Source organism: Kutzneria sp. NPDC051319, from assembly GCF_040682195.1.
Lineage (GTDB): Bacteria > Actinomycetota > Actinomycetes > Mycobacteriales > Pseudonocardiaceae > Kutzneria.
On the sequence record NZ_JBFBAM010000045.1, the window covers coordinates 1 to 56,020 of the forward strand.

General features: G+C 70.0%; 54 protein-coding genes and 1 pseudogene (1 of these 55 cut by a window edge). 27 read left to right on the forward strand and 28 right to left on the reverse strand.

The features are described 5' to 3' along the window. The first annotated feature begins 201 nt into the window (after positions 1-201). Positions 202-2,289: a tetratricopeptide repeat protein gene (locus AB0M73_RS32810; protein WP_363898882.1), complete on the forward strand. Its 2,088-nt coding sequence runs from the start codon at positions 202-204 to the stop codon at positions 2,287-2,289. Here the strand turns inward: AB0M73_RS32810 and AB0M73_RS32815 are convergent. After that, a complete protein-coding gene (locus AB0M73_RS32815; RefSeq protein WP_363898885.1) occupies positions 2,276-3,328 on the reverse strand; it encodes an MBL fold metallo-hydrolase in 1,053 nt (350 codons plus the stop codon). The two genes, AB0M73_RS32810 and AB0M73_RS32815, sit on opposite strands and share 14 nt — an antisense overlap. Positions 3,329-3,504: 176 nt before the next feature. Between AB0M73_RS32815 and AB0M73_RS32820 the strand changes: the two genes are divergently transcribed. Then, positions 3,505-5,352, forward strand: coding sequence for a glycoside hydrolase family 9 protein (locus AB0M73_RS32820; protein WP_363898888.1), 1,848 nt, complete (start codon positions 3,505-3,507; stop codon positions 5,350-5,352). 37 nt (positions 5,353-5,389) lie between these two features. On the opposite strand, the gene AB0M73_RS32825 is transcribed toward AB0M73_RS32820, so the two are convergent. Next, positions 5,390-6,694, reverse strand: coding sequence for an alpha/beta hydrolase-fold protein (locus AB0M73_RS32825; protein ID WP_363898891.1), 1,305 nt, complete (start codon positions 6,692-6,694; stop codon positions 5,390-5,392). 129 nt (positions 6,695-6,823) lie between these two features. Between AB0M73_RS32825 and phoU the strand changes: the two genes are divergently transcribed. Next, positions 6,824-7,471 (forward strand): phosphate signaling complex protein PhoU, encoded by a 648-nt coding sequence (gene phoU, locus AB0M73_RS32830; RefSeq protein ID WP_363898894.1) that lies wholly within the window; start codon positions 6,824-6,826, stop codon positions 7,469-7,471. A gap of 4 nt (positions 7,472-7,475) precedes the next feature. Here phoU and AB0M73_RS32835 read toward each other — a convergent pair whose 3' ends face one another. The 5 genes from AB0M73_RS32835 to AB0M73_RS32855 form a co-directional block, all read right to left on the reverse strand. After that, the gene (locus tag AB0M73_RS32835; RefSeq protein WP_363898897.1) at positions 7,476-8,033 is read right to left on the reverse strand and encodes a hypothetical protein; all 558 of its coding nucleotides are present in this window, start codon (positions 8,031-8,033) and stop codon (positions 7,476-7,478) included. A gap of 131 nt (positions 8,034-8,164) precedes the next feature. Continuing rightward, positions 8,165-9,310: a CopD family protein gene (locus tag AB0M73_RS32840; RefSeq protein ID WP_363898901.1), complete on the reverse strand. Its 1,146-nt coding sequence runs from the start codon at positions 9,308-9,310 to the stop codon at positions 8,165-8,167. A 59-nt stretch (positions 9,311-9,369) separates the two neighbouring features. Next, positions 9,370-9,975: an ElyC/SanA/YdcF family protein gene (locus AB0M73_RS32845; RefSeq protein ID WP_363898904.1), complete on the reverse strand. Its 606-nt coding sequence runs from the start codon at positions 9,973-9,975 to the stop codon at positions 9,370-9,372. 3 nt (positions 9,976-9,978) lie between these two features. Continuing rightward, positions 9,979-10,593, reverse strand: coding sequence for an MBL fold metallo-hydrolase (locus tag AB0M73_RS32850; RefSeq protein ID WP_363898907.1), 615 nt, complete (start codon positions 10,591-10,593; stop codon positions 9,979-9,981). Beyond that, on the reverse strand, positions 10,580-11,353 hold the full coding sequence (locus tag AB0M73_RS32855) for a type 1 glutamine amidotransferase domain-containing protein (protein WP_363898910.1): 774 nt from the start codon (positions 11,351-11,353) through the stop codon (positions 10,580-10,582). The genes AB0M73_RS32850 and AB0M73_RS32855 overlap by 14 nt, the downstream gene beginning before the upstream one ends. Before the next feature lie 171 nt (positions 11,354-11,524). On the opposite strand from AB0M73_RS32855, the gene AB0M73_RS32860 reads away from it, so the two are divergent. From AB0M73_RS32860 to AB0M73_RS32870, 3 genes and pseudogenes are all read left to right on the forward strand, one after another. Continuing rightward, entirely contained in the window at positions 11,525-12,109 is a 585-nt protein-coding gene (locus AB0M73_RS32860) for a CGNR zinc finger domain-containing protein (RefSeq protein WP_063753681.1), read from the forward strand. A 70-nt stretch (positions 12,110-12,179) separates the two neighbouring features. Beyond that, positions 12,180-12,293, forward strand: a pseudogene (locus AB0M73_RS32865) (BBE domain-containing protein); the annotation flags it as partial. A 154-nt stretch (positions 12,294-12,447) separates the two neighbouring features. Further along, entirely contained in the window at positions 12,448-13,146 is a 699-nt protein-coding gene (locus tag AB0M73_RS32870; RefSeq protein ID WP_363898915.1) for a helix-turn-helix domain-containing protein, read from the forward strand. Positions 13,147-13,197: 51 nt separating this feature from the next. Here AB0M73_RS32870 and AB0M73_RS32875 read toward each other — a convergent pair whose 3' ends face one another. Then, on the reverse strand, positions 13,198-14,196 hold the full coding sequence (locus AB0M73_RS32875; RefSeq protein ID WP_363898918.1) for a radical SAM protein: 999 nt from the start codon (positions 14,194-14,196) through the stop codon (positions 13,198-13,200). Between the two features lie 391 nt (positions 14,197-14,587). Here AB0M73_RS32875 and AB0M73_RS32880 point away from each other — a divergent pair, with 391 nt between their 5' ends. Genes AB0M73_RS32880 through AB0M73_RS32890 form a run of 3 tightly spaced genes read left to right on the forward strand, consistent with a single transcriptional unit; the run spans position 14,588 to position 18,313 of the window. Then, positions 14,588-15,784, forward strand: coding sequence for a radical SAM protein (locus AB0M73_RS32880; RefSeq protein WP_363898921.1), 1,197 nt, complete (start codon positions 14,588-14,590; stop codon positions 15,782-15,784). Positions 15,785-15,806: 22 nt separating this feature from the next. Then, entirely contained in the window at positions 15,807-17,717 is a 1,911-nt protein-coding gene (locus AB0M73_RS32885) for a RiPP maturation radical SAM C-methyltransferase (protein WP_363898924.1), read from the forward strand. Then, entirely contained in the window at positions 17,714-18,313 is a 600-nt protein-coding gene (locus AB0M73_RS32890; RefSeq protein ID WP_363898927.1) for a DUF5825 family protein, read from the forward strand. The genes AB0M73_RS32885 and AB0M73_RS32890 overlap by 4 nt, the downstream gene beginning before the upstream one ends. Before the next feature lie 137 nt (positions 18,314-18,450). Here AB0M73_RS32890 and AB0M73_RS32895 read toward each other — a convergent pair whose 3' ends face one another. Beyond that, a complete protein-coding gene (locus AB0M73_RS32895; protein WP_363898930.1) occupies positions 18,451-19,176 on the reverse strand; it encodes a class I SAM-dependent methyltransferase in 726 nt (241 codons plus the stop codon). Positions 19,177-19,220: 44 nt separating this feature from the next. After that, entirely contained in the window at positions 19,221-19,457 is a 237-nt protein-coding gene (locus tag AB0M73_RS32900) for a hypothetical protein (RefSeq protein ID WP_363898933.1), read from the reverse strand. A 41-nt stretch (positions 19,458-19,498) separates the two neighbouring features. Here AB0M73_RS32900 and AB0M73_RS32905 point away from each other — a divergent pair, with 41 nt between their 5' ends. From AB0M73_RS32905 to AB0M73_RS32915, 3 genes are all read left to right on the forward strand, one after another. Then, complete coding sequence (locus AB0M73_RS32905; RefSeq protein ID WP_363898936.1) at positions 19,499-20,137, forward strand: HD domain-containing protein; 639 nt, start codon at positions 19,499-19,501, stop codon at positions 20,135-20,137. A gap of 157 nt (positions 20,138-20,294) precedes the next feature. Then, positions 20,295-21,206 carry an NADP-dependent oxidoreductase gene (locus AB0M73_RS32910; RefSeq protein ID WP_363898939.1) on the forward strand — a complete coding sequence of 304 codons (912 nt, stop codon included), beginning with the start codon at positions 20,295-20,297 and terminating at the stop codon, positions 21,204-21,206. A 112-nt stretch (positions 21,207-21,318) separates the two neighbouring features. After that, positions 21,319-22,893, forward strand: a complete 1,575-nt coding sequence (locus tag AB0M73_RS32915) for an alpha/beta hydrolase (protein WP_363898942.1) — start codon at positions 21,319-21,321, stop codon at positions 22,891-22,893. 41 nt (positions 22,894-22,934) lie between these two features. Here the strand turns inward: AB0M73_RS32915 and AB0M73_RS32920 are convergent, their stop codons facing one another. Further along, positions 22,935-24,458 carry an alkaline phosphatase D family protein gene (locus AB0M73_RS32920; RefSeq protein WP_363898944.1) on the reverse strand — a complete coding sequence of 508 codons (1,524 nt, stop codon included), beginning with the start codon at positions 24,456-24,458 and terminating at the stop codon, positions 22,935-22,937. 170 nt (positions 24,459-24,628) lie between these two features. On the opposite strand from AB0M73_RS32920, the gene AB0M73_RS32925 reads away from it, so the two are divergent. Beyond that, positions 24,629-26,149: a tachylectin-related carbohydrate-binding protein gene (locus tag AB0M73_RS32925; RefSeq protein WP_363898946.1), complete on the forward strand. Its 1,521-nt coding sequence runs from the start codon at positions 24,629-24,631 to the stop codon at positions 26,147-26,149. Positions 26,150-26,225: 76 nt separating this feature from the next. Next, positions 26,226-26,666 carry a nuclear transport factor 2 family protein gene (locus AB0M73_RS32930; RefSeq protein ID WP_363898949.1) on the forward strand — a complete coding sequence of 147 codons (441 nt, stop codon included), beginning with the start codon at positions 26,226-26,228 and terminating at the stop codon, positions 26,664-26,666. Here AB0M73_RS32930 and AB0M73_RS32935 read toward each other — a convergent pair. The 8 genes from AB0M73_RS32935 to AB0M73_RS32970 all read right to left on the reverse strand — a co-directional run bounded on the left by AB0M73_RS32935 (position 26,649) and on the right by AB0M73_RS32970 (position 34,104). Beyond that, positions 26,649-27,794 (reverse strand): family 1 glycosylhydrolase, encoded by a 1,146-nt coding sequence (locus AB0M73_RS32935; RefSeq protein ID WP_363898952.1) that lies wholly within the window; start codon positions 27,792-27,794, stop codon positions 26,649-26,651. The genes AB0M73_RS32930 and AB0M73_RS32935 overlap by 18 nt on opposite strands. Next, positions 27,787-28,845 (reverse strand): NAD(P)-dependent alcohol dehydrogenase, encoded by a 1,059-nt coding sequence (locus tag AB0M73_RS32940; RefSeq protein WP_363898955.1) that lies wholly within the window; start codon positions 28,843-28,845, stop codon positions 27,787-27,789. The genes AB0M73_RS32935 and AB0M73_RS32940 overlap by 8 nt, the downstream gene beginning before the upstream one ends. Before the next feature lie 133 nt (positions 28,846-28,978). After that, positions 28,979-29,782, reverse strand: coding sequence for a DNA-formamidopyrimidine glycosylase family protein (locus tag AB0M73_RS32945; protein ID WP_363898958.1), 804 nt, complete (start codon positions 29,780-29,782; stop codon positions 28,979-28,981). After that, entirely contained in the window at positions 29,775-30,353 is a 579-nt protein-coding gene (locus AB0M73_RS32950) for a hypothetical protein (protein ID WP_363898961.1), read from the reverse strand. Before AB0M73_RS32950 ends, AB0M73_RS32945 begins: the two co-directional genes overlap by 8 nt. Further along, positions 30,340-30,648 carry a hypothetical protein gene (locus tag AB0M73_RS32955; protein ID WP_363898964.1) on the reverse strand — a complete coding sequence of 103 codons (309 nt, stop codon included), beginning with the start codon at positions 30,646-30,648 and terminating at the stop codon, positions 30,340-30,342. Before AB0M73_RS32955 ends, AB0M73_RS32950 begins: the two co-directional genes overlap by 14 nt. An 11-nt stretch (positions 30,649-30,659) precedes the next feature. Continuing rightward, positions 30,660-31,004 carry a UBP-type zinc finger domain-containing protein gene (locus AB0M73_RS32960; RefSeq protein ID WP_363898967.1) on the reverse strand — a complete coding sequence of 115 codons (345 nt, stop codon included), beginning with the start codon at positions 31,002-31,004 and terminating at the stop codon, positions 30,660-30,662. Then, positions 31,001-32,434: an ATP-binding protein gene (locus AB0M73_RS32965; protein ID WP_363898970.1), complete on the reverse strand. Its 1,434-nt coding sequence runs from the start codon at positions 32,432-32,434 to the stop codon at positions 31,001-31,003. Before AB0M73_RS32965 ends, AB0M73_RS32960 begins: the two co-directional genes overlap by 4 nt. Beyond that, entirely contained in the window at positions 32,431-34,104 is a 1,674-nt protein-coding gene (locus AB0M73_RS32970; protein WP_363898973.1) for an FAD-dependent oxidoreductase, read from the reverse strand. Before AB0M73_RS32970 ends, AB0M73_RS32965 begins: the two co-directional genes overlap by 4 nt. Positions 34,105-34,639: 535 nt before the next feature. On the opposite strand from AB0M73_RS32970, the gene AB0M73_RS32975 reads away from it, so the two are divergent. Further along, complete coding sequence (locus tag AB0M73_RS32975; protein WP_363898976.1) at positions 34,640-35,785, forward strand: DUF222 domain-containing protein; 1,146 nt, start codon at positions 34,640-34,642, stop codon at positions 35,783-35,785. Between the two features lie 7 nt (positions 35,786-35,792). Here the strand turns inward: AB0M73_RS32975 and AB0M73_RS32980 are convergent, their stop codons facing one another. The 3 genes from AB0M73_RS32980 to AB0M73_RS32990 are packed head-to-tail and all read right to left on the reverse strand — an operon-like array spanning position 35,793 to position 40,988. Then, positions 35,793-38,891 (reverse strand): glycoside hydrolase family 38 C-terminal domain-containing protein, encoded by a 3,099-nt coding sequence (locus AB0M73_RS32980; RefSeq protein ID WP_363898979.1) that lies wholly within the window; start codon positions 38,889-38,891, stop codon positions 35,793-35,795. Then, positions 38,884-40,239, reverse strand: coding sequence for a 6-phospho-beta-glucosidase (locus AB0M73_RS32985; RefSeq protein ID WP_363898982.1), 1,356 nt, complete (start codon positions 40,237-40,239; stop codon positions 38,884-38,886). Before AB0M73_RS32985 ends, AB0M73_RS32980 begins: the two co-directional genes overlap by 8 nt. Then, complete coding sequence (locus AB0M73_RS32990; RefSeq protein WP_363898985.1) at positions 40,236-40,988, reverse strand: DeoR/GlpR family DNA-binding transcription regulator; 753 nt, start codon at positions 40,986-40,988, stop codon at positions 40,236-40,238. Before AB0M73_RS32990 ends, AB0M73_RS32985 begins: the two co-directional genes overlap by 4 nt. A 107-nt stretch (positions 40,989-41,095) precedes the next feature. Here AB0M73_RS32990 and AB0M73_RS32995 point away from each other — a divergent pair, with 107 nt between their 5' ends. Genes AB0M73_RS32995 through AB0M73_RS33015 form a run of 5 tightly spaced genes read left to right on the forward strand, consistent with a single transcriptional unit; the run spans position 41,096 to position 46,412 of the window. Next, positions 41,096-42,058 carry a PfkB family carbohydrate kinase gene (locus AB0M73_RS32995; RefSeq protein ID WP_363898987.1) on the forward strand — a complete coding sequence of 321 codons (963 nt, stop codon included), beginning with the start codon at positions 41,096-41,098 and terminating at the stop codon, positions 42,056-42,058. Between the two features lie 10 nt (positions 42,059-42,068). Then, positions 42,069-43,346 (forward strand): extracellular solute-binding protein, encoded by a 1,278-nt coding sequence (locus AB0M73_RS33000; RefSeq protein WP_363898990.1) that lies wholly within the window; start codon positions 42,069-42,071, stop codon positions 43,344-43,346. A gap of 2 nt (positions 43,347-43,348) precedes the next feature. Then, on the forward strand, positions 43,349-44,311 hold the full coding sequence (locus tag AB0M73_RS33005) for a sugar ABC transporter permease (protein ID WP_198047001.1): 963 nt from the start codon (positions 43,349-43,351) through the stop codon (positions 44,309-44,311). Continuing rightward, positions 44,308-45,123, forward strand: coding sequence for a carbohydrate ABC transporter permease (locus AB0M73_RS33010; protein WP_363898994.1), 816 nt, complete (start codon positions 44,308-44,310; stop codon positions 45,121-45,123). Before AB0M73_RS33005 ends, AB0M73_RS33010 begins: the two co-directional genes overlap by 4 nt. Then, complete coding sequence (locus tag AB0M73_RS33015; RefSeq protein ID WP_363898997.1) at positions 45,120-46,412, forward strand: alpha-L-fucosidase; 1,293 nt, start codon at positions 45,120-45,122, stop codon at positions 46,410-46,412. The genes AB0M73_RS33010 and AB0M73_RS33015 overlap by 4 nt, the downstream gene beginning before the upstream one ends. Here AB0M73_RS33015 and AB0M73_RS33020 read toward each other — a convergent pair. Together AB0M73_RS33020 and AB0M73_RS33025 are read right to left on the reverse strand one after the other, a co-directional pair. Then, positions 46,409-46,810: an Imm7 family immunity protein gene (locus tag AB0M73_RS33020; RefSeq protein ID WP_363899000.1), complete on the reverse strand. Its 402-nt coding sequence runs from the start codon at positions 46,808-46,810 to the stop codon at positions 46,409-46,411. The two genes, AB0M73_RS33015 and AB0M73_RS33020, sit on opposite strands and share 4 nt — an antisense overlap. A gap of 5 nt (positions 46,811-46,815) precedes the next feature. Continuing rightward, the gene (locus AB0M73_RS33025; RefSeq protein ID WP_363899003.1) at positions 46,816-47,157 is read right to left on the reverse strand and encodes a restriction endonuclease fold toxin; all 342 of its coding nucleotides are present in this window, start codon (positions 47,155-47,157) and stop codon (positions 46,816-46,818) included. A gap of 209 nt (positions 47,158-47,366) precedes the next feature. On the opposite strand from AB0M73_RS33025, the gene AB0M73_RS33030 reads away from it, so the two are divergent. Further along, positions 47,367-47,492 carry a hypothetical protein gene (locus AB0M73_RS33030; RefSeq protein ID WP_363899006.1) on the forward strand — a complete coding sequence of 42 codons (126 nt, stop codon included), beginning with the start codon at positions 47,367-47,369 and terminating at the stop codon, positions 47,490-47,492. Here AB0M73_RS33030 and AB0M73_RS33035 read toward each other — a convergent pair whose 3' ends face one another. Then, positions 47,493-48,458, reverse strand: a complete 966-nt coding sequence (locus AB0M73_RS33035) for an Lrp/AsnC family transcriptional regulator (RefSeq protein ID WP_363899009.1) — start codon at positions 48,456-48,458, stop codon at positions 47,493-47,495. Between the two features lie 117 nt (positions 48,459-48,575). On the opposite strand from AB0M73_RS33035, the gene AB0M73_RS33040 reads away from it, so the two are divergent. Then, entirely contained in the window at positions 48,576-49,982 is a 1,407-nt protein-coding gene (locus tag AB0M73_RS33040) for an FAD-dependent monooxygenase (protein WP_363899012.1), read from the forward strand. Here the strand turns inward: AB0M73_RS33040 and AB0M73_RS33045 are convergent, their stop codons facing one another. The 3 genes from AB0M73_RS33045 to AB0M73_RS33055 all read right to left on the reverse strand — a co-directional run bounded on the left by AB0M73_RS33045 (position 49,983) and on the right by AB0M73_RS33055 (position 52,710). Next, on the reverse strand, positions 49,983-50,474 hold the full coding sequence (locus AB0M73_RS33045; protein WP_363899015.1) for a hypothetical protein: 492 nt from the start codon (positions 50,472-50,474) through the stop codon (positions 49,983-49,985). It abuts the gene before it with no gap. Between the two features lie 15 nt (positions 50,475-50,489). Further along, positions 50,490-51,782, reverse strand: coding sequence for a hypothetical protein (locus AB0M73_RS33050; RefSeq protein ID WP_363899018.1), 1,293 nt, complete (start codon positions 51,780-51,782; stop codon positions 50,490-50,492). Positions 51,783-51,915: 133 nt separating this feature from the next. Next, positions 51,916-52,710, reverse strand: coding sequence for a helix-turn-helix transcriptional regulator (locus AB0M73_RS33055; RefSeq protein ID WP_363899021.1), 795 nt, complete (start codon positions 52,708-52,710; stop codon positions 51,916-51,918). Between the two features lie 81 nt (positions 52,711-52,791). Here AB0M73_RS33055 and AB0M73_RS33060 point away from each other — a divergent pair, with 81 nt between their 5' ends. The 5 genes in view from AB0M73_RS33060 to AB0M73_RS33080 are tightly spaced (at most 11 nt apart) and all read left to right on the forward strand, a layout consistent with a single transcriptional unit that may run on beyond the window. Beyond that, positions 52,792-53,697, forward strand: coding sequence for an alpha/beta fold hydrolase (locus AB0M73_RS33060; protein WP_363899024.1), 906 nt, complete (start codon positions 52,792-52,794; stop codon positions 53,695-53,697). A gap of 2 nt (positions 53,698-53,699) precedes the next feature. Next, positions 53,700-54,530: an MBL fold metallo-hydrolase gene (locus AB0M73_RS33065; RefSeq protein WP_363899027.1), complete on the forward strand. Its 831-nt coding sequence runs from the start codon at positions 53,700-53,702 to the stop codon at positions 54,528-54,530. A gap of 11 nt (positions 54,531-54,541) precedes the next feature. After that, positions 54,542-54,979: a hypothetical protein gene (locus tag AB0M73_RS33070; RefSeq protein WP_363899030.1), complete on the forward strand. Its 438-nt coding sequence runs from the start codon at positions 54,542-54,544 to the stop codon at positions 54,977-54,979. Then, positions 54,976-55,659 (forward strand): alpha/beta hydrolase, encoded by a 684-nt coding sequence (locus tag AB0M73_RS33075; RefSeq protein ID WP_363899033.1) that lies wholly within the window; start codon positions 54,976-54,978, stop codon positions 55,657-55,659. Before AB0M73_RS33070 ends, AB0M73_RS33075 begins: the two co-directional genes overlap by 4 nt. Then, positions 55,656-56,020, forward strand: the beginning of a protein-coding gene (locus AB0M73_RS33080; protein WP_363899036.1) for a zinc-dependent alcohol dehydrogenase family protein. 634 nt of this gene lie beyond the right edge of the window; only the first 365 of its 999 coding nucleotides appear in the window; it begins with the start codon at positions 55,656-55,658; its stop codon lies beyond the right edge, outside the window. Before AB0M73_RS33075 ends, AB0M73_RS33080 begins: the two co-directional genes overlap by 4 nt.

A 56,020-nucleotide genomic window follows, 5' to 3' on the forward strand; every position in this document is an offset into this window, starting at 1 on the left:
AGACGTCGCAATCCACACCGAACCTGGAGGCCCTCCCTCATTTCAACATCATCGGCTCACGTGTCCACCCGTTCACAACCTCCCGGGGCAGTACACCTAGTCCCGCAAATCCGGGCTCGGCCACCTGTTCGCGTGAATCGCATAGGCAAGGCCAATTCCCTTGGCTAGCGTCGGATACGGCGCACGACAGGGGTCGAGGCGATGACGGACACGAACCGACACACCAGCAACACGGTCAACACCAACGCGGTCTCCGGCTTGATCGTGCAGGGCGGCCTGGTCACCGGCGACATCCACCAGCACCTGCCCGCACCGCGGCCGCCGACACCCCGGCCGTGCCAACTGCTTTCGGCGCCGGCGGGGTTCGTCGGGCGTGACGACAAGCTGGCCGCGCTTGACGCCTGCACCACCGCGGTGATCTCCGCGATCGGCGGCGCCGGCGGGTTCGGCAAGACCTGGCTCGCACTCACCTGGGCCAACCGGAACCTGGGCCGGTTCCCCGATGGACAGCTCTCGGCCGACCTGCGCGGCTTCGGCCCCGGCGAGCCCCGGCATCCCGCCGACGTGCTGGCCGACTTCCTCGCCGCCCTCGGCGTCGACCGCGATCACCAGCCCACCGACCTCGATGCCCGGATCGCGCTCTACCGCACCCACACCGCCGGCCGGCGCCTGCTGATCCTGTTGGACAACGCCGCCACCGCCGACCAGGTCGAGCCCTTGCTGCCCGGTGGCACCACGTGCACCGTCCTGATCACCAGCCGCCACCGCCTGCCGTCCTTGCTCGCCCGCCACGGCGCCCACCCCGTGCACGTCGACGTGCTCACCGACGCCGAGGCCCGCACCCTGTTGGAATCCGCCCTCGGCCACAGCGCGGAGCGGGCCGTCACCGATTTGACCGCACTGTGCAAGGGTTTTCCGCTCGCGCTGGGCCTGATCGCCGCCCGCATCCGCAGCGAACCGACCCTGATCGACGACCTTGTCGCCGACCTGGGCGCCCTCGGTCTGGCCGCCTTGGATTCCGACGACCCCGCCGCCAGCCTGCCCACCGTCCTGTCCTGGTCCCTACGCCGTCTCACCGAGCAGCACCGCACAGTTTTCGGCCTGTTGGGTATCGCCCCCGGCCCCGACATCGCCCTGCCGGCCGTCGTCTCGTTGACCGGGCTGTCACATTCCCTTGCCCGCCAAGCACTTTCGGCATTGGAGGAGGCGTCACTGCTCGAACGCCGCCCCGGCGGCCGGTACGTGATGCACGACCTGATCCGCGACTACGCCGCCAGCACGGTCCTGTCCGAGGACGTACGCGAGGCGGCTCTGGTGCGGGTGATGGACTTCTACCTGCACACCGCCGTCGCGGCCGAACCCCTCGTGGACGCATACCGCTCGCCCGCTCCGCTCGCCCCGCCCGCCGCCGGCGTCCAGCCACTGCCGATGGCCGACTTCACCGCGGCGATGGCCTGGTTCGAGGCCGAACACGCAGCCCTCCTGGCCACTCAACGCGCCGCCGTCGCCCTCGGCCGCCACCGCGTCGTCTGGCACATCGCCTGGACGCTGAACGGCTTCCACATCCGGCGTGGGCAGCTGCACGACGCGCTGACCGTGTGGCGGATCGCGCTGGACGCCGCAGCTCACCTGCCCGATCCCATCATCCGCATCCGCGCCCATCGCAACTTCGGCCGGGCCTGCTCCATGCTGGGCCGGCACCAGGAGGCGATCAGGAATCTGGACCGGGCCCTCGTACTGGCCGAGCACATCCACGACCCCGCCCACCAGGCCCACACCCACCTCCAGATCACCCATTCCTGGCAGAACCAGGGCGACTACCGGCGAGCGCTGGTGCACGCCCACCACGCTCTCGACCTCTACCTCGCCCTCGACAAGCCGACGTCGAAAGCCGATGCGTTCAACCTGGTGGGCTGGTGTGCCGCGCATCTGGACGAGTTCGACATCGCCCACGACCACTGCGCCGCTGCCCTCACCTTGCAGCGACGCCACCACAACGTCGTCGGTGAGGCAGCCGCCCTGGACAGCCTCGGGTTCGTCGCGCACCGCCGCGGCGACCACCGGAAGGCCCTCATTCTGTACAACCAGGCTCTTGACATACGCCGGTTCCATGACGCCTACGAGGTCGCGAACACCCTCGACAGCATCGGCCGCCCGTACGCCGCTTCCGGGCAACACGGGCGGGCCCGCGCGGTGTGGCTCGAAGCGCTGGACCTGTACCGGCAGCAAGGGCGCACCGCCGATGCCCAGCGCGTTCAACGACAGCTGGACGAGCTCAGGCCGCCGTGAGCTGGTACGTCGTGCCGCTGCTGCTCGGCACCCATGCGTCGGGCAGGGCACCGGCCAGGGCGTGCTGGGCGCGCCAACCGGTGCAGTGGCCGGGGACGAGCAGATCGGGGGCGAGGTCGGTGAACGCGGCGACGGTCGGCGAGATGATCGGCTCGAACGCCGGGCCGCTCAGGTGCAGGCCGCCGAGCAGCGCGTGCAGCTGGTTGACGCCGGTGAGCCGCATGGCCTGCCGCACGATGTTGACCGCGCCGGCGTGGCCGCAACCGGTGAGCACCACCAGGCCCCGACCGCGCACGTTGACGACCAGCGCCTGGTCGTCGAGGACCAGCGGGTCGTGCTGCCAGTCGGATCCGGTCCACGCCTGGTGGGCCGGCGGCATGCCGCGTTCGAACTCCGTGGTCCGGTCGATCTCGCCGGTGATCAGCACCCGGCCGTCCAGCAGCAGCGACGGTTCCCGCCGCTCGATGACCTCGTAGCCCTCACCGGCCAGCGCCCGGGCCGACAGCGTCGGCAGCTCCATCGCCTCCCGACCGGGCACGGCCAACCTCCGCCGGGTCCAGATCAGCGGGTGCACCACCATCGGCAGGGCCCGCGCGCCCTTCCGTCCGGCCAGCCCGGCCAGCCCGCCCGCGTGGTCGAAATGCCCGTGGCTCAGCACCACGCTGTGCAGCTCGCCCAGCTTCACGTCGAGCCGCTCGGCGTTGCGCACCATCGCGTCCGGCGACTGGCCGGTGTCGAACAGGACGCTCGTGCTGCGCCCGCCCGCATGCACGGTGACCAGCGCCGAGAACCCGTGTTCGGCCACCAGCCCGGCCACCGTCGCGCCGTCCTCGAACTGCGCCGCCGGCACCCTGCCCGCCATGCTCGGCCGCCGCACCCGATCGCTTCCGGGCAGCAGCGCGTCGTAGACGTTGTCGACAAGCGTCGTGATCTCCACCGCGTCCACCGGCTCCAGCCCGATCGGGTCCACCGCCGTCCCGTCGGCCGCACGGGGCATGGCGGCCAGGGCTTCAGCGGCACTACCAGGCTCGTCGCACATGCCCGTGAGCCTAGAACCCACTCCCCCCGGCCGCCTGTGCGCACTGCCCTGCACGGATGGCCGAGCGGAACTCGACGCGGTTGACCGGTCCCTCGACGGTCCGTACTTTCTACCCAATAATTAGGAAACTTTCCTAACTGTGGGCCACGCCGCCGGCCCCCGTACCGGAGGAACCCATGCATGGTGTGACAGCAGCGATAGCGGCGCTGACCGCGATCGCGTCGGCGGTGAGCCCGGCCGTGCCGGCGGCGACCACGGCGCAGATCAGGGTGGACCAGGTCGGCTACGCGACCGGCGAGGCCAAGGCCGCCTACCTGATGGGCACGACCGCGAACGCCGGGGCGGCGTTCACGGTGGTCGACGCGGCGGGCAAGTCGGTGCTGACCGGCAAGGTCGGCGCCAGCACCGGAAAGTGGAGCACGGCCTACAGCGCGGTGTACCCGATCAACCTCACGGCGCTGAAGACCAAGGGCACCTACCAGGTCAAGGTCGGCGGCACGACGTCGCCGACGTTCAAGGTGGACAGCGCCAGCGCCCTGTTCTCCCCACTGGCCGACGACACGGTGACGTTCTTCCAGATGCAGCGGGACGGCCAGGACGTGATCCCCGGGACCATGGACCGCAAGCCCAGCCACCTCACCGACAAAGCGGCGTCGGTCTACGAGATCCCGACGTTCAACGACGAGACGATCACCAGCAAGATGACCGGGACGGGCGTCACGGTCGACGCCTCGGGCGGCTGGTTCGACGCCGGTGACTTCCTGAAGTTCACCGCGACGACCTCGTACACGGTGAGCAACCTCCTGCTGTCGCAACGGGCTCACCCGACCGCGGCGCTGGGCGCGGAGGCGCAGTTCGGGCTGGACTACCTGAACAAGATGTGGGACCCCAGGACCGGCGTGCTGTACGCGCAGGTCGGCATCGGGGTCGGCGACGGCAAGGACTTCGTCGGCGACCACGAGGTGTGGCGGCTGCCGGAGGCCGACGACGCGCTGAACCCGAAGCCGGGCGACAAGGACTACTTCATCAAGTACCGCCCGGTGTTCGCGGCCAACAAGCCCGGCGCGAAGATCAGCCCCAACCTGGCCGGCCGGATGGCCGCCTCGTTCGCGCTGGCCGCGCAGAACCTGGCCACCGCGGACAAGGCGAAGGCCAGGCAGTACCTGTCCTCGGCGGCGGCGATCTACGCGCTGGCCGACACGGCCGGCGGCAGCGTCGTCTCCGTCTTCCCGCACGAGTACTACCCGGAATCGTCCTATCTGGACGACCTCGAGCTGGGCGCCACCGAAATGTCCCTGGCGGCCAAGGCATTGGGCGACAACCGCGCCAACGGCTGGGCGACCGACGCCGGTAAGTACGCCAAGGCCTACATCGCCAGCAGCAACCACGACTCGCTCAACCTGTACGACACCAGCGCGCTGGGCCACGCCGATCTCGTGAAGCTGTTGCGCCAGAACAACTCCCCCAAGCTCGCCGTCACCGAAGCGCAGCTGACCGGCGACCTCGTCCGCCAGCTGAAGGCGGCCGCCGCGGAGGCGGCCAAGAGCCCGTTCCGCACCGGCGCCCCGATCGTGGACGGGGACGGGGCCACGCACACCTTCGGCCTGATGACCACCGCCCTGCTGTACGGGCAGCTGACCGGCAAGCACGACTACGACGCCTTCGCCACCCAGCAGCGCGACTACATCCTCGGCTCCAACGCGTGGGGCATCTCGATGCTGATCGGCTCGGGCAACTTCCCGAAGTGCGTGCACAACCAGGTGGCCAACCTGGCCGGCAGCCTCACCGGCAGCGGCAGGATCGCGGTCGGCGGCGTGGCCAACGGCCCGATCGACGCCCACCAGTTCGACACCATCGACCCGCTGCCCGACGGCTACCGCGCGTGCAGCGACACCTCGTACAAGACGTACGACAACACCTCGGTCCGCTACCTGGACAACATCCTCACCTGGGCGACCAACGAGCCCGCCGACGACTACACCTCGACCGGCACGCTCGCCCTGAGCCTGGCCGCCGCCGGCTGACGCCACGGGGCCGCCCGGTCCGCGCGACCGGGCGGCCTCAGCCGGTCAGCTCCGTTTTTGTGGCCAGCCAAGGCAAAGACCGCTGGAACGCCGGCCGCCACGCCTTCCAGCTGTGGCCGCCGTCCACTTCCTCGTACCGCACCTCCATGCCGGCCGCCCGACAGGCTTCGGACACCGTGCGCTGCTGCGGCCGATAGGTCTCGTCCTGACGGCCCACCGCGACGAAACCCGCGCTGCCGGGGAACTTCGCGGCGGCCAGGATGTCCAACGGGTTGACCCGGGCGAACGCCGCCTGGTCGCCGCCGAACGCCGCGGCCACGGTCTGCTCACGCCCGCCCAGCGTCGGCTCACGTTGACCGGACAGGTCCACGAAGCTCCGGTACACCTCGGGCGCGCGCACCGCCAATTGCAGCGAACACGTGCCGCCCAAGGAGAATCCGCCGACCGCCCATCGCCGGTGATCGTCCGTCACAGCCAGGGAACGCTGGATCCACGCCGGCACATCCTTGGCCAGGTACGTCTCCACCTGCCCTAATCGCGAGTCCAGGCACAGCGGATTGGCCGCGTACGAGCCGAGGATGTCGGGCATGACCACCACCGGCGCCAAACCCTGGTGAGCCCGGGCGAAGTCGTCCAGCATGTCCGCCAAGTGGCCGCCGTCCAACCAGTCACGGGTGGTGCCGGGCTGGCCGGACAGCAGCACCAGCACCGGTAACTCGGCCCTCGGCGACACCAGGTAGGCCGGCGGCAGGTACAGCCACGCCGCCCGCGGACCGAATCCGCCGGAGGACGGGATCTCCACCGTCGACACCGCTCCCCGGTCCGGCATGCCGGCCGGCGCATGCCACACGTCAGCCAGCGGCTTCCCCCGACCCGACCGCACGAGCCAGCCGTCTTTTCCCCGCACCGAAGCGAAATCGGCCTGCGGCGACACCAGCGGCCCCAGCACGGCGCGCAAAGTCGTGTACTGGTCGAAGAATTCGTTGACCTTGGCCGCCCCGATCACGACCGACAGCACCATGCCGAACGCCAGCAGCACCCGCCCCGTCCAGCGCGCCGAGCCCACCCGGGCCACCGCCAGCGCCACGGTCAGAACCGTCAGCCCGACCCAGCCGTACAGGCTCCACGGCAGCCGGTCCGGGAACGGCGCCGCCACGTCCTCGATCACCCACCGCAGTCCGGCGGTCACCGCCACCGCGACCGCGACACAGATCGGCGCCGCCCGCGTCCACCACCGTGTCCGGCGGGTCCACGACAAGACGATCACCAACAGCGCCGAGACCACCGTGAGCGCGACCGGGATCGGGCCCTCGACCAACGACCATTCCAACGGCGAACTCACGAACACCCCGCTTCCCACCCTCACCCCAAGGACGCGCGAGAACACCTTGCGGTTGACCGTGAAATCGGAGTGAGGCTCACACTCGCCCACGATGCACGGGGTCGGGCCGGCAGGCTCTAGGATCGGACGATGCGCGAGAACTTCCACGCCGAACTGCAGAACCTGGACCTCCAGCTCGCCTCGATGTGCCAGCGGGCCGGCACCGCGATGCGGGACGCCACGGAGGCGCTGCTCCGGGTGGACCTGGGCAAGGCCGAGGGCGTCATCGGCGGGGACGAGGCGCTGGACGACGCGCGGACCGAGCTGGAGGCCCGCGCGTACGCCCTGCTGGCGTTGCAGGCCCCGGTGGCGACCGACCTGCGGGTGGTGCTGGCCAGCATCCGAGTGGCCGAACGCCTGGAGCGAATGGGCGATCTCGCCCGGCACATCGCGCAGGCGGCCCGCCGGCGGCACCCGAATCCGGCGGTCCCGGAGCCGCTGCGGGCGACCTTCGCCGACATGGGCGCGATCGCCGCGGAGATGGCCGACATCGCCGAGGGCGTGATTCGCCGCCACACGAGCGGACCATCGCTGCACGAGCTGGAGGACCGCATGGACGCCCTGCATCGCAGCGTCTTCGCGGCGACTATGGGCGATGACTGGTCGTACGGCGTGATGCCCGCGGTGGACGCCACGCTGCTGGCCCGGTTCTACGAGCGCTACGCCGACCACGCGATGTCGATCGCCCGCCGCGTGGCCTTCGTGCCCCCGGGAACCGCCTGGGCCAGCACGGAATGACGGCTCAGTTCGAGCCGACGCGCGCGCCGGTGCAGATGTTCCAGTAGTTGTTCGGATCGAATGTGCCGTCCTCGCTCGGGAAATACCATTCGACGGCCTGGTACATGAGCTTGCCGTGGCACATTCCGAGATTGAACGCCTGCACGGTCGCCGTCAGGGAAACGCCGTGCGCCAGATCGGGGGCGTCCGGGGCGACGTAGAAGGCCGTCCCGGTGGCGACGGCGGTGGCGGCGCCCCACGACTGCCACTTCACGCCGTCGACGACGCCGGTCCCGTCCCCGCCGTTGTCGATGACGGCCGGCCGCACCGTGCCGTAGCCCTTCTGCGAGGTGTTCCACGGCAGGCCCAGGGTCGGCGCCGGCCGGGAAGCCTGCGCCGACGTGGCCGTGCTCGTAGTGGGAGCAGGTGCGGTGGTCGTCGTGGTGCTGGTCGGCGTGGCGGTGCTGGTGGTCGTGGTCGGTGCGGACACCTTCGCCGGCGTGGAGTCGCACGCGATGGCGGCCAGTCCGACCAGCACGACTCCGGCGCCGATACCGGCCAGCAGGCGAACGCGTTTAAGCATGGCGGTGCTCATCACGGAATTCCCCCGAAGAATTGTGGAAACGAACGGATCTCGTTCACACATACAGGGACGCGCACACCGCCGACAGGTTCGCCATTCCGCTGCCGGTTATCGTTTCGTGACCACTGCGGTCACGCCGGCACGGGCTCGACCCGCCGGCTCAACATGGTCGACACGCGGTAGCTGGCGTACAGCGACGCCACCAGCATCACGACCAGCACCGTGCCGAGGGCGAGCACACCGCCGTCGACGGCCGGCGCGGGCGGGCCGCCGGCCTGGGTCCGGGCCGAGCCGGACAGGAACGGCACGATGGTCAGCACGGCCAGGCCCAGCACCGTCTCCACCGCCACGACCTTCGGGAAATGCTTGAGCGTCAAGGCAAATCCCCGACCGAGGTCGCCCGCGGCGTGGGCCCGGGCGATGCGTGGGGTGAGGGCGAGCTGGTTGTAGGCGCCGGCCGCGACCATGGCGGCGACGATGATCAGCTTCACGAGCAGGAACCGGCCGTAGGTGGTGGTGAAGAGCTGCCCGACGGCGCCGACGTGCCGCCAGGCCAGCCAGACCCCGGAGGCGACCACCGCGCCGACCGAGACCAGGGCGACGGAGCTGAACCGCTGCCACATGCGGGCCCAGGCCAGGCCGGCCCGTTCGCCGAGACCACGGCCGCGACCCACGATGACCAGCCCGAACAGGCCGCCGAGCCAGGCGCACGCGCCGAGGATGTGGAGCTGGGTGAGCCAGGAGTTCAGCTGCGTGTCGACGGTCTGGTTGTGCCAGGTCGTCGGCAGCGCCAGCACGACCGTGCCGAGCACGGCCAGCGGCAGCGCGACGGCGGTGGCCAGAACCGGACTGTCGCGGACGAAGAGGACGATCAGCGCCAGCGCCGCCAGCACGTAACAGACGTTCTGGACCAGGGTCAGCGTTCCCGACGACACCCACGCGCCATGCGGGGCGGGGAGGTTCAGGAAGGCCCAGATCCGGCCTGGTTCCAACGCCTGCCCGAAGGTGACGCCCTTGACGCCTCGGGCCACCCGGCCGGCCAGCTGGAGGTAACCCGCGACCAGCAGGGCCGGACCGCACCAGGCCAGTAACCGCACGGCTCTCCGGTGCACCGAGCGTCGATCGGCATCGTCCACATCGGAGCTCAGGACCGGGCGGATCACCGCCAGGTACACCACCGCGCCGCCGATCACCGCCGCCAGCGCGGCGAAGTAGGCGACCTCGCTGAACACCCGCCACCAGGCCGGAATCGCCGCCTCGGTCGGCGCCGCCGCCATCGGAAGAAGAGTCACAAGGCCGTTAGGTTTAGGCTTAGCTAACCCGGAACGCAAGCTGGTCAGTCGGCCGTTCGGGGCCAGATCGTCTCGCCGAGGGCACGCACCGTGGCGAACCACTCCCTGACCTCGTTCACGAACAGGAGGAGGGCGCCGCAGTCGCAGTCGGCGGCCACACCCTCGGCATCCACGCCCAGGCCGCGACACAGCGAGACCGCCCGCGGCAGGTGGTAGGCCTGCGTCACGAGCAGCGCCCGCCGGATGTCGAACACCCGCACGGCCCGAGCGCACGTGTCGTACGTGTCCAGGCCGTAGGGGTCCACGACGATCTTGGCTGCGGGCACGCCCCGGGCGACGAGGTAGGAGGTCATTTCCTTGGTCTCGTCGCCGGAGCTGCCGGCGGCGTTGCCGGAGACCAGCACCGACTTCGCCTTGCCGGCTTTCACCAGCTCGATCGTCGCTTCCAGCCGTCCGGTGAGGAACGGGGTGTGGACCTGGGCGCCGAACACGATCACCACCGGCGCGACGGGGGCGTCGGCGAGGTCGTGACGATGCCCGGCCGAGGCGGAGTACGCCCAGATCACACTCGCGCTCGTGAGCAGCACGGCCAGCACCACGGCGACCAGCCCGGCGCCGAGCACGCGCCGGACCCAGCGACGGCGGAACATGCGTCAGTCGGTCGCGTCCAGGAGGGCGCGTTCCCGGCCGATGGTGGTGTCGTCGCCGTGTCCGGTGTGGACGATCGTGTCGTCCGGCAGCGCGAAAAGCCTTGCGCGGATGGACGATTCGAGCGTCGGGCGATCGCTGAACGAGCGCCCGGTGGCGCCGGGGTCGCCGTTGAAGAGCGTGTCGCCCGTGAAGACGCAGCCGAGCGCAGGCGCGTAGAGGCAGACCGCCCCGGGGGCGTGACCCGGCGTGTGCAGGACTTGCAGCGAAGTGCCGGCCACGTCGATGGTCTGGCCGTCGATCAGGTCCGTGTCCCAGCGGGACTCCGTGTGCGTGAGCTCCCACAGCGGCCGGTCGTCGGGATGCAGCAGGATCGGGGCCGAGACCCGGTCGCGGAGCGCCGGCGCGACCCGCACGTGATCGTCGTGGGCATGCGTGCACACGATGGCTTTGACAGTCCGCTCCCCCACCACCGCCAGGATGTCGCCGACGGAGTGCGGAGCGTCGATGACAACGCATTCGGTGTCGTCGCCGACGACCCAGATGTTGTTGTCGACGTCGAACGTCCCGCCGTCGAGGCTGAACGTGCCGCTGGTGACTGCATGGTCAACACGAATCACCCGACGAGCATAGGGCAGCGCGTGGTCCGCGCTGCCCCTCGACATCGCTCAGGCGCTCGGCCAGGGCCTTCAGGACCGCCTCCGCCGCCTCGCCACCCGAGGCCGGGTTCTGGCCTGTGATCAGGTTGCCGTCGACCACCACGTAGGACCCCCAGGCCGGGCCCGCCGAGTAGTCCGCGCCGGCGCCGCGCAGGCGTTCTTCCAGCAGCCACGGGGCGTTCGCGGCCAGGCCCACCTGCGTCTCCTCGTCGTCGGTGAACGCCGTCAGCTTGCGGCCCTTGAACAGCCAGCTGCCGTCGGGCGCGCCGGCCGCGAAGAACGAGGCCGGGCCGTGGCACAGCGAGGCCACCACCTTGGTCTGGTCGGGCAGCAGCGCCGCCAGCACGCGGGCCACGTCCGCGTTGACCGCCAGGTCCTGCATCGGGCCGTGGCCGCCGGGGATCAGCACCCCGTCGAAGTCGGCCGGGTTCACGTCCTCCAGCCTCGCCGGCTCCTGGAGCAGGTCGCGATGGGCCTCCACATAGGCCCGCATCTCGTCCGCGTGCGCCTGGTTGCCGTTGTTGGCCTCCGCGCTCAGGCTCAGCTCGTCGGCCCGGGCCGGTCGGCCGCCCGGCGTCGCGATGGTCAGCTCCACGCCGGCCGCCGACAGGATCCGGTGCGGCACAGCGAACTCCTCCGCCCAGAAGCCGGTGGGTCGCTGGCTGCCGTCCTTCTGGCTCCAGACCGTCGCGGACGTGAGGATCACCAGCAGCTTGCTCATGTTCTCGTCTCCCTGAACTGTCGCCACGCTGGACCGCGCGGCTCGTGACCCGTCATACGCTACTCGCATACGGTCATCACATAGCAAGCCCGCCGGCCCCCTTGTGACATTCGTAACGAGTTAGCCCATGACACCCGCGTCCACTAGACTCGGCTCCAGGAGGTGTTGGTCGTGAAGGTGACTTTGGGTCCGCCGCGGGCCGGGGCGGAGTGCGTCAGCTCGGATCTGCTGATGGCGTTCGTCAATTCGCGCCCGCACCACAAGCAGCCCACCGAGCTGCTGGCCGACGGTCCCGCCGTCGCGGCCTGGTTCGCGGCCGCCGGCGCCGGCGAGTCGTCCGACGCCACCGACGCCGATGCCGCCACCGCCCGTGAACTTCGCGACGCGCTGCTCAGCATCCTTCGTGCTCATGTCGGCTGCGACGAGGGCCTGTCGATGGTGTCCGAGGCCGAGGCCCACCTCCAGCGGGCCGCGCTCCGTTTCCCCGTGACCACCGTCGTCACCGCCGACGGCTGCGAGCTGCACCCCACCGGCACCGGCGTCGACCGCTCTTTCGCCTATCTCCTCAGCGCCGTCGCCGACCTCGCCTCCCGTGGCGCCTGGGCCCGTGTCAAGGTGTGCAAGAACGACACCTGCTACACCGCCTTCTTCGACAAGACCCGCAACTCCTCCGCGCTGTACTGCAGCACCTCGTGCAGCGGCCAGATGGCCACTCGCGCCTACCGCGAGCGCAAGAAGGAGTGCTCGATCCGCTGACCGCGCCGGCCAGTTCTCGTCAGCCGGCGCCACGGAGACGGCGTTCGCGCACCGGGCTGCTCAGGTCTCGGTGCAGATTGGCAGCGGCTCGTACGTCAATTACATCAACCCGACCCAGCCAGACTGGGGCACTTCGTACTGGCGGGGCAACGTTTCCCGACTCCGCCGGACCGTCGCCGCCTACGACCCGGGCCGCGTGCGGCAAAGCCCGTGCCCAGCTGCGCGATGGGGTGCCCGAAGGCGCGGTACGGCACCGGGCGGCGCTGGCGACGGCGTCGGTGCCGGATGCTCGGGGGAATGCGGACTCCACGACGAGCGGCGGTCGGCGGTCACGGCCGATGAGCGGGGCACACGCGGACGACGGGGGACGCGGGGTGCTGGACGGCGCGTTCCGGTTGCTGGACCGACTGTGCGAGGTCGGCGACGCCGGCCTCACGGCCTTGGCGGCAGGCAGCGGACTGCCGAAGGCGACGGCGCATCGGCTGCTGGATCAGCTGGTGCGGCTGGGGGCGGTCGAACGGGCCGACACCAGGTACCGCGTCGGTCCGAGGTTGTTCCAGCTGGGCCAGGCGTGGGAGCCGCATCCCGGACTACGCAGCACTGCGACGCAGCCCCTTCACGAGCTGGCCCGGGCGACCGGGGCCTCGGTGGGTCTGTGCGTGCTGCGGGCCGGCCGGGCCCTGGTGGTGTCGGGCGTGCCGGGCGAGATCGACGAGCTGGTGCCCCTGCGTGCGGGCGCCACCTGGGGCTTCCCGACCGCGGTCGGCAAGGCGCTGGCCGCGGGCATGGCCCCGCTCGCCCTGGAATCCGCGTCCTGGCAACGAGAAGCGGCCCTGATCAGGGACCGGGGAATCGCCCTCGACCACGAGCAGGCGGTCCCCGGCGTCGCCTGCGCCGCCGTGCCGATACGCGCGCGGGACGGCCGTTCGGTGGCGGCGGTGTGCGCCATGATCGAGGCCTCCCCGCGCCTGCCCCGCATCGCCGAGGTGCTCCGCCGGGTCGGCCGCGCCATCAGCGCCGGCCTCGAACCCGGCTGACGGTCGGCCAGCCTGACGATCAGGCCCGCTGACAGTCAGCCCCGCCGAGGGTCAGGCCGGGCGGCGGGCGATGCGGCGCAGGTCGTCGGGCGAGCCGAAACGCTGGTCGATGCGTCGGGCGGCGACGGCCCACTCGGCCATGGTCCGCACGGGACCCAGGGTTTCGACGACGAAGGGATCGTGCCAGCGGGCCAGCGCCCGCTCCCACAGCACGGACGGCGGGTCGGTGCGGATGTTGCCGACGGTGCCCTCGTAGATGGACATGGCTCGCACCTCGCCGTCGGGCTCGATCTGCACGGAACCGTAGGTCGACCAGTCCCTGGCCCGATCGGGATGCATCATCAGCTGGCGGTTGTCGGTCGTCTGCACGTCCACGCCGACGCCGGCCAACGAGCGCAGCCGGGCCACGCGGTCGTCGCTGGTCAGTTCCCGCACCTGGTCGTCGGTCAGCAGCTCGGCGTCGAACCCGGCACGGCTGGCCGCGCCGCTGGGCACGACGGGGCCGAAGTAGGCGAAACCCAGCCGCGGGAAGCGGGACGCGACGGTCGCGCAGATGTCGTCGAGCTGGTGGAAGTTGCTCCGCATCACCGAGCAGTCGAGGCCGAAGTTGAACGGCACGCGCGAGGCGACGTCGTCGAGGATGGCGAGAGAGCGCAGCGCGCGGTCGAAGGCGCCGCGCCGACCGCGGATCCTGTCGTGGACCTCGGCGGTCGCGCCGTCCACGCTGACGCCCAGCAGGGACACCGTGGACGCCAGTTGCTCGGCCAGCTCGGGCCGCATCGACCAGCCGCCGGTGTACACCACGACCTGGACGCCGGCTTGCGACAGCCGCCGGGCGATGTCGGCGATCACGGGAGTCAGCAGCGGCTCTCCGCCCGACAGCACGACCGACTCCGGCCCGGCCGCCGCGATCTTGTCGGCGACCAGCAGCATCGTGTCCGGATCGAGCTGCCGCGTCGGCCGCCGACCCGATTCCGAATAGCAGTGCACGCAGAGCAGCGGGCACGCATAGGTCGTGTCCCAGACGATGATTCGCGGACCGGATTCCATGGGCACAACCACCACCGTCTGCCGCGGGCGAATACGCCGACGGGGCCAGCATGCCCCGTTCGGGGCCAATTCGGGAAGTCCCGGTCCGCTGAGCGGACCGGCCATTGCCTGCCCCGCGCTGGCCCGGCGATTCTTGAGCGGTTGGTCGATCCCGAAAGGAGGAGTCCACGTGGAGAACGAACTCGACCTCACCGAGGTCGCGACCGTCGATCCGCCGCGCGAGCCGGCGATCCAGATCGAATTCTTCGATTTCCAGACGCAGGTCGCTTGGCCGTGCCTGCCGCTGTGACACGGTGAGAACCCGCCGGGTGAGGGCGGGTTGTCGGCTCTCGCCCGGCGGCGCACACGTATTCGAGGGAAATTCGAGCCAGCGGAAAATGGGGGTCCTGGCATGCGTTTCATTCGCGGCGCCGCCGGCTACTGGGCGGTCGGCAGCACCTTCGTGGCGCGCGTCCCGGAGCAGCACTTCGACGCGCAGGGACGGCCGACGCCGGCGGTGCGGGAACTGCTGGCGGCCCGGGACGCCGCGCCGGCCACCGACTCGGACCTGTACGGCCTGACCGTGCTCGTGACGACCCGCTGCAATCTGGCCTGCCCGTACTGCTTTCAGAACACCGAACTCCCGCAGGCCCCCGAGGGCGCGATTCCGCTGCGGATCCCGGGCGCCACCGTCGATGACCGCAAGGTCGCCGACATCCTCGCCTTCACCCGCGACCGCATGGCCGAGCTGAACAAGACCGCGGTCAAGCTGATGCTGTTCGGCGGTGAGCCGACGATGTTTCCCGGCTACTGCCTGAAACTGCTGGAAGGATGCCGGCCGCTCGGGCTCGCCGGCGCGTCGATGATCTCCAACGGAACGCTGTTCGACGCCGCCGGTGCGATCGAGATGGAACGCGCCGGCCTGGAATGGGTGCAGATCAGCCTGGACGGCGACGCAGCCGACCACGACCGCTCCCGGATCACCCTCGGCGGCCGCGGCACGTTCGCCACCATTCTGCGCAACGTCGAGGCGGCCTCCGCGCGGACCGCGCTGAAATGGCGGCTGCGGGTCAACATCAGCCGCGAGTCCATCGATGGCGTGCAGACGCTCATCGACCGACTCGGCAACCGGCTCGACACCGGCCGGTTCATGCTGAAGCTGGCCCTGATCCAGGACGTCGGCATCGGCTACCAGAAATCCGTGCGGCATTCGGCGGAACTGGCGAAACGGGTGGGCGAGCTGTACCTGCACGCGATGGACGCCGGTTTCACGGTCGCCCCGCCGAGGGCCGCCCCCTGCCTGTTCTGCGACGCGGTCGGCGGCGCCACCGGCGCGGTGGTCAATTCCGACGGAACCCTGTACAGCTGCTGCCATTCCGCCGGCCAGGACGGATACGACGTCGGCACGGTCACGGCCGGCTACCACCGCGAGCCGGTCGTGCGGGAGCGGTGGGTGGTGTGCGGGTACGGGGCCGAGCCGAACACCGACAAGGCGGCCGAACGGCTGCACGCCGACATCGTCGACGCCATCGTGCTCGACCGGCTGCACGCCACCGGATCGCTGGCCGCCGCGACGGCATCGCAGTTCGCCCTGATGGACCCGGCCTGAGCCGCGAATCCGGAGACGTGTCATGCGCATAGTGCTGGTCAACATGCCTTGGGGCTCGGTCGAAATCCCGTCGCTGGCGCTCGGCATCCTCAGCCGCGCCCTGCGGGTCCGGTTCCCGGACGCCGAGGTGGAGGTGCTGCACGCGAACATCGACTACGTGGACTGGTTGAGCCGGGAATCACCGGTCACGCTGCCGGACTACGAGTTGTTCTCGCTGCACTCGTTCACCACCGGCGGCGGCGACTTCGTCTTCTCGTCGGCCCTGTACGACGACCCCGACTGGCGGTGGCCGCAGCTCGTCGCCGCGGTCGCCGGCGGCCGCTCCGAGCGGGACCTGGCGCTGCTGCGGCGGCTGCACCGGTCGGCCCCGGCGTTCGTCGCCGAGCTGGCCGAGCGCATCGTGGCCGGCCGACCGGATCTGGTCGGCTTCACCGCGACCTTCCAGCAGACCACGGCCGCCCTGTCCGCGGCCAAGCACATCAAACGGCTGGCCCCGGAGATCATGACCATCATGGGCGGCGCCAGCTGCGACGGTCCGCAGGGCGCCGCGCTGCACCGCAACTTCGACTTCCTTGACTTCGTGCAGCGCGGCGAGGGCGAGGTGGCGTTCCCCCAGCTGGTGGCCGAACTGGCCGGCGACCGGGACCTCGCCGCCGTGTCCGGGCTCTGCTGGCGGGACGGCGACCGCTCGGTGGCCAACGCGATGAGCACAAAACCATTGCCGCCCAACGAGATCGTCGCACCGGACTACGACGGCTACTTCGAGCGGCTGGCGTCGTCGGCCGCTCGCACGTGGACGGATCCCAAGCTGGTCATGGAAAGCTCGCGCGGCTGTTGGTGGGGCGAGAAGCACCACTGCACGTTCTGCGGCCTCAACGGCTCGTTCATGGAGTTCCGCAGCAAGAGCCCGCGGCGGTTCTTCGACGAGATCGTCGAGCTGACCGGGCGCCACCGGGTGCTGGACATCTTCATGGTGGACAACATCCTGGACATGAACTACCTGACCTCGCTGCTGCCCGAGCTCGCCGCCGCCGACCACGACTTCCGGTTCTTCTGCGAGATCAAGGCCAATCTCCGCCGCGAGCAGGTGCAGCTGCTGGCCGACGCCGGCATCGTCAACGTGCAGGCGGGCATCGAGAACCTCAGCAGCCACGTGCTCGGCATCATGGACAAGGGCATCAGCGGCTGCCAGAACGTGCGGATGCTGCGGGACGCCGAGTCCTGCGGCGTCTGGGTGGAATGGAACTACCTGTACGGGTTTCCCGGCGAGACCGTCAGCGACTACGCCTCGGTCGTCGCGCAGATGCCGGCCCTGCACCACCTGCCGCCGCCGCACTCGGTGGGGCGGTTCGCGGTCGAGCGGTTCAGCCCGTACTTCAACCGCCCCGAGCTCGGTTTCCCCGACCTGGCGCCGGATCCGCAGTACGCGATGATGTACGACCTGCCCGAGTCCGAGTTGTTCGAGCTGGCCTACCTGTTCGCGGTGCCGCCGCGCGGTATCGACGAGGACGTGGCGGCCGAACTGGCGGCGGCCGTGGACCGCTGGGCCGCCTCGTACCAGCGCAGCCGCCTGACCAGCGCCGACCGGGGTGACCACATCGAACTCGTCAGCGAGCGCTCGGCTTTCGACTGGCGGACCTTGACCGTCGACGACCCGTTGGAGCTGACCGCGCTGCGACTGCTCGACCGCCCACACACGTCGGCCGCGTTGACCCGCAAGCTCGCCGACCGGTTCCCCGGCCTCGGCGATGGCGCGGTTTCGGCTCTGTTGAGCCGTTGGCGGGAACTCGGGCTGCTGTACTCCGACGGCGGCCAGCACGTGTCGACCGCGCCGTTGGCCAACAACCAGGCGCTGACCCGGGTTTCGCGTGGTGCCCGGACCACCTGGACGCCGTCGGCGCCGCTGGTCGGCAGTGAGGGGCGGCTGCCGTGACCGAAGTGATCCTGTGGCGGGACTACGGCCGGTCGGAAACGGTGCTGGGCACCAGGTCCGTGCCCTCCCCCGCCGCCGTGGCCGAGTTCTACGCCGAGGGCGCGCGGCACGCCGTCCTGCCCTCGCTGGTCGATCTGGCCGCCGACGCGGAGGCCTCCACCGTGCGGTCCCTCGCGTTGGTACGGGAGCTGACCGCGTGGGGCATCGCCGTGGACTGGCGCCTGCGGCTGCCCGGCGACGCCGCGACGTGGCCCGCCCTCAGTCACCTCCACCCGCCGGCCGAGGTCGTCGGCCACCCCTCGATCCGTGACCAGTGGCGGTCCGCCTACCACTTCTGCAAGTGCGTCGACCGCCACGGCCCCGGCTTCGTCGAGATCCGCGACTTCCGCTCCGGCCGCCTGCGCAAGATCATCATCTCCGACCCCCGCTATCGCCAGGCCATCGAGGCCCTCCGCGACGGTCCCCCGCTCGCCTGTCTGCCCGCCCCCATAGCCCGCGACCTCATCTCCGCCGGCCTCGTCGGGCTGGTCGGCACCCGCGCCTGGTGGCTCCCCTACCGCGTCCGCCGCTGGCCCCTCGCCTCCGACATCATCTGACTCCCGCCCTGCTGCCGGTCTGAAGGCTGGAGCTCGCCCTCCAGGCAGGATTTTGCCTGCCCCGGGTCAGAAGATTGGATTTCACTCGTCACTGAAGTCATAGTGCTATGTACTGCTACCTCGAAGCAGGGCCGCGGTCAGACCGCTTCCAGCACGAAGAAGATGAAGCAGATGAAGCGCCTGTAGCCCTTGAGCTGGTCGGCATAGAGCTCGTAGGCCTCGGGGGTGGGGTAGGGCTCGGCGATATGGGCGGTGCGGAAGCCGGCGGAGGCGAAGGCATCGCTCATGGCACTGAGAGGGCGGTGCCAGTAGGTGAGCACGGCGGGACGGCCGGCGAAGGTGTACTCGTCGGACCACTGCGTGGTGGCGAAGTAGTCGGTGTCGGGGAACACCAGCTTGTACATCATGGGGTGATTCACGACCAGGATCAGCCGGCCTCCAGGCTTGAGCACGCGACGGAGCTCGGCCAGCGGAGCGGTCCAGTCCTCGAAGTAGTGCAACACGAGGGCGGAGACGACGTCGTCGAACTCGGCGTCGGCGTACGGCAGGGGCTGGGTGATGTCGGCGACCCGGATGTCGGCGTCGGGTCCGAGCTTCTCACGGCCGATGCGCACCATCTCGGCACTGGAATCGAAGCCGCTCACGACGGCGCCGCGGTCGCGCAGGTCCGAGAAGATGGGACCGGCGCCGCAGCCGGCGTCGAGAATGCGGCGGCCGCCCACATCACCGGCCAGTTCGACGACGGCGGGCCGGGTGTAGTAGGCGTTGAACAGGCTGGTCTCGTTCTCGGCCACGTACGCCTCGGCGAAGCTGTCGTAGTCGTTCAGCACGGCTTCGGCCGAATTTTCGGGAATCGCGGACATGCGGCCCATAGTGCCCACGAATCAGCCGGCCCGCCAGGAGTTGATCATGCTCCCTGTCGGGTGGTGCCGAATCGTCGCTGGTAGGCGGTGGAACCCAGCGACACTTCCTCAGGGCAAAGCCGGGTCAGGTGGCGGGCGCTCAGATTGACGGAGCCGGCCACCAGGTACGTGTCCGGCGCGGGCTCGGCGGAAGCGGCGCCGTCGATGGCGACCGCGTGTCCTGATCGGTGGGTTTCGTGGCCGGAGAACACCGGCGCGGGTCCGACCGCGGCCGGCACCATGGAAGAAGTCCGGTCACCACCAGTCGAAAGCGCGGAACGTCATGTCAGAGGTCATCGCGGGTGTGGAGGTTCCGGAGACGGCGGCCGTCGCCGAGGCCACCCGTCTCGTCCAGGAGACGACCAGCCCGCTCGTCTACCACCACTCGCGCCGGGTGTTCCTGTTCGGCCAGATCCAGGCCCGACGTCTCGGTGTGACGCCGGATCCGGAACTGCTCTACCTGGCCGCGATGTTCCACGACACCGGCCTCGCCACACCCTTTTCCGAGGTGGAGCAGCGGTTCGAGGTCGACGGGGCCGACCACGGGCGAAAGTTCCTGCTGGAGCACGGTTTCTCGGCCGCGGCGGCCGACACGGTGTGGACGGCGATCGCGCTGCACACGACGCCGGGAATTCCGCACCGAATGGGCCCGGAGATCTCGTCGCTGTATTTCGGCGTGGTGACCGACGTGATCGGATTCGGCCTCGACGAGCTGGACATCGCGCAGGTCGAGGAGGTGCTGGCCGGCCACCCGAGGGGTGATTTCAAGAAGGAGTTCCTCCGCGCCTATTTCGACGGGTTCAAGCACCGACCCGCCACGACCAACGGCACCGTGAACGCCGACGTGCTGGCCCATTTCATCCCCGGTTTCCGGCAGACCACCTCGGTCGAGCGCATTCTCGGCTCGGCCTGGCCGAGCTGACGGTGCCCGCTCTCGGCCGGGCGGCCACACCTTGGTGGGGTCTGGCGGCCACCAGCTATCTGTACACGGCGTTTGTCGGGACACTGTCCCTGTTCGCGACGCTGCACGCCGCCCGGCGGTCCACGCGGACCGCCGGGCGCTCGGGAAAGGCATTGGCATGCAAGCAATCACCGTGACCGACCAGGCCGCCGGCATCGAAGGACTGACGCTCACCGACCGGCCCTACCCGCATGCCGCGGAGAACGACGTCATCGTGCGGGTCCACGCCGCCGGCTTCACCCCGGGCGAGCTGGACTGGCCCACCAGTTGGACCGACCGGGCCGGCCGCGACCGCACGCCCAGCATCCCCGGACACGAGCTGTCCGGCGTGGTGGCCGAACTCGGTTACGGCACCACGGGTCTGACCGTCGGCCAGCGGGTGTTCGGCCTGGCCGACTGGGCCCGCGACGGCTCCCTGGCCGAGTACACGGCCGTCGAGGCGCGCAACCTCGCGCCGCTGGCCGCCGACATCGACCACACCGTCGCCGCGGCGCTGCCCATCTCGGGATTGACGGCGTGGCAAGGACTTTTCGTCCACGGCGGTCTCACCACCGGCCAGACCGTCATGATCCACGGCGCGGCCGGCGGTGTGGGGTCCATCGCCGTGCAGCTGGCCCGCGAGGTCGGCGCCCAGGTGATCGGCACCGGCCGGGCCGCCGACCGTGATCTGGTGCTCGGCCTTGGCGCACAGGCATTTGTGGACCTGGACGCCGAACCGTTGAGCGGCGAGGTCGACGTGGTGCTCGACGTCATCGGCGGCTCGGTGCTGGAGCGGTCGGCCACGCTGGTCCGCCCCGGCGGCACCCTGGTCACCATCGCCGCGCCGCCGACGGTGCAGCCCAAGGACGGTCGGGCGGTCTTCTTCGTCGTCGAACCCGACCGCGCGCAGCTGGCCGACCTGGCTCAGCGCGTGCGGGACGGCCGGTTGAAGCCCCTCGTCGGGGCCGTGCGCCCGCTGGCCGAGACGGCCGACGCCTTCGCCCGTCGAAACCGCACCGCCGGCAAGACCATCATCCAGGTGACCGCCTGACCGTCCACCCCCGACGGCTCGACCGGGCACCGTGACCATTGCCCGACAACGTACAACCTGGGTGATCCGCATGGCGTCAGATGGCTGCACACGACCATGAGGAGACCTCCCAGTGTCTTTCCGAACAAGACCGCGCCTGCGGGCCGCCGCCCTCGCCGCCGCGCTGGCCTGTGGTCTCGGCCTGCTGCCGGCGACAGCCGACGCCACGGCCGACGGCTCCGACGTGCTGGCCGATCGCGCGCCGACGCCCGCGCTGACCTGGGCCGACTGCGCCGACGGCTTCCAGTGCGCCACGGCCGGCGTTCCGCTGGACTACGCCAACCCCTACGGCGCCAAGATCGACCTGGCCCTGATCAAGCTGCCGGCCAGCGACCCCGCCCACCGGATCGGCACGCTGTTCGTCAACTTCGGCGGGCCAGGACCGTCCGGTGTGGACAGACTGCGGCAGCGGGCCAAGTGGCAGTGGCTGTTCTCCGACGAGCTGCGCGCCCGGTTCGACCTGGTGTCATGGGATCCGCGGGCGGTCAGCCACAGCACGGCGGTGCGGTGCTTTTCCACCAGCGCCGAGCAGGAGCAGTACTTCGCCTCGTTCCCGGAGATGCCGGGCGACGCGGCCGGCGAGCCCGCCTACTTCCACGCCTCCAAGGACCTCGCCGACCGCTGCCAGCAACAGGCCGGCAACCTGTTGCCGTACATGAACAGCGTCAACACCGCGCGGGACATCGACCTGCTGCGGCGGGCCGTCGGCGACGCCAAGATCACCTATCACGGCATCTCCTACGGCACCCACATCGGCGCCATCTACGCCAACCTGTTCCCCAACCGGATCAGGGCGCTCGTCATGGACGGCACCATGGACTTCCAGGGCAGCGCCACCGGCCACGGCAACGCCGGGACGACTTTGCCCGTGGACACCCGGCAGGACGTGGCCGGCGGCATCGCCGAGACCTTCGAGTCCTTCCTCACGCAGTGCGCTGCGGCCGGCCCGAACTGCGCCTTCTCCGGCGGCGACGTGCACGCCAAGTGGCAGACGCTGGCCGAGCGGGCCCGCCAGCACCCGATCACCGTCACCAATCCCGATGGCACCGCCAGCACCTTCAGCTACTCGGCGGTGATCAACCTGGCCGGGGATCTCGCCAAGCCGGAGGCGTGGAAGGACAACGCCGCCCAACTGGAGCGCCTCTACGAGGCCAGCGCTGTCACGGCGAAGGCCTTGTCCCCCAAGGGAGAGCCGTACCTCGGAAACTCCACCGAGGCGTTCAACGCCATCCAGTGCGGCGACAGCACCGTGCCCACCGACGAGTCGACGTACAGCGCCCTGGCCACCAGTGAAGACGCCCGGGTGCCGTACTTCGGCCGCATCGGCGTGTTCGACATGATGTCCTGCGCCTACTGGCCGCACCGGGCCGTGCAGCCCTACCGCGGCCCGTGGAACCGCCCGACCTCCGCCCCCATCCTGGTGATCAACAGCCGCTTCGACCCGTCCACGCCGCTCAAGGGGGCCAAGGACGGCATCGCCGAGCTGGCCAAGGCGCGGCTGCTGGTGGTCGAGGGATCGGGCCACAGCACCATGTACGTGCACAGCACCTGCGCCGAGAAGGCCAAGCGCACGTACCTGATCTCCGGTGTGCTGCCGCCCGTCGGCGCGACCTGCGGCATCGACCAGAAGCCGTTCGACCCGGCATAGCCCCGGGCCGGGTTCGGGCGTCGGACACGCCTGGACCCGGCTCAGCGCTGGGGTGTCAGGTCCTTCGACCACAGCACGGCGCCTGAGTTGTCCCGCAGCCGCACGGTCATGGCCCCCGTCTCGGCGGAAACGCTGACCTGGCCGAAGAACTGGAACTCGGTGGCCGGCGAGGCGTTGGCGTAGGGCGGGGCCTTCACGAAGACCTGCTGCGCGCCGAAGGTCGTGTCGACGGCGTCGGACGGGAAGGCCCCGGCGTTGAGCGGCCCGGAAGTGAACTGCCAGAAGGGATCGAAGTCCTGGTAGGCGGCCTTGTCCGGGTCGAAGTAGTGCGCGGCGGTGTAGTGCACGTCCGTGGTGAGCCAGACGACGTTGTGGATGCGGTTGCGCTTGAGGAACGTCAGCAGCTCGGCGATCTGCAACTCCCGGCCGAGGGGCATTCCGTTGTCGCCCTGGGAAACCGCCTCGAACTTGCCGCCGGCGTCGGTGACGACCTCGCACAGCGGCATGTCGTTGGAGATCACCTTCCACCGGGCCGTGGACCGCTTCAGCTCCCGCTTGAGCCAGGCCGCCTGCTCCTGGCCGAGGATGCCGCCGTCGTTGAACGTCTGCTTGTCGGGCGAGTTGGCGTCGCGGTACCAGCGCATGTCCAGCACGAACACGTCCAGCAGCGGCCCGTGGTGCAGCACCCGGTAGATCCGGTTCTCCCGGTCGTAGACCGGCTTGATGGGCACGTACTCGTGGTATGCCTGCCGGGCCCGCAGCTTCAGCACGTCCACCCGCTTCTCGGTGTAGAGCGGGTCGTCCAGGATCTCGCCGGGATACCAGTTGTTGTGGGTCTCGTGGTCGTCCCACTGCTGGATCTGCGCCACCTCGGCGTAGAACCGGCGCAGGTTCTCGTCCAGCAGGTTGTACTTGTAGTTGCCCCGGAACTCGTCCAGCGTCTCGGCGACCTTCGACTTCTCCTCGGTGACGACGTTGTGCCACAGGGTCCCGTCGGGCAGCGCCACGGTGGGCTCGATCGGGTCGTCGGCGTAGATGTTGTCGCCGTTGCAGAGGTAGAAGTCCGGGTCCAGGCGGCGCATCTGCTCGAAGATCCGGTAGCCGCCGCGGGCGGTGTCGATGCCGAAGCCCTGCCCGGCCAGATCGCCGGACCACACGAACGACACGTCCTTGGCCCGTCGCGGCACGGTCCGCAGGCGCCCGCTGAGGGGTTGGCCGGCCAGCGAGCTGTCGTGCAGGTCCACCGGGGTCACGCGGTAGTGGACGTCGGCCCCGTCCGGAAGGTGCGGCAGCACCGTCTTGCCCGTGAAGTCCGAGCCGGGCAGCAGCAGCGCCCCGGGCATCCGGGTGGCCCGCCGGAACGTCGGATCGGTCCCGAACTCCACCATCATCCGGGACGGCCGGTCGGCGCGGGCCCAGACCGTCGCCTGGTCGGCCAGCACGTCCCCGCTCTGCACGCCGTGGGTCAACGCGGGCCGACCGGAACGAACCAGGCCGGGACCGGCGGCGGCCAGGCCACCGGCGGCGAGCGCGCCGCGGAACAGTGTGCGCCGGGTCAGTGACATCGCTGGACCTCCAGAATCGGTTCTCCCGCTTCCTATCCCGCCCCGACGAACATCGCGTGGCCAACCGGTGTCGCCCACCCGTTAGTGACCCAGGTCACAGTGATCTCTTGGGACATCGGGGGCGAATTCACCCGATACTCGCCGGGCAGCTGCACATCTGAGGGGGATGCATGAGATCTGCGCGGATCCGGTCGAGAGCCGTCACCGCCGCCCTGGTCGCCGTCACCGGCGGAGCCCTGCTCACCGCGCCGGCCCTGGCCGTGTCGGGTGACGCCGCGACCACCTACAACTTCACGGCGAAGATCACCGCCGACGGCCGGGCCTGCTCCGGCGCCCTCGTCGCGCCGGCCTGGGTCCTCACCGTGCCCAGCTGCTTTCCCGAGAACCCGAACGGCGGCGCGCCGGCCAAGGCGACAACAGTTGTTGTCGGCCGCGTCAACCTGGACTCGACGGCCGGCATCACCGCTCACGCGTCCAAGCTCGTGCCGGACGCCGGCCACACCGTGATGCTGGTCAAGCTGGACAAGGCCGCGACCGGCATCACGCCCGTCCCGCTGAGCACCACCGCGCCCACCGCCGGCGACCCGGTCCGACTGGCCGGCTTCGGCCGCACCGCGGACGAGTGGATCCCGAACGTGCTGCACACCAGCGCTTTCACCGTCGGGACGGTCGACGCCGCGCAGCTGGTGTTGCACAGCGACACCGCCGACGCCTGCAAGGGCGACGCCGGCGCCCCGGCCTTCCGCGAGGCGGGCGGCCTGGCGACGCTCGTCGGCGTCACCACTTCTTCGCTGCAACACGGCTGTATGGGCATCGAGCAGCCGCAGCAGGGCACCACCGAGATCCGCACCGACACGCTCGCTGCGTGGATCGGACAACAGACCGCCCCCGCGCAGGTGCAGTGCACCCCGGCCACGGTCTGGTCCGAACGAGCCGGCGGCGGGATGTGGCACTACGTGCACAACGACGCCGCCAACGGCACGGCCAACTGGGTCAACCCGACCGCGGCCGTCGGCAGCGGCTGGCTCGGCCGCATGCTCGCCGCGCCCGGCGGCATCGTGTGGGACATCCACAAGAACACCGGCGCGGCCGACACGTTCGCCGACGGCGTCATCCGGCGCTTCGCGTGGAACGGAACCAAGTGGACCGGCGGCGGCCAGGTCGGTGGCGGCTGGGCGCCGTACCTGACCGCCGCGTACGCCAACCGGGTCACCGTGGACTCGCAGGGCCGGATCTTCGCCATCAACGCCAAGGGCGAGCTGCGGGTGTTCATCTGGAACACCGCCACCAACAACTGGGTCAACGGCGCCGGCGTGTCGCTGGGCACCAACTGGCTCATGTACAACTCGATCACCGCGGCCGGCGACGGCGTGCTCTACGCCCGCACCCCGGCCGGCGCCCTGTTCCGGTACGAGTACTCCTTCGCCGACAACAGGTGGCTCCAGATCGCCGAGCCGATCGGCACCGGCTGGCAGATGTTCAGCGAGATCTTCTCGCCGGGCGCGGACATCCTGTACGCGCGCGGCTCCTCGATCTCGACCGGCCCGGTGCTGCGCTGGTACAAGCGGGACGACAACACCGACACCTGGGCGCCGCTGGCGGCCGACGGCGCCGGCAAGGTCGTCGGCTACGGCTGGACGACCGAGCTCCACGTCTCGGCCGACCCCTCGGCGTGCAGGCTGGTGAAGTGATCCGGGCGTGACGAACCGGCCCGTGGCGATTAACGTGTCATGGTGACACGATAATCACCACGGGCCGGGGGCGCGCATGACCAAGTCGCTGCAGGAGCTGTCCGACCGGTTAGAGATCCAGGACCTGCTCGTCGACTACAGCTACGCGGTGGACCGGCGGGAGTGGGACGCGCTCGACGGGATCTTCACGCCCGACGCCGAGATCGACTTCCGGGCCACGACCGGCTCCGTGCACGGCGACCTCGCCACGGTCAAGGCCTACCTGGGCGAGACCATGGCGTACTTCAGCGTCACACAGCACCTGATCGCCGCCAGCAAGATCGAGCTGGACGGCGACGTCGCCACCGGGCGCACCATGTGCCACAACCCGCTCGTGCTCACCGCCGGCGGCGTGATGTTCGTGGGCCTCTGGTACATCGACCGCTTCGTGCGCACCGACGCCGGCTGGCGCATCGCCCACCGGGCACAGGAACTGGCCTACCTGCACAACGATCCGCGGTCAGCCGCGAGCCAGTGACCGGATGAGCTCGGCGCTGCGCCGCGGCCGGCGGTCGACGTCGAACAGCCCGAACGACACCGATCGGCCGGCCAGCCACTCGTAGTTGTCGATGCCGGTCCAGATCGACACGCCCTCGACCCGCATCCCGTTGTCCTGCGCCGCCGCGATGAGCTCGAACGCGCGGCGCAGGTACTCGCAGCGGGCGGTGTCGTCCTGCTCGCCGGCGTCGCCGTAGCCGATCTCCGCCACCACCACCCGCGCGTCGGGCAGCTCACGATGCAGACGCTCCAGCACCGCGGCAAGGCCGTCGGGCCAAGGGACATAGCCCAGCGGCCCCGGCTCTCCGTCGGCCGGGAACGGCGCCAGCGCCCCGTTGGAGTGCACCGTCATCGCGTAGTAGTAAGAGATGCCGATCAGGTCGAAGGCGTCGGCATATCGGGGATCGCGGGCCAGGCGCAGCCAGGAGTCCCAGACCATCGCGTCCAGCCGGGCCAGCACCGCTGCCGTCTCGGGGCTGTCGTCCGCCGGATACAGCGGCAGCACCGCTTCGTTGCAACAGGTGGGCCTTCCCGTGTCCCTGAGCCGGAGCGCGGCCTCGAAGTCAGCGGTGTGCATGGTGGCCAGCACCGCCGCGAACTGCGCCGGATCGCGGTGACCGGGCGGAAAACTGCCGGTGAGATAAGCCTTCTGGGCGTATGTCGTCGGCAGGTTCATCGGCATCCAGCCGCCGGCCAGATCCCCGAACAGCTCGGCCGCCAGGTCCACCCACCGCAGCCACGTCCCGACCGCCCGGTCCCCCGCGAAGCCGCCCTTGTCCGCGAACCACACCGGGATCGCGCTGTGCAGCAGGCACACCCACACCCGCAGGCCCACTTCCCGCGCCGCCGCCAACACCGCTCGGTAGTAGGCCACCGCATCCTGGTCGATCTGTCCCTCGACCGGCTCGACGCGAGCCCAGTTGAGCGAAAGCCGGTGGTCCGTGGCGCCAAGATCTCGCAGCAGCGTGAAATCCTCGCGGTAGCGACGCGCAAAGCCGTTGCCGTCACCGGAATCCGGCGCGTCCTTCCAGCCGTGCCAATCGTCGGCCGGATGCGCGCCTTCGACCTGAACGGCCGACGCGCCTGTCCCCCACCACCAACTACCCATGCCGGCCAGGCACGATCACCGCACGGCCGGTGATCTCGCCGGCCTCCAACAGCCGGTAGGCCTCCAGGGCGTCGTCGAGGGCGAACGTGGTGACTTCGGCATGCAGCCGGCCCCGGGCGGCGAGATCGAGGACCTCCTCCAGCTCGGATCGGCTGCCCCAGTAGGTCGTCTGCACCGACAACTCGTGCGGGACAGCGGCGAAGCGCACGGGCACGGCTCCCCCGCCGAGGCCGATGAGCGTCAGATCGCCCATCACCCTCCCGACGGCAGCACCGAGGGCGACGGTGCGTTCGCTGGCCACGCAGTCGAAAACGGCGTCGGCGCCGCGGTCGTCGGTGAGCTCGCGGATGGTGCTTGCGGCGTCGGGACCGGCCAACAAGCAGTGGTCGGCCCCGGCCCGCGAAGCGAGCTCCAACGCCTCGTTGCGGGTGTCGACCGCGATCACACGGGCGGCGGTGGTGGCCCGCAGGATCTGCACGGCGAGATGGCCGAGGCCGCCGATGCCGATCACCACGGCCGTGGCGCCGGGATGCAGCTTGGACCAGGAGCGCCGAATCGCGTGGTACGGAGTGAGCGCGGCGTCGGTCAGCGGGGCGGCGAGGATGGGATCGAGGCCGTCCGGCAACGGAATGAGGTGTCGGACATCGGGCACGAGCACCAGCTCGGCCATGCCGCCGTCGACACCCAGCCCACAGCCTCCGCCCGGAGCCGGTGCCCCCGCACGGTTCTCGCAGTACGACTCGATGCCGAGCCGACACCGCGCGCAGGTTCCGCAGCCCCACGCCCCGTACACGGCGACGGGCTGGCCGACTTCGACGCCGGTCACGCCGGGACCGAGTTCGTGCACCCAGCCGGCGTTCTCGTGGCCGAGGGTGAACGGCGGACCCCACGGCAACACGCCGGGGCCGAACTCCCGCATCAGGTGCAGGTCCGAGTGGCAGGCGCCGGCCGCGCCCACCCGCACGACCGCCTGCCCCGGCCCGGGCCTCGGCTCCGGAACCTCGGTCAGCACGGGATCGGACTTCCAGCGCTCCAAGCGCAAAGCCTTCATCGCAGGCCCCCTGCGGTCACGGCGGCCAGCGGCAGGTACAGCCCGAACCTCATGCCGCCACCCTAACCACGACGATCACGGCAAGGAGGTCACCTCGGACCAGAAATGCCCGATCGGACAACAACAACGCCGACTAGATCACCTGCTCCGCCGAGCACCACCAGCTGGTGCGGCCGCCGACGGTGCCCCGGGTCATGGGTGCGCCGTCGCGGGGGCACAGCGCCCCGGCGTGGCGGAACGGGATGATCGACAGGGTGTGCACGCCGCCGCCTTCCAGGGCGTCCGTCACGGCGGACTGGGTGGCACGGAAGACCTTCCCGACCTCGCGCGGGGTGAGCTCGTCGACCAGACGGCCGGGATGGACGCGAGCGCGCCAGAGGATCTCGTCGGCCAGCAGATTGCCGATGCCGGCGACGAAATGCTGGTCGAGCAGGCGGGCCTTGAGCGGGGCCGACCCTCTCGACAAGGCCGCCTTGAACTGCGCGGACGTGATCGTCGCGGCGTCGGGTCCGAGGCGGTCGACGGGCGGGTCGAGGGTGATGCGACCCAGCCGACGCGGGTCGACCAGCAGCATGCGGCCGCCGTCGGAGAAGGTCAGGGCGAACCGCGACCAGCGGTAGTCGCCGGACACACGGCGGCCCTCCCAGTAGTCGCCGCCGTCGATCTCGCTGCCGTCGACGCCGGCGATGACGATCTTCCCCGACATGCCGAGGTGGATGCCGAGCGCCGGGCCGTCGGAGGAGGTGTCGCACCACAGCGACTTGCCCCGGCGGTGCGCGGCGACGAGCCGGTGGCCGAGCAGGAGCGACCGGATCTCGCCGGGCGGATGGGGCCGGCACACGTAGTCGTCGGTGTCGTCGACCTCGACGATCAGGCGGTCCAGCGCGGCGCGGTCGATGACGGAGCGGGCCGACTCGACCTCGGGGAGCTCAGGCATAGCCGCGCTTGAGCATCATGCCGGCGGCCTTGTCGAACTCGGCCTCGCTCGGGATCACGAAGTCCAGGGCGTTGGCGTAGCGGGTGATGATGTTGAACACCGAGGCGACCGCGGCGGCGTCCGTGAGCTGTTGCCGCGTAACGCCTTCGGCCGTTGCTGTCCGGACCGCGGCCGGCAGCTCGCCGGGACGCAGGGTCATGGTCTCCACAAAGGACAGTGTGGCGTGCAACGGTTCCGAGATGGGCGCGGTGTGGTAGTCGTCGAGGCAGGCCTCGGCGACGGCCTTGTCCATGCCCAGCGCGGCAATGGCCCGATGCGCCCCGACGCAGAACGGACACGAGTTCCACCGGGCGACCATCGCCGCCATGAGTTCCCGCTCGGCCACGGACCACTCGCTCGGGCCGCGCATGGCCTCCTGCGTCCACGCGCCGAGCGCCGTGCCGACAAAAGCCTTGTGATAGAAGGCAACACGGGCAGCGTCGGGCAGTCGCGCCCCCAACGCCAGCGAGACGACCTGGATCAACGCCCGGCTGCGGAGGCTGTCGCCGCGCTCGATCTCAGGAAGACGCATCGAGCGCCTCCACGAAGGCATCCCAGCGCGCCAGACCGGCCCCGACACAGGCCGCCATCACGGCCTCGAACGCGGCCTTCTCGCTGCCGGCCGCCTCCCGGACGGCGTCGACCTCGGCGTCGGTCACGCGATAGGAGGCCTCGGCGATCCGCCGGGCGAGGGTGTCGTACGGCTCCTTCACCGCGGGCCCGCCCGCCACCCGCTTCGAAATGGCGTTCCGGAGCGACACGGGAGTCACTCCGGAACGACCGACGACCGCGAGACGCAGGGCGTCCGCGAGCTCCTCGTGGCTCATGGACGTCAAACCTAGTGCACGTGACTGCGCCAGTCCTCCGGAACGCGACCGGCCGGACCGGGGATCGCGGCGTCCTCGGGATGCGACTGCGGGCCGGCCAGCGCCGGGCCGTCGTAGAACTCGTTGGTCTGGAAGTTCCAGAACCAGTCCTCGCCCGGCTCGAAGCTGCGGATGAACGGGTGCCCGGAGGACTTCGCGTGGGCGCTGGCGTGCTGGGCCGGCGACGAGTCGCAGCAGCCGATGTGCCCGCACTGGGCGCACCGGCGCAGGTGCACCCACCAGCCGCCGGCGGCGTCGCACTCGACGCAGCCGGCGCCGCTCGGGGGCACGGACGGGTCGATGCCGGGAACGGTCATGAGTTGCCTTCCTGAACGGCGGGGACGAGCGGGATGCGGACCTGGAAGCGGGTGTCGCCGGGCACCGAGACGACGGCCAGGTCGCCGCGGTGCTTGTTGACCACGATGCGCCACGAGATGTCCAGGCCGAGGCCGGTGCCCGAGCCGACCGGCTTGGTCGTGAAGAACGGCTCGAAGATCCGGTTCTTGATCTCCGGCGCCACGCCGGGCCCGGTGTCGCCGATCTCCACCAGCAGCCGGTCGTCCTCGCGGGCCGTGCGCACGGTCAGCGTGCCGACGCCGCCCATGGCCGAGATGGCGTTGTCGATCAGGTTCGTCCACACCTGGTTGAGCTCGGCCGCGTACACCGGCACCTCGGGCAGGCTGTGGTCGTAGTCCTTCACGACGGTGATGTTGTCACCGATCTTGCGACCCAGCATCAGCAGCGTGCTGTCCAGCAGCTCGTGCACGTCGACGGGACGGAACGGCGCCCGGTCCAGCTGGGAGTACTGCTTGGCGGCCGAGACCAAAGTGGACACTCGCGTGGTCGCGTCCTCGATCTCGGTCATCAGCAGCTCGGTCTCGACGGTGTAGTTCAGCCAGCGGACCGCACCCTCCAGAATGGACTTGTCCACGGTGCTGGCCACCGTGTCCAGCCAGGCCACGTCCAGACCCGCCTGCACGAAGGTGGGCGCGATCTCCCAGCCGGCGCGGATCTCGTGCTCGTCGAACCAGTCGGAGAGCTCGTCCTCCTTGTCGGCGGCCTCCAGGGGCTCCAGCGGCTTGGCCTTCGCCACCAGCTCGACGGCCTGCTCCTGGAGCTGGACCAGCGTCGCCAGCGAGACCCGGTCGTACGGGCCGGCGGCGATCATGCCCAGCTTGTGCCGCATGCCGGCGACCCGCTCCCGCAGCGTGGAGGTCGCCCGGATCGCCGCGGCGGCGGGGTTGTTCAGCTCGTGGGTCAGCCCGGCCGACAGGGATCCCAGCGCCAGCAGGCGTTCCCGCTGCCCGATGGCCTGCTGGGTGTTCTGCATGCCGAAGAACAGGCCCTCCAGCATGTGCAGGGCCATCGGGAACCACTCGCGCATGACCTGCTCGAACAGCACCGCGTCGAGCACGTAGAACCGGGACGGCTCGGTGACCCGCATCGACCCGTCGTAGTTCTGCGGCACGCGGTCGCCCAGGTAGGCCCGCCACGCGCCGGCGTACACGCCGGGCTGGGTGGTCCGGCTGATCTCCACGTCCTCGGCGCCGACCCGCCGGGACATCGCCAGGCCGCCCTCGATCATCACGTAGAAGCAGGTCGCCGGGTCGCCCTCGCGATAGACGGGGCCGGGCTCGAAATGCTCGATGTGCCCGTGCTCGCACAGCCATTCCAGCTGGTGCTCGTCCAGCTTCTCGAACAGGAACAGGGTGCGCAGCTCGGCGATGTCACACGGCAGAGGGCTCATGTCCGCTCCAGATAACGGTGCACCAGCATGACGGCCATCGCTCCCTCGCCGACCGCGGAGGCGACCCGCTTGCCGGAGTCGGAGCGCGCGTCACCGGCCACGAACACGCCGGGCACGTTGGTCTCCAGGTGATACGGCGGGCGGTCCAGCGGCCAGTCCCGCAATGCGTTGTCCACGGCCAGGTCGGGGCCGGCGATGACAAAGCCCCGCTCGTCACGGGCGACCACGCCGTCCAGCCAGTCCGTGCGCGGCGCGGCGCCGATGAACGCGAACAGGAAGGAGGCGTCGACCTTGCGTACCTCGCCGGTCTTGTTGTGCCGCAACGAGATGTGCTCCAGGTGGTCGCCGCCGCCGGCCTCGACCACCTCCGTGCAGGTCAGCACCGAGATGTTCGGGATGGCGGCGATCTGCTGGATCAGGTAGTGCGACATGGACTCGGTCAGCGCCTCGGCCCGCACCACGATCGTCACCGACCGGGCCGACCGGGACAGGTACACCGCCGCCTGCCCGGCCGAGTTGGCCCCGCCGACGATGAAGATGTCCTGCTTGGAGCAGTTGGTGGCCTCCGTCAGCGCCGACCCGTAGTACACGCCCCGCCCGGTGAAGTCGTCCAGGCCCGGCGCGGACAGCTGCCGGTACGAGACACCCGTGGCCAGAATGACCGCGTGCGCGTCGATCGCGTCCCCGTCGGCGAATCGCACCGTACGGGCCGATCCGTTGATCTCCACGCCGACCACGTCACGGGTGGTGATCAGCTCCGCGCCGAACTTCGTGGCCTGTCGGCGGGCCCGGTCCGCGAGCTGAGCGCCCGAGACCCCGTCCGGGAAGCCCAGGTAGTTCTCGATCCGTGAACTCTGGCCCGCCTGCCCGCCCGTGGCCGTGCGCTCGATGAGGACCGTCCGCAACCCTTCCGAGGCGCCGTACACCGCCGCCCCGAGGCCCGCGGGGCCGCCGCCGACGATGGCCAGGTCATAGAAGCGTTCCGACGGCTTCGTGCTCAGGCCGACCTCGTTGGCCAGCTCGGCGTCCGTTGGCGCGATCAGCGCGTCGCCGTTCGTGGTCACCACCACCGGCAGGACCCGCCCGTCCGCACCGGCGGCGGCCAGCAGGCGTTCGCCCTCCGGCTCGTCGACCTGGTACCACCGGTAGGGCACCTGGTTGCGGGCCAGGAACTCCCGCACCTCCGACGACCGGGCCGACCACTGGTGGCCGACGATCTTGGTCTCCGGCACCCGCTTGTGGTCCGTGCTCGCCCACGCGTCGATCAGGGAGTCCACCACCGGGTACAGCTTCTCCTCCGGCGGATCCCACGGCTTGAGCAGGTAGTGGTCCAGGTCCACGAGGTTGATGGCGTCGATCGCCGCCTCCGTGTCGGCATACGCCGTCAGCAGCACGCGCCGGGCCGCCGGGTACAGGTCCATCGCCTGCTCGAGGAACTCGATGCCGTTCATGTCCGGCATCCGGTAGTCGGCCAGCATCACCGCCACCAACTCCCCGCGCAGCGCCATCTCCCGCAGCGTGTCCAGCGCCTGCCGCCCCGACTCCGCCCGGATCACCCGGTGCCGGTCGCCGTAGCGCCTACGCAGGTCCCGCGCCACGGCTCGGGACACGCCGGGGTCGTCGTCGACAGTGAGGATCGCGCTCCGCGCGGGGCGAGTCGGCGCGGTCACGCGGCTGGTGTTGGGGAGTAAGGAGCATGCACGTGGCAACCATACGTTCAGGGGGTGGGGTGATGCAGCTGTGGCGGTCGGTGGGGTTGGGGTGGTGGGGTGGGCGGCGGGAGTGGCGGGGTGGTGGGTTGGGGTCTGGGACAGCCGGGGTCGGGGTTAGAAGTGCGGGCCGTCAGCCGAGTGGGGCGGCCGGGCGTGGTTCGTCAGCCGGGGCGCGTGCTGGTTCGTGGGCTGGGTCGCGTGGATTTGGCGTGGAGCCTCTGATCGATGACGCGAGGGGCAAATAGGGGCAGGCAGGCCTGCCCCTCGCATAGTCAATTGTATGACATCGATCCCCTCCACGCAAAATCCACGCTTTTCTGAATGGTTGGAGGTGGAAGGTTGACGGAAAAGCTTTTCTCTCACCTCTCACCTCTCACCTCTCACCTCTCACCTCTCCCCCTCTCCCTCCGAGTCCACCAAGCGCGCGATTATGCATGAAACAATCACCCGTTAGTGATTCGAGTTGGATCTTCCATCGGAGTATTCTGGAGACATGGGAGAACTCACTCCGGAAATAGAGAACGTGCGGCCCGATGGGGCGATATACGACCTGATCATGAGTGTCGATCCGGCGGGGCTCACGCAGGAAGAATTACTGACGTTTGCCATTGTGGCGCGGAGACTGAGAGCCAGCTGCGAATACGCCGAGCTGGCGGCGCTGGCGCAGGTGCGGGACACCACCGAGCTGGCGATGGCGATCAAGGTGGCGGAGCCGGCGCTGGCGAAGGCCCAAGAGACGGCGGCGGCCCTGGGCAGTCATCCGGCGCTCGCGGAGCGGTTTCGGGGCGGGGATGTTGATCTGGCGCGGTTCTCGGCGGTGCAGGAGCGGACCCGGCACCTGGAAGACCCGGCGCAGGTGAAGGAAGTGGATCGGGTTCTCGCTGAGGTCGCTGGCGGGCTGACCCGGTCGCAGCTGTGTCGAAAGACCACGGCGCTGGTGGCCACCGCGGATCCGGAAGGGTACGAGCGGCGGTGCACGAAAGCCCGGGAAGAGCGGCGGGTGGAGTTCTCGCCGCTGCCGGACGGGATGGCGAAGCTGATGTGGACCCTGCCGGCGGCGGAGGCCAGGGAGCTGTTTCAGCAGGTGTGCGCGGATGCCCAAGGACTGCCGGCCGACGGGCGCACTACCGACCAGAAGCGGTGTGACGTGCTGATGGAGAGGGTGCTGGGCCAGCGGAAAGAATGGAACGTCAGGACGTTCGTCACGGTGGGGATGGAAACGCTGATGGGGCTCGACGACGAGCCGGGTCAGCTGGCCGGGTACGGGCCGATCGCGGCGGACGCGGCGCGGGAGCTGGCGATGCGAGGGCGCTGGCGGGGGATTGCGCTGGACGAGTACCGGAGGGCGGCGGCGATCAGCAAGAACACGTACCGGCCGTCCACCCTGATGAAAGAGTTCAATCATGTGCGGAGTGGGGGAACGTGCACGGCGCCGGGGTGTTCGAGGCCGATCGAGGAGCATGACCACATCACGCCGTGGCCCGGCGGCGGCACGGAGCCGGCGAATCTGCAAGGGCTGTGCCGCCGGCATCATCACGTCAAGCACGACAACTACAGCGTGACGCGGGATGCGGACGGGACGACGCACTGGACTACGTCGCTGGGGCGGCAGTACAGCACCCAAGCCCACCAGTACTGACGGGCGACTACGGGGCCGGGGTCAAGCGGAGGGTCTGGATCTGGAAGGGGCGGAAGCGGAGGTGCACGGAGCCGTCAGGCGCGACAGGGAGGTCCTGGCCGAGGGGGCGCTCCAAGAGGTCCACGACCTGGACGCGGGAAACGGGGAAGCCGGGGCGAAGCACGGTCCGGGCGCGGCCGCCGAGGGACTCGTAGAGGCGGACGACGACGTCGCCGGAGCGGTCATCGGCCAGCTTGACGGACTCGACCGCCGCCCGGCGGCCGTCCAGGGCGACCAACGGGGACGTCGAAGCGCGGGAAGAACCGGGGACGACCCGCAAGGGCAGGTTGAGGGCGTAGCCGCCCTCGACGGCGTCGGCCACGGTGGCGCCGGGCAGCAGCGAGTAGGTCATCCGGTGCCGGCCCTGGTCGGCGTGCGGATCGGGCACGCGCGGGGCACGGACGAGGCTCAGCCGCAAGGTGGTCGTGGTGCCGCCGTCGGGCCGGGCGGTGCGGCCGACGTCATGGCCGTAGGTGGAGTCGTTGAGGACGGCGACGCCGTAGTCGGGCTCGGCGACGTGGACCCAGCGGTGGCAGAAGACCTCGAACCGGGCGGCCTCCCAACTGGTGTTGGTGTGCGTGGGCCGGAAGACATGGCCGAACTGGATCTCGGCGGCCGACCGGTCGGCGTGCACGTCCAACGGGAACACGGCCTTGATGATCTTCTCCTGCTCGTGCCAGTCGATCTCCGTCTCGATGTCGACACGAGGCGAACCGGCACACAGACGAATGGTCTGGACGAGGGTGGACGAACCGAAACGGCGCTCGACGCGAAGAGCGCCGACCAGCGGCCCGTGCTCGACGACGGTGATCGACGAGGCGTCGGTGAGATCGGTGTACTGGTGGCGGTAGTGCTTGTCGATGTCCCAGGCGTCCCACTGGTTGGGGAAATCGGTGTGCAGGCGCAGCAGGTTGCCGCGCTCCCCCGGAGCCAACACCTCACGGTCCTCGACGAGGTCGTAGACGGACGTGAAAAGGCCGTCGTCGTCGAACGAGACCCGGACCAGGCCGTTCTCCAGCAGGCGATCGCCGACGACGACCGGGTGCGCAACATCAACAGGGACCAACGGCCCGGCGGCGGAGCCGTCGACAGCGGCCAGCACGGCTACCTTGCCGTCGGACAACTCCTGACCGTCGACGGCCAATTCCCTAGGCACGGCAACGACTTCCGTTCGAGCGCGAGGACCTGCGTTGAGCAACCAAGGGACATCGGCCGCAGTGCCGGCCAACGCCGAGGAGGCCCCATCGATGATGCTGAGGAGCTCTGCGGCGACGGCGGCATAGGTGGCCTCGGCCTCACGGTGCACCCAAGCGATGGAACTGCCGGGAAGGATGTCGTGGAACTGGTGCAGCAGCACGGTTTTCCACAACCGGTCCAGCTGCTCGTACGGGTACGAGAACCCGGCCCGCACAGCCGCCATGGCCGCCCACAGCTCGGCCTCGCGCAAGAGGTGCTCGCTGCGGCGGTTGCCGGACTTGGTGCGGGCCTGGCTGGTGTACGTGGCCCGGTGCAGCTCCAGATACAACTCCCCCGACCACACGGGGGCGTTGCTGTACTCCGCCTCGGCCTCACGGAAGAACACGTTCGGGTCCTGCACGACCACGCGCGGCGACCCCTCCAAAGACGCCAGCCGCCGGGCCTTCTCCATCATCTCCCGGGTGGGGCCGCCACCGCCGTCGCCGTGCCCGAACGGCACCAACGACCGGGTGCCGCCGCCCTTGTCGGCGTAGTTCCGCGCGGCGTGGGCCATCTCCTCGCCGGAGAACACCGCGTTGTAGGTGTCCACGGGCGGGAAGTGGGTGAAGACCCGGCTGCCGTCGATACCCTCCCACCAGAAGGTGTGGTGCGGCATCTTGTTGGTCTGGTTCCACGAGATCTTCTGGGTCAAGAACCAGTGCATGCCGGCCAACCGCGCCAGCTGCGGATACGCCGCCGTGTAACCGAAGGAGTCCGGCAGCCACACGCCCTCGCACTCGACGCCGAACTCGTCGAGGAAGAAACGCTTGCCGTGCACCAGTTGTCGGGCCAGCGCCTCGCCGCCGGGCAGGTTGCCGTCGGCCTCGACCCACATGCCGCCGACCGGCACCCAGTTGCCGGCCTTGGCCGCCTCCTGCATGCGTTGGTACACAACGGGGTGGTGTTCCTTGGCCCACGCGTACTGCTGGGCCTGCGAGCACGCGAAGACGAACTCGGGGTAGTCCTTGGCCAACGCCGTGACGTTGGCGAAGGTCCGGCCGGTCTTGCGGACGGTCTCCCGCAACGGCCACAGCCAGGCGCTGTCGATGTGCGCGTGGCCGACCGACGACAAGGTGTGCGCGCTGGCATGGGCCGGTCGAGACAACACGCCCTCAAGCTGGGCACGCGCGGCGGCAGCCGTGCCACCAATGTCGGCGATGTCGACGGCGTCGAGCATCCGTTCCAACGCGCGCAGCAGCTCGTGGCGACGGGTGTCGTGCTCGCTGAGCTGCTTCATCAGCTCGCCGGCGACCTCGATGTCCAGCACGAGATGCCAGACGTCCTCGTTGAGCACGGCGAGGTCGGCGCGGGCGAAGGTGTAGATCGGGTCGGGCGGGGCGGTGAGCTTGTCGCCCATCGGCGTCGGGATGAAGCCGTTGGCCAGGATGTCCGGGTTGGCGGCGGCCTCCAGCAGCAGCTCCACCCGCTCGCCGCCGACGGCCGGGGCGGCCACCGGCACGTATTGGTTACGCGGCTCGATGCCCTTCACCGGCTGCCCAGACGGGGAGTACACGAGCGCCTCGGCCTGGCCGCCGGGCCAGTCGCCGACGAAGCCCAGGTCGAAGACGGCCTCCACGCGCCGTCCGGCCCACTCCGCCGGCACGGTCCCCACGACACGGAACCAGGTGGTCGACCACGGCCGGCCCCACCGCTCCCCCACGGCGAACGGCGAGTACGGGGTGGCCAAGGCCTCGGACACCGGCACCAGCTCATCGGGCACGTGCCACGCGGTCAACGTCAACGGAACGACATCCCCATACACAGCCGGACGAATCCGCTGCTCCAACACACGATCGAGACGGGCCTCGACCTGCTTGCGGTCATCATGCATTGCTGGCCGCCTTGAGGTAGTCGAGGCCGGGGGCGTGAGTCAGGTACCCGTCGAGCAGACGCCGTGCCACAGCAACGGAATCCACCAACGGATGCAGGGCGAAGGCCCGCAGGGCGGCGGACCGGTCACCAGTAGTGGCAGCTGCGATGACGTCCCGCTCCACGGATTTCACGGCAGTCACCAGCCCGACGGAGTGAGGAGCCAGCGGCAGGCCGGTGATGGGGCGGGCGCCGTTGGCGTCGACGTGGCAGTTCGTCTCGATCACCGCCTCGTCGTCGAGCGGCTTCAACGCTCCCCGACCACGGACGTTGAGGATCAGCGTGGTGCGCTCGTCCAGGGCGATCGCTCGCATCAGGGCCAGGGCGACCTTCTCGTAACCGCCGGAGTCCAGGTCGCACGAGTTGCGCTCGCCGGCGTCCACGGCCTCACGGTTCTCAGCCATGTAGGTGACCTCGCGCTCCAGGCGCGTGGCGTCCCAGGTGGCGAACGGCGGCGTGCCGGGGACCTGCATCTGCTCGTAGAAACGCGACTGCTGGTCGAGCAGGAACGCCCCGCGGGTCTGCGAAGCCGCCCGCGCGCCGGCCACGGCCTCGCGGTTGAAGTAGTAGTAGTGCAGGTACTCGTTGGGCAGCGACCCCAAGGTACGCAACCAATCCGCGCCGAAGAGCTTGCCCTCCTCGAACGACGTGAGGGCGTCCTCGTCGGCCAGCAGCCGCGGCAGCACGTCCACGCCGTCGACGCGGATCGCCCGCAGCCAGCCCAGGTGGTTCAACCCCGCGTAGTCCAGCCAGGCCCGCGAAGGGTCGACGCCCAGTGCTTGGGCGGCGCGGCGGCCGAGGCCGACCGGCGAGTCGCAGATCCCGATCACGCGGTCGCCCAGGTGCGCGGCCATGGCCTCGGTGGCCATGCCGGCCGGGTTGGTGAAGTTGATGACCCACGCCTCGGGGGCCAGCCGGGCGATGCGGCGGGCGATGTCCACCGCGACCGGAATCGTCCGCAGGCCGTACGCGATGCCGCCGGCCCCGACCGTCTCCTGGCCGAGAACCCCCAGCTCCAGGGCCACCTTCTCATCGATGGCGCGGCCGGCCAGGCCGCCGACGCGAATGGCCGAGAACACGAAGTCGGCGCCGGTCACCGCCTCGTCCAGATCGGTCGTCACGTGCACTTCCGGCGCGTCGTCGTAACCGGCTGCCTGCTCGCGCAGCACCTTGACGATGGCGTCCAGGCGGCGCGGATCCAGGTCGTGCAAAGTCACGTGCGTGACCCGGTCCTTGCCCCGATCGGCCAGCAGCGCCCGGTAGACGAGGGGGACCCGAAAGCCACCCCCGCCCAGGATCGTCAGCCTCATGCCTCCACGACCTCCACCCCAGCTTCGCGCAGTGCGCCGCACGTCGCCGCGTCGGCGGGCGCGTTCGTCACCACGACGTCGAGATCCTCCGGCCCGCACACGCGGGCCATACCCGTGCCGGGGAACTTCCCGGCGTCGGCGGCTAACACGACTTTTTCGGCGGCGGCGATCATCGCCCGCTTCACCGGCACCTCGACGGCGGTCGTGTCGAGCACGTGGCCGTCGGGCCGGATGCCGCTGGTGCCCAGGAAGAGCACGTCGGCGTGCACCTGGCGCAGGTTGTCCTCGGTCAGGAAGCCCACCAGGGAACGGTAGTCCCGACGGACGACGCCGCCCAGCAGGATGAGCTGGATCTCCTTGTCCTCCACCAGTTCCTCGAAGACGGCGAGGTTGCTGGTGATCACCGTGACGCAACGGCCGCGCAGGTGGCGGGCGATGCGGTGCGCGGTGGTGCCGATGTCCAGCAGCACGGTCTGGCCGTCGCGCACCATCGCCGCGCAGCGGGCGGCCACGGCGTCCTTGGCCTCCACGCGCACGTCGGCGACGTCGGCGAAGGGGTCGTCATGGCCGTTCACGGGGACCGCGCCGCCGAAGACCCGCCGCAGCAGGCCTTCATCCTCCAGCTGCAGCAGGTCGCGCCGGATCGTCGCCTGGCTCGCGCCCAGCAGGTCGGCCAGCGCGGACACCGTGCTGGGGCCGTCCGAGCGCAGCGCGCGCAGGATCAGCTCGTGTCGTCGGGCGGGAAGCACAGTCGGACCCTACTCTGCAAACTCGCTCAAAGTCACGCAGCTATTGCCATTCCCGTGCACGCGGTGCAGTCTCTAGCTCAACTTCGGACCGAACAGAAGGTTGCGGCGTGGCAACACCAGCGGCGGTCCCCGACGTGTTCCTGTCGGGCCTGCTCTTCTACGACATCGGCTTCGCCGGCCTGCCCGCCGCGCCGGCGGCCGGCACCGAGGTCTGGGCCGGGTCGCGCGGCACCAGCCCCGGCGGCATCGCCAACTTCGCCGTGGCGCTGAGCCGACTGGGCCTGCGCACCTCTCTGGCCGCCGCCATCGGTTCGGACGTCATGGGCGACATGTGCCAGCGGGAGCTGCTGGCCGAGGGCGTCGATCTGTCGCTGTCCCGGGTGATCCCCGACTGGCTGATGCCGCTGACCGTGGCCATGGCATACGACGGCGACCGCGCGCTGGTCACCCACGGCACCGCCGCACCCGTCACGGCCGACGACCTGGTCGGCACCCCGCCGCCGGCCCGCGCGGCCGTCGCCCACCTCTGCCCCGAGCCGCAGACGTGGATCGGCAAGGCCGTCGCCCAGGACACCCTCGTGTTCGCGGACGCCGGGTGGGAGGAGGCCTCGCACCACGCCGAGGCGATCCTGGCCCAGCTGCCTGGTTGTCACGCCTTTCTACCCAACGACCGTGAAGCCATGGCTTACACCGGAACGGATTCCGCCGAGGCCGCGGTGGCCAAGCTCGCCGAACTGGTGCCGCTGGCTGTCGTGACGTGCGCGGCCGACGGCGTCCTGGCCATCGACGGCAGCACGGGCGAGAACGCCTCGATCCCCGGCGTCGCCGTCGACGCCGTCGACACCACCGGCGCCGGCGATGTGTTCGGCGCCGCACTGGTTTTCGCCACCCTGGCCGGACTGCCGCTGGCCGACCGGCTCCGCTTCGCCGCCCTCGTCGCCGCACTGTCGGTGCGACGGATCGGCGGAGCCGCGTCCGCTCCACTGTGGACGGACCTGGCCCGCTGGCGGGCCACCGATCACCGCCCCGAATACGCCTTCCTCGACCGCCTGCCGGGCATGCACGACTAGGAGCGATCCCATGGAACTCTCCCGCAGACGATTCATCCAGGTCTCGGCGCTGACCGCCATGGCCGCCGGCTTCTCCGCCGCCTGCGGCAGCTCCGGCGCAGGCGGCGCCCAGGGCAAGGACCTGACCCTGTGGTACTGGGGCGGCGGCCTGAGCGACAAGGTCGTCGGCGACGCCAAGACCCAGTTCGCCAAGGACATCACGCTCACCGCCAGCTCCATCGGCGGCGACTTCAAGCAGAAGCTCGTCACCACGCTGGCCGCCGGCGGCTCCTCGGTGCCGGACATCACCGGCATCAAGGGCGAGGACATGGCCTCGTTCCTGCCCAGCGCCAGCAAGTTCCTCGACCTCAACGAGTTGGGGTTCAAGGACGTCTCGTCGCAGTACCTGGCGTGGAAGGTCAAGCGGGCGCAGACCACCGACGGCAAGCAGCTCGGCTTCCCGATCGACATCGGCCCGACCGGCATGTACTACCGGACGGACCTGTTCGAGCAGGCCGGCCTGCCCACCGATCCGAAGCAGGTGGCGGCGCAGGTCAAGACCTGGGACGACTTCTTCGCCATGGGCAAGCAGCTGCACCAGGCCGTGCCCAGGTCCTTTCCCATGCGCAACCTGCCCGAGCTGTTCAGCATCGTGGTCAACCAGGGCACCAAGCGGTTCATCGACGAGAACAACCACTTCATCGGCGACCAGGAGCACATTCGCACGGCCTGGAACACCGCCGTGAAGGGCGCGACGGCCGGCCTGAACGGCAAGGTGGACGACAACAGCTGGAACGCGGCGATCTCCACCGGCACGCTCGGCGTCGAGCTCGGGGCCGCCTGGCACGCCCTGGACATCGAGCAGGCCGCCCCCGATCTCAAGGGCAAGTGGCGGGTGGCGCCGATGCCCGGCGGCCCGGCCAACGACGGCGGCTCCTTCCTGGCGCTGCCCAGGCAGTGCCGCAACCCCGAGCAGGCGTTCAAGGTCGTCAGCTGGATCCTGAGCCCGGCCAACGACGCCCGAAGCTTCACCGACGCGGCGATCTTCCCGGCCGCCCCGGCCGCCTACAAGCTGCCGGCGCTGACCGCGGGCGACCCGTACTTCGGCGGCCAGAGCACCATCGACGTGTTCGGGCCGGCCGCCGAGGCCATCCCGATCAGCTACGAGGCCCCGGCCGACGCGGCCGTGATGGCGCCCTACCGCACGGAACTGGGCAACATCGAGGCCAGCGGCAAGTCGCCCGAGGCCGCCTGGAACGACGCGGTGAGCCAGGCCAAGCAGATCGCCCAGCGGCAGGGGGTGACCTGAGCTTGGCCACTCGGACGGCGCCGCCCCGGTTCCGCCCTCGGCGCACTCCTCCCCTCTCGGCCCAGCCGGCCCGGCGAGGAGTCCTCACCTACTGGCGGCAGTACCTCGCGATCTCGCCGTTCTACCTGATGTTCGCGGTGTTCTCGCTGTTCCCGGTGTTCTTCTCGCTGTTCCTGGCCTTCCAGCACTGGGACGGCCTCAGCGACATGAAGTTCGTGGGGCTGCAGCAGTTCGGGTTCCTGATCAAGGATCCGGTGTTCTGGCTGTCGGTGCGCAACACGCTGGTCATCTGGGTGCTCTCGACCGTGCCGACGTTGTTCGGCGCCCTGGTGCTGGCCGCGCTGGTGCACTCGGTGCGGCGGTTCAAGGGCTTCTACCGGATCGCGCTGTTCCTGCCTAACGTCACCTCCATCGTGGCCGTCGCGATCTTCTTCGCGGCGGTGTTCAGCAACAACTTCGGGCTGGTCAACGCCATTCTGGCCGGGGTGGGCATTCCGCCGGTGGCGTGGCTGAGCAACCCGTGGCTGATCAAGGTGGTCATCGCGCTGCTGATGACGTGGATGTGGACCGGTTACAACATGATCATCTATCTGGCCGGGCTGCAGGCGATCCCGCCGGAGGTGCACGAGGCCGCCCGCATCGACGGCGCCGGGCCGGTGCGCGCGTTCTTCTCCGTGACGCTGCCGATGCTGCGGCCGATCATCCTGTTCACCGTGGTCATCTCCACCATCAACGGGCTGCAGAGCTTCAGCGAGCCGCAGGTGCTGTTCGGCACCAACGCGGCCAACGCCAGCCTCGGCGGGCCCGGCCAGGCCGGCCTGACCACGCTGCTGTACTTCTACCAGGAGGCGTTCACCAACAACGACTACGGCTACGGCGCCGCGATCGTGTGGGCGTTCTTCCTGCTGATCCTGGTGCTGGTCGTGGTCAACTGGTGGCTGGTGCAACGCGGGAGGAAGGAATGACCCGTCGCTGGGGCACCCACGCGATCCTGGTCGTGGCCGTGCTGATCTCCGTGTTCCCGTTCGTGTGGACCATCATCATGGCCACCAACACGACCACGGACATCTACCACAACCCGCCCAAGTTCACGCCCGGCTCGCACCTGCTGGACAACATCGGCAACGTGCTGGCCAACATCGACTTCGTCGGCTCGATGCTCAACACCCTGGTCGTCGCCTCGGTCACGACGTTCCTGGTGGTGTTCATCGACTCGCTGGCCGCCTTCGCCTTCGCCAAGTTCGACTTCCCCGGCCGCAGGGTCCTTTTCGGACTGCTGCTGGTGTTCATGATGCTGCCGTTGCAGCTGGGCACCCTGCCGCAGTTCATCATCATGTCCCAGATCGGCTGGGTCGGCACGCTCCAGGCCCTGGTGCCGCCCGCGCTGGCCAACGCCTTCGGCATCTTCTGGATGCGCCAGTACATCAGCGGCGGCGTGCCCGACGAGCTGCTCGACGCCGCGCGCATCGACGGCTGTGGCTTCTTCCGCCAGTACTGGAACGTCGCCGTCCCGCTGATGCGGCCGGCCCTGTCGTTCCTGTCGATCTACGCCTTCGTCAACTCGTGGAACGACTACATCTGGCCGCTGATCGTGCTCACCAACCCCGACCGGCTGACGCTCCAGGTCGCGCTGGCGCAGTTGAACGTCGGCCACAGCACCGACTACAGCATGGTCATGGCCGGGGTCCTGATGGCCACCGTGCCCATGGTCGCCGTGTTCGGCCTGTTCGCCCGCGGTTTCATCGCCGGGGCCACCGAGGGGGCGATCCGCGGGTGACCTGGTTCCAGGACGCCAAGTTCGGCATCTTCATGCACTGGGGCGCCTACTCCGTGCCGGCGTGGGCCGAGCCCATCGGCGAGCTGGGCACGTTCGACTCGGAGTTCTGGTTCGCCCACTGCCCGTACGCCGAGTGGTACTGGAACACCAGTCAGATCCCCGGCAGCGCAGCCTTTTCGCACCACCAGACGGTGCACGGCGGCCGGCCGTACGACTCCTTTTTGGACTCCTGGCGGGCCGAGAACTTCGATCCCGCCGACCTGGCCTCGCTTTTCGCCCGGGCCGGGGCCCGCTACGTGGTGCCGACCACCAAGCACCACGACGGCATCACCCTGTGGGACGCCCCCGGCACCGGCACCCGCAACACCGTCCACCGTGGTCCCCGCCGCGACCTCGTCGCCTCCATCGCGGACGCCTCTCGTGCCGCCGGGCTGCGGTTCGGCGTCTACTACTCCGGCGGCATCGACTGGTTCGCCGGCCGCCGGGCCGTCATCCGGCACGAGGACCAGATCGACGACCACGGCCGGGCCAACGAGGCCGCCTACGCCGCATACGCCCTTCGCCACGTCCAGGACCTCATCACCCGCTACTCCCCCGACATCCTGTGGAACGACATCGGCTGGCCCGACCAGGGCCTGGTCGACCTGCCCGGCCTGTTCGCCTTCTACCGGGCCGACGTTCCCCACGGCATCGTCAACGACCGGTGGGACGGCACCCACGCCTGCCGCCCCGACGTCGCCTACGACTTCCGCACCAGCGAATACCAGGCCAACCGCTCCGTCGAGGGCTCCGGCCCGTGGGAGAACTGCCGTGGCATCGGCTTCTCCTTCGGCTACAACCAGGCCGAGGACGCTTCCCACTCCCTGTCCGTGGCCGGAGCCGTCCGCCAGCTGGCCGACGTGGTTTCCCGTGGCGGCAACCTGTTGTTGAACGTCGGCCCTCGCGCCGACGGCACGCTCCCACCGACGCAGCGGGACGTGCTGGAGGGCATGGCGGAGTGGATGGCCGTCAATTCCGTTGCCATCCATGACACCCGGCCGCTGGACGGCGCTTCCTCCAGCGATTCCCCTTGGCTGCGCTGGACTCGCAGCGGCAACCACGCCTATGCCCTGATAGCCGAAACCGGCGAGGTGCGCCTTCCTCACCTCGCTGGCCTGCTCGATGCCGGCAGCGCTTTGAGGCTCGACGGCAGGCCCGTCGCCGCCCGGGCCGTCGCCGAGGGCACGGCCGTCACGCTGGGCGAGATCGGCGACCTGCCGATCGTCGTCCGCTTCGACCTGGTGTCCTAGTCCTCGATCACCGGGTTGCACGGGGAGAGGAACGGGTCCAGGCGGGTGTGGATCTCGCCCCGGGCCATCACCCGCACCCGGAACGCGTTGACCCCGGGCGTGTCGAAGTCGGCCGGGTCGTCCGAGCGCTCGTACAGCAGGCCGTAGCTGCCGGGGAAGCGAGTGGCGACATGCTCCAACAGCCTGTCCAGCTCCATCGCCTCTGTTCCCCGTCGGTTCGCCACCCCGTTCACCTCCAGGAATTCCCGGGCGTTGTGGATGACCACCCGCGCCGTGCCCATCGACCACGCCAACTCGGCGACCCTGGCCCGCAGCTCCGCCAGCCCCTCCGCCAGCGTTCCCTCATCAGCCTCATAGGCCGATTCCGAGATGCCGAACCAACCGTGAAACTCGTGCATGGCCGTCAGCCTAACGGCTCAAGGTCGATGACCGGCTCGATCGCGTATCTCTCCGCGTACCGCTTGAGCGCTTCGAGAACTCCCGGCCCGGGTGGCCCCTCGAAGTGGAAGTACGGCGTTCGACCCGTCTTGACTGCCATGTCGAACACGGCTTTGGCCTGCCTGCGCCAGTCCTTGTTCAAGGTGAAGTTGGCCGGTTTCGTCTCCGCGACATACCGGTCGGTGATGGTGTCGTATTCCTTGCCGGCCGGGTCGTTCTCGAACTTCATCCGGGACTCGCCGCCGATGCGCTCGGCCAATTTGTCAGCGCCGGCGTCGGGCTTGTTCACCTTGACGAGATTGCCCATGCCGTTGTTGATGCAGGGCGCACCGACCTCGCACTCCGGCAGCGAGGACGTCTCCTCGGCGTCCGCCGAGAGCTCCGCGGACTCGGCCTCGGCCTCCGCCTCCAGGGTCTCGGCCTCGGCCAGCTCGGCGGCGTCGGCCGCGCCGGTGACGCCCTCGGCGCCGGCCGCGGCGGCCTCGGCCAGGCGGGCAGCCTCCTCGGCAGGAGGCCGTGGAGCTCTACCTGGCGCAGCAGCGCACCGAGGCAGCGGAACAGCTCGGGCAACGCCTGGAGGGCCTGGCCGGCCGGACCGGTTCCCTTGTCCTGGACATGGTCGAGCAGATCATGACGGCCTGATCACGACTGGTTGGCCGCCCGCTTGACAGTGCGGATCACCGGCGCGGTCTCGATGTGCGTGATGGCGGGCAGGTCGGCTACGCGGGTGGTGAGGTAGCTGTACAGCGATCGCTGGTCGGCGCAGACGATGCTGGCACACAGGTTGGACGGGCCGGTAGTGGCGGCGGCGAAGGCGATCTCGGGGTGCTCGGCCAGGGCTGCGCCGACGACCGCCAGGTGCGCGGGGGCGACGGACAGCCAGAGCAGGGTGCGCGGGCCGACGCCGAACAGACGGCCGTCAACATCGATGTCCCAGTACAGCACGCCGCGTTCGCGGAGCTCGGTCATCCTCCGGCGGACGGTGGTGGGCGACCAGCCGGTCACCGAGGCCAGCTGCTCCACCTCGGCCCGGCCGTCGAAAGCCAAGGCGGCCAACAACTTCCGGTCGCCGTCATCGAGGCTCACGGGGCCGGGCCGCGACGGCAGCGGCGGCGGGCGGAGGCGGTCGACGGCGGCGGGGTCCAACGAGCCGAGCTTGGCGACGAGACTGTCGGGGCCGCCGTAGAACGAATGCAGGACGGAGTGGGCGGTCATGCCCTCCACCCGAGGCGTGCGCGGCAGCTTGGCCAGCAGCAACGCCTCGCTGTCGGCCTCGTTCTCGGTGCGCACGGTGCAGACGATCTCCGTGCCGCCGGAGGTGAGACTCACCCACGATGTGTCGGGCCGCCGGGCCAGCGCCTCGGCGACGGGCACGGACGCGTTGGGGGCGCAGCGAACCCTCACGAACCAAAGGATCGCGCCGAGCGCGGTGGGATCGACTGCGCCGATGACCCGCAATGCCCCGGCGGAACGAAGCCGCGCGTAGCGGCGGGCGATGGTGCGATCCGACACGCCCAGCGCCTCGGCGATGAGGCTGAACGGGGCCCGGCCGTTGACCTGGAGGGCGCAGGCGAGCTGCCGGTCGAGCTCGTCGTAGTCGGATTCCACCGTCATAACGGTAATGAATGTCGGATCCCACCGCAATTGGGGCCGTTCCTGGCCCGGCGCGCCGACCGGCGGCACCGTTGTCCCCGACGAGAGAACGAACCGAATTGGGGGCATTCCATGAACACCGATGTGCTGATCGTCGGCGCGGGGCCGACGGGCCTGATGATGGCCGAAGAGCTGCGGGTGGCGGGAGTTTCGGCGGTGCTGGTGGACAAACTGCCTCAGCGCAGCGATCTGTCCCGCGCGGGCGGCGTGCAGTCCCGCACGCTGGCGGCACTCGACCAGCGTGGCCTGATGGAACCGTTGCTGGCCCGGGGAGATTTTCCCAAGAGTGCCGGGCACTTCGCCGGCATCCAGCTCCCGCTGGACAACGTCGGCGAACGGCTGCCGTGGCGGTCCGTGCCGCAGGTGGACATCGAGGCGTTCTTCGAGGATCACCTTGCCGTGCACGGCATCCGTGCCCGCCGGAACCACGAGCTGGTGGATCTGGCGCAGGACGGCGACAGCGTCACCACCACTTTTGCCAACGGCACCACCATTCGCAGCCGCTACGTCGTCGCGGCCGACGGCGGCCACAGCAAGGTGCGTTCGTTGCTGCGGGCCGACTTCCTCGGCCGACCGGGCACCGAGACGGTGATCGCGGCCGACGTGCGGTTGGCCGGCGCCGGCAGGGAGATGTCCCACACCTGGAGCGACGACGGCACCTGGGTGGCGCTGTTCCCGCTCGGCACCGATCCCCAGGGCCGGCCGCTGACCCGGCTGGTCGTGGGCGGCCCGGGCCGGTCGGTGCCCCGGGACACTCCCATCACCGAGGAAGAGCTCCGCGACGGACTGCGCACCGTCTTCGGCGACCGCGTGCAGCTGCTGGAACTCCGCTACTCCCGGCGCATCACCAACGCCGCCCGCCAGGCCGCGCGGTACCGGCACGGCCGGGTGTTCCTGGCCGGCGACGCCGCCCACGTGCACCTCCCGCTCGGCGCGCAGGGCATGAACACCGGCATCCAGGACGCCGTCAACCTGGGCTGGAAGCTCGGCGCCGCCGTGCACGGGTGGGCACCGGCGCGGCTGCTCGACACGTACCACGACGAACGCCACCCGGTCGGGGCGGCGGTGCTGCGCAATGTGCAGGCGCAGAGCCTGATCATGGACTGGCTCGGCACCCGCGACCCCGACGTCCTGGCCACCCGCAGCCTGTTCCAGGACCTGGCGCAGCTGCCGGCGGTGCAGCGTCGGCTCGGGGATCTGTTGTCTGGCACGGCCATCCGCTACGAGATGCCCGGCGCCGACACCGGCCACGCCGCGCCCGATGTGGACGGCCTGCACGAGCTGCTGCGCTCCGGCCGCGGCGTGCTGTTCGACCCGGCCGACCAGTTCGGCAAGATCGCGGATCTCTGGTCGGACCGGGTCGACCGCGTCACCACCGGCACGCCGATACTCGTCCGTCCCGACGGCTACGTGTGCTGGGCCGGTGATCCGGACGAGCTGGAGCCGGCGCTGGGCCGCTGGTTCGGCGAGCCTCGCTGATCAGCTGGTCCCCTCCCCCTGCCCCAGGCCGATGGCGGTGCGCCAGGCTGTGACCGAGACGCCGTCCTTCTGGATGTCGATCACGCCGGGCGTGCCGAAGAAGGTGCCCCGCAACGACTTGTCGGGCATGGCCAGCCGGAGGACGCTGACCTTGGCGGCGTTCTCCGGCAGGTCGGGGCGGTTGTAGGCGATCGTGGCGTGCAACGGGCTGTCGGGGCGCAGCGTGAGGATGCCGCCGCGGCCGTTGACGTGCACGGGCAGGTCCCCGTCGGGCCCGGAAACGGTGATCAGCGGGGTGTCCGGCAGGGTGCAGGTGACGCCGTCGTGGGCCACCAGCGTCACGTCGAACGTGCCGAGGCTGAGGTTCTGGCTGAACCCGCCGTAGTAGAAGGACACGAGGTTCACGCCGCACTGCACCGGCGGCGGGGACGCGGCGGCGGTCAAAGCGGGCAGGGCGAGCAGGCCGGCCACGGCCAGGGCGAGCTTCTTCAAGGCAGTCTCCAGAACTCAGAAGGCGTCGAGCCCGCGCGGGGTGCCGAGGCCGGTGGGGCCGTCCCAGCCGGGCCCGGCGTTGCAGACCGACGAACCGGAGCCCGGGAAGTCGGTGCACTGGTGGAAGATCTCGTTGTTGCCGCTGGTCACGTCGTGGAACGCGGAGGACTTGGCGGCGTACAACGTGTTCGGGCCGTCGACCTTGGCCAGGTGGCCGGCGCGGGCGTAAAGCGCGGCGATATAAGGGGATGAGGCGCTGGTGCCGCCGACGACCAGCCAGTTGCCGGGCGCGTCGCCGGTCGGCGCGTACGTGGTGTAGACCGCGACGCCGGTCGCGCCGTCGGCGTCGGCGGAGATGTCCGAGGCGGCGCGATGCCCGTTGCACGCCGCGGTGACGGCTTTGGGTTGCCCGTTGGCCTTGGGAAAGGCGGTCTCGCAGCCGCTGCCGGCCAACGACCAGGCCGTCTCCTGTCCAGGGGCGGTCAGCGTGGTGCCGCCGACAGCGACGACGCCGGGCAGGTCGGCCGGCCAGCTCTGGTGGACGCCGCCGTTGAAGCCCTCGTCGCCGGTGGCCGCCGTGATGGCAACTCCCTTGTGCGACAGGGCGAACTGCTGGGTGTTGGTCACGTCGGCGGTGTAGCCGTAGCTGATGCTGACCGCGTTCGCGCCGGCCTTGATCGCGGTGTGGACGGCGGCGGCGAAGTCCCCGGTGCTGACGTCGTTGTCGTCGATGGCGTCCTGCCACGGCACCGACACGTACATCAGCCGGCACGACGGGCAGGCCGCCGAAGCCATGTCCACGTCGAGGGCGGTCTCGGTGGCGACGTCCTCCTCGACCGCCGCCCCCTGCCCACCGGTCTGCGGCGGCACCTGCGGGCCGCCGGTGTAGTCCAGCAGCTTCAGGCAACCGCTCTCCACGGTGCAGGCCGGCAGCCCGAACGTCTGGCGGTAGGTCGCCAGATCCGCCGCCAGGTTGCCGTCGATGCCGGCGCCGATGAGGGCGATCGTGTTGGCGCTCCGGGAATCCGCCGGCAGCGAATAGGCCGTGGCCAGTTCCGACGGCGAGTAGCCGGCGGGATCCGCCGTGCTCAGCGGGGTCCGACTCCCCGGCGAGGCCGTGACCACCAGCGACCGGCATTGCCCGCAAACCGGCCGTAAGCCGTGATTCTGCAACAACGTCGCCGAGTGCACCTGCTGATGCAGCTGCGCCACATCGGGTTGTTGGGCCGCCGCGGCAATCGGGCCACCGACAGTTCCCACCAGAACCGTGACGGCACAGGCCACCACGGATGATCGCGCCCAAGACATGGCGGCCACTATGGCACCGCCGTGACGAGATGATCGCGATACGTGAACTATCCTTCACCGACGCAACCGACACCGGCCATAGGCGTCCTGAATCACCTGGCATGCCACCGGTTCCCGACCGAACGGGCAGCGATCAGCGGCCGAGCGTCCGCAGCCGCTCCACCGCCGCGGCCGACGGGCTGCCGGGTTCGGCGTGGAAGGCCAGCAGGTGCTGCCCGCCGGAATGCGGCACGTCGAACTTGATCCGCGTGAGATAGACGTCCCCGACCACCGGGTGCCGCATGTGGTTGACGCCCTCGAAGTAGCCGACGTCGGCCTGCTCCCACAGCTGTTTGAACCGCTCGCTGCTGCCGGAGAGCTCGGCGATCAGGTCCAGCAGCACGGGGTCGTCGGGATCGGTGGCGGACAGTTCCCGCAAACCGCCGACGGCCACCGCCGTCGCGTCGTCCCAGTCGGGATACACCTCCCGTGCGGCGGGCTCCAGAAACCGCCACCTCGACAGGTTCTGGCCCACGCAGAACCCCGGTGACAACGCCTCGGCCAGCGCGTTCGCCGCCAGCACGTCCTGATACCGGCTCACGATCAGCGCCGGCGTCGGCAGCTGGTCCACGAATCCCGCCACCGCCGGCGCGACCTGCTCCGGGCTGGGCCGCCGGGGCATCGGGTTGGCGAGCTGGTGCAGGTAGGCCACGGCCTTCTCGTCCATGCGCAGGGCCCGCGCGATGGCGTCGAGGACCTCGACGGACGGGTGGCGGTCCCGGCCCTGCTCCAGCCGTTGCAGGTACTCGCTGCTGATGCCGGCGAGCATGGCCAGCTCGTCGCGGCGCAGGCCGGCCACCCGCCGCCGCGGGCCCGGAACCAGCCCGACCTCCTCCGGCGTGACCTGCCCGCGCCGGGCCCGGAGGTAGTCGCCGAGGTGATTGGCCATGGCAGAAGCCTAACGTCGCCCTGCCACTACCACTCTCCACAGGGTTACCCGGCCCGCCTCGGCGCCACGCACGATCGGGTCATGGTGAATCAGCTTGAGGTCGAGTTCCCGACCGAGGGAAATGTGACGCTTGGCGGGTGGTTGTTCGTGCCGGACCGACCCGGTCCGCGGCCGGCGATCACCATGGCGCACGGCTACGCCGGCATCAAGGAGCACGGCCTCGACCGGTTCGCCCAGGTCTTCGCCGAGGCCGGCTTCGTCGTGCTGGTGCACGACCACCGCGGCTTCGGGGCCAGCGGCGGCGAGCCGCGCCAGGATGTCGATCCGTGGCGGCAGATCGCCGACTGGCGCTACGCCATCTCCTACCTGGAGAGCCGCCCCGAGGTCGAGGCCGACCGCATCGGCCTGTGGGGCACGAGCTACGCCGGCGGCCACGCCCTGGTGCTCGGCGCCACGGACCGTCGGCTCAAGGCGGTCGTCTCGCAGGTGCCGACGATCAGCGGCTACGAACAGGGCCTACGGCGGGTGGCGCCCGATCGGGTGGCCGCGCTGGAGGCCGCCTTCACCGAGGACGAGCGGCGCCGGTTCGCCGGCGAGCCCCCGGCCACGCAGCAGATCGTCAGCGACGACCCGGCGCAGCCGGCGGCATACAGCACGCCGGACGCGGTGGCCTTCTACCGCCAGTTCGTGCCCGAGGGCGTGGCCTTCGAGAACACCGTCACCGTGCGGTCCGGGCGGGCGGCCCGCATGTACGAGCCCGGGCTGTGGGTCTCCCGCGTCTCCCCCACGCCGCTGCTGATGATCGTGGCCCTCGGCGACACCATCACCCTCACCGACACCGGCCTCGCCGCCTACGAGCGGGCGCTGGAGCCCAAGCGGCTGCTCACCGTGCCCGGCGGTCACTTCGAGGCGTACCTGAGCCAGTTCGACAGGACCAGCGCCGCCGCCCGCGACTGGTTCCTGACACACCTGTCCGGAAAGGACTGATCATGGAGTACGAAGTTCTTGTGCACGAAGGCGTGCGCCGGCAGCGGGAGTCGACCCTGCCGGACGGCAGCCCGATCATCTCCTCCCCCGTCTCCACGGTGTTGGTGCTCGGCGAGCGGGAGGCGGTGCTGGTCGACCCGCCCTTTACGTACGAGCAGATCGATCGCGTGGCCGACTGGGTCGAGAAGTCCGGCCGGCGGCTGGCCTACGTCTATGCCACGCACGGCCACGGCGACCACTGGTTCGGCACCGCCCGGCTGCTGTCACGCTTCCCGGACGCCGTGGCGTACGCGACCGAGAAGACCATCGCGGTGATGCACAAGCAGGCCACCATCGGCCGGCAAAAGCTGTGGGACGTCGACTTTCCCGGCCTGATCCCGGACAGTCCCGTGGTGTACCAACCGATTCCGGCCGGGGGCTTCGAGATCGAGGGCCAGCGGTTCGAGGCCATCGAGACCGGCCACACCGACACCGACGACACCACCGTGCTGCACGTGCCGTCGATCGGCCTCGTCGTGGCCGGCGACGTCGCCTACAACGGTGTGCACCAGTACATCCTGGAGGCGCAGGGCGACGGCTTCCGGTCGTGGCTGGACGCGCTGGACAAGATCGAGGCGCTGCACCCGCGCGCGGTCGTCGCCGGGCACAAGAACCCCGCCCTGCCTGACGATCCGGCCATCGTCGGGCAGACGCGACAGTACCTGATCGACGCGCAGCGGCTGTTGGACGACAAGCCCACGCCGCAGGAGTACTTCGACCGGATGATCGCGCTGTATCCGGACCGGCTCAACCCGGGTCCGGTGTGGTACGGGGCCCAGGGCCTGTTGTCGTGAAAGGGAAAACGATGTCCGACGTGACCGCCTGGTTCTTCGACGACTACCTGCCGACCTGGGTCGGCGTGGGCAACGGGACCATCCACAGGGGACCCGAGTTCATTCTCGACTACTGGGGTCATCCGCTTTTCGTCGCCAATCCCGACGCGGCCGCCGGGTGGGCGCTGGACGGGCCGGCGGTGGTCGAGTTCCTCGGTGGGATGCAGGCCCGTCTCCGGGCCGACGGCTACACCCACACCGAGGTCCTCGACCGTTCCGTGCACGTCTATCACGACAACGGGGCGGCCATCGAGGTGATCTGGTCCCGTCGGCGCGCCGACGAGTCCGAGATCGAGCGCATGGCCGTGCACTTCGAGGCGATCCGCACGATCGAGGGTTGGCGGATCGCCGGCATCCAGTACCTCTTCACCACCGCGGAGACCCTCGCCGAGTCGTGGGCACAGCGATGACCACCGTCGTGTTCGTGCACGGCTTCATGGACAACGCCTCGCTGTGGAACAACATCCGCCTTCCGTTGGCCGCGCGCGCCGTGAACCTGCGGCACGTCGACGTCGCGGCCGGGCGGGGAGCGATCTTGGCGGGCTATCGCGACCAGGTGTTGGCGGTGATCGACGGTCCTACAGTCGTTGTGGGGCACAGCATGGGGGCTCAGATCGCCGAGCTGGTGGCGGTCGCGCGGCCGGAGGCTGTGCTCGGCATAGCGTTGCTGACTGCAATTCCGTTGGCGGGCTACCCTTTGTCGCCCGAGCAGGCGGCGGTGTTCGAACAGGGTGCTCGTAGTCGTGACGCTGAGGTTGCCGCCGAGGGCCGACGGGCGTTGTTGGTCAACTCCGCCGGGGCTCTTGAGGCCCTGGTCACGGCGACACTGGCCACGCCGCCGGAAATGGCTCTTCAGGAGCTGGAAGCGTGGACGACCGGGCATCCACTTGGGGATGAACCGTCCAAGGTGGACGTTCCGGTGCTGTTGATCGGCAGCGAGGACACTTTCACCTCCGTCGACACCGTCGCGCCGCGATTCACCGACGTCCGCACGGCCCGGGTGGCCGGGGCCGGTCATTGGCCGCACGTCGAGCAACCCGCTGCCATGGCTGGGATTTTGACCGATTTCATTGAGGAGCTGGGGAAATGAAGGCCGTCAGTTTCGACCGTTACGGAGAGCCTCGGGACGTCCTCGGCGTCACCGACCTTCCTGTCCCGGAGCCGGGGCCGGGCCAGGTGCGGCTGCGGATCCGGCTCAGCCCCGTCAACCCTTCCGACCTGCTCTACGTCCGCGGGCACTATTCGGGCGTGGAGGAGCACTTCCCTTCGGGTGCCGGCTTCGAGAGCGTGTCGATCGTCGACAAGCTCGGCCCCGGCGTCGAGGGGCTGACGGTCGGGCAGCGGGTGTTCGCACACAACCCCGACGGCGGCAACTGGGCCCAGTACGCCGTCGTGCCCACGCTGTTGGTCTGGCCCGTGCCCGACGACATCCCCGACGAGCAGGCCGCCGG

Coding starts and splice junctions, on each gene's coding strand:
- AB0M73_RS32810 (WP_363898882.1), top strand. CDS start 202: ATGACGGACACGAACCGACACACCAGCAACACGGTCAACACCAACGCG.
- AB0M73_RS32815 (WP_363898885.1), bottom strand. CDS start 3,328: ATGTGCGACGAGCCTGGTAGTGCCGCTGAAGCCCTGGCCGCCATGCCC.
- AB0M73_RS32820 (WP_363898888.1), top strand. CDS start 3,505: ATGCATGGTGTGACAGCAGCGATAGCGGCGCTGACCGCGATCGCGTCG.
- phoU (WP_363898894.1), top strand. CDS start 6,824: ATGCGCGAGAACTTCCACGCCGAACTGCAGAACCTGGACCTCCAGCTC.
- AB0M73_RS32835 (WP_363898897.1), bottom strand. CDS start 8,033: ATGCTTAAACGCGTTCGCCTGCTGGCCGGTATCGGCGCCGGAGTCGTG.
- AB0M73_RS32840 (WP_363898901.1), bottom strand. CDS start 9,310: ATGGCGGCGGCGCCGACCGAGGCGGCGATTCCGGCCTGGTGGCGGGTG.
- AB0M73_RS32845 (WP_363898904.1), bottom strand. CDS start 9,975: ATGTTCCGCCGTCGCTGGGTCCGGCGCGTGCTCGGCGCCGGGCTGGTC.
- AB0M73_RS32855 (WP_363898910.1), bottom strand. CDS start 11,353: ATGAGCAAGCTGCTGGTGATCCTCACGTCCGCGACGGTCTGGAGCCAG.
- AB0M73_RS32870 (WP_363898915.1), top strand. CDS start 12,448: ATGAGCGGGGCACACGCGGACGACGGGGGACGCGGGGTGCTGGACGGC.
- AB0M73_RS32875 (WP_363898918.1), bottom strand. CDS start 14,196: ATGGAATCCGGTCCGCGAATCATCGTCTGGGACACGACCTATGCGTGC.
- AB0M73_RS32880 (WP_363898921.1), top strand. CDS start 14,588: ATGCGTTTCATTCGCGGCGCCGCCGGCTACTGGGCGGTCGGCAGCACC.
- AB0M73_RS32885 (WP_363898924.1), top strand. CDS start 15,807: ATGCGCATAGTGCTGGTCAACATGCCTTGGGGCTCGGTCGAAATCCCG.
- AB0M73_RS32895 (WP_363898930.1), bottom strand. CDS start 19,176: ATGTCCGCGATTCCCGAAAATTCGGCCGAAGCCGTGCTGAACGACTAC.
- AB0M73_RS32900 (WP_363898933.1), bottom strand. CDS start 19,457: ATGGTGCCGGCCGCGGTCGGACCCGCGCCGGTGTTCTCCGGCCACGAA.
- AB0M73_RS32905 (WP_363898936.1), top strand. CDS start 19,499: ATGTCAGAGGTCATCGCGGGTGTGGAGGTTCCGGAGACGGCGGCCGTC.
- AB0M73_RS32910 (WP_363898939.1), top strand. CDS start 20,295: ATGCAAGCAATCACCGTGACCGACCAGGCCGCCGGCATCGAAGGACTG.
- AB0M73_RS32920 (WP_363898944.1), bottom strand. CDS start 24,458: ATGTCACTGACCCGGCGCACACTGTTCCGCGGCGCGCTCGCCGCCGGT.
- AB0M73_RS32925 (WP_363898946.1), top strand. CDS start 24,629: ATGAGATCTGCGCGGATCCGGTCGAGAGCCGTCACCGCCGCCCTGGTC.
- AB0M73_RS32930 (WP_363898949.1), top strand. CDS start 26,226: ATGACCAAGTCGCTGCAGGAGCTGTCCGACCGGTTAGAGATCCAGGAC.
- AB0M73_RS32935 (WP_363898952.1), bottom strand. CDS start 27,794: ATGGGTAGTTGGTGGTGGGGGACAGGCGCGTCGGCCGTTCAGGTCGAA.
- AB0M73_RS32940 (WP_363898955.1), bottom strand. CDS start 28,845: ATGAAGGCTTTGCGCTTGGAGCGCTGGAAGTCCGATCCCGTGCTGACC.
- AB0M73_RS32945 (WP_363898958.1), bottom strand. CDS start 29,782: ATGCCTGAGCTCCCCGAGGTCGAGTCGGCCCGCTCCGTCATCGACCGC.
- AB0M73_RS32950 (WP_363898961.1), bottom strand. CDS start 30,353: ATGCGTCTTCCTGAGATCGAGCGCGGCGACAGCCTCCGCAGCCGGGCG.
- AB0M73_RS32955 (WP_363898964.1), bottom strand. CDS start 30,648: ATGAGCCACGAGGAGCTCGCGGACGCCCTGCGTCTCGCGGTCGTCGGT.
- AB0M73_RS32960 (WP_363898967.1), bottom strand. CDS start 31,004: ATGACCGTTCCCGGCATCGACCCGTCCGTGCCCCCGAGCGGCGCCGGC.
- AB0M73_RS32965 (WP_363898970.1), bottom strand. CDS start 32,434: ATGAGCCCTCTGCCGTGTGACATCGCCGAGCTGCGCACCCTGTTCCTG.
- AB0M73_RS32975 (WP_363898976.1), top strand. CDS start 34,640: ATGGGAGAACTCACTCCGGAAATAGAGAACGTGCGGCCCGATGGGGCG.
- AB0M73_RS32980 (WP_363898979.1), bottom strand. CDS start 38,891: ATGCATGATGACCGCAAGCAGGTCGAGGCCCGTCTCGATCGTGTGTTG.
- AB0M73_RS32985 (WP_363898982.1), bottom strand. CDS start 40,239: ATGAGGCTGACGATCCTGGGCGGGGGTGGCTTTCGGGTCCCCCTCGTC.
- AB0M73_RS33000 (WP_363898990.1), top strand. CDS start 42,069: ATGGAACTCTCCCGCAGACGATTCATCCAGGTCTCGGCGCTGACCGCC.
- AB0M73_RS33010 (WP_363898994.1), top strand. CDS start 44,308: ATGACCCGTCGCTGGGGCACCCACGCGATCCTGGTCGTGGCCGTGCTG.
- AB0M73_RS33020 (WP_363899000.1), bottom strand. CDS start 46,810: ATGCACGAGTTTCACGGTTGGTTCGGCATCTCGGAATCGGCCTATGAG.
- AB0M73_RS33025 (WP_363899003.1), bottom strand. CDS start 47,157: ATGGGCAATCTCGTCAAGGTGAACAAGCCCGACGCCGGCGCTGACAAA.
- AB0M73_RS33040 (WP_363899012.1), top strand. CDS start 48,576: ATGAACACCGATGTGCTGATCGTCGGCGCGGGGCCGACGGGCCTGATG.
- AB0M73_RS33050 (WP_363899018.1), bottom strand. CDS start 51,782: ATGTCTTGGGCGCGATCATCCGTGGTGGCCTGTGCCGTCACGGTTCTG.
- AB0M73_RS33055 (WP_363899021.1), bottom strand. CDS start 52,710: ATGGCCAATCACCTCGGCGACTACCTCCGGGCCCGGCGCGGGCAGGTC.
- AB0M73_RS33060 (WP_363899024.1), top strand. CDS start 52,792: ATGGTGAATCAGCTTGAGGTCGAGTTCCCGACCGAGGGAAATGTGACG.
- AB0M73_RS33065 (WP_363899027.1), top strand. CDS start 53,700: ATGGAGTACGAAGTTCTTGTGCACGAAGGCGTGCGCCGGCAGCGGGAG.
- AB0M73_RS33070 (WP_363899030.1), top strand. CDS start 54,542: ATGTCCGACGTGACCGCCTGGTTCTTCGACGACTACCTGCCGACCTGG.
- AB0M73_RS33075 (WP_363899033.1), top strand. CDS start 54,976: ATGACCACCGTCGTGTTCGTGCACGGCTTCATGGACAACGCCTCGCTG.